At 62.0% G+C, this 57671-nt stretch carries 54 protein-coding genes and 3 pseudogenes (2 of these 57 cut by a window edge); 26 read left to right on the top strand and 31 right to left on the bottom strand.

All coding sequences use genetic code 11. The features are described 5' to 3' along the window. Positions 1–634, top strand: the 3' portion of a protein-coding gene (locus SKA58_RS16670; protein WP_009823654.1) for a LacI family DNA-binding transcriptional regulator. It extends 401 nt beyond the left edge of the window; only the last 634 of its 1035 coding nucleotides appear in the window; the start codon falls outside the window, past its left edge; it ends in the stop codon at positions 632–634. Between the two features lie 32 nt (positions 635–666). Here the strand turns inward: SKA58_RS16670 and SKA58_RS16665 are convergent, their stop codons facing one another. From SKA58_RS16665 to cysD, 3 genes are all read right to left on the bottom strand, one after another. Further along, entirely contained in the window at positions 667–1410 is a 744-nt protein-coding gene (locus tag SKA58_RS16665; protein WP_009823653.1) for a 3'(2'),5'-bisphosphate nucleotidase CysQ, read from the bottom strand. A gap of 23 nt (positions 1411–1433) precedes the next feature. After that, a complete protein-coding gene (cysN, locus tag SKA58_RS16660) occupies positions 1434–3347 on the bottom strand; it encodes a sulfate adenylyltransferase subunit CysN (protein ID WP_009823652.1) in 1914 nt (637 codons plus the stop codon). Between the two features lie 144 nt (positions 3348–3491). Continuing rightward, a complete protein-coding gene (gene cysD / locus SKA58_RS16655) occupies positions 3492–4403 on the bottom strand; it encodes a sulfate adenylyltransferase subunit CysD (protein WP_009823651.1) in 912 nt (303 codons plus the stop codon). Positions 4404–4482: 79 nt separating this feature from the next. Between cysD and SKA58_RS16650 the strand changes: the two genes are divergently transcribed. After that, complete coding sequence (locus SKA58_RS16650) at positions 4483–5562, top strand: helix-turn-helix transcriptional regulator (RefSeq protein ID WP_009823650.1); 1080 nt, start codon at positions 4483–4485, stop codon at positions 5560–5562. Between the two features lie 37 nt (positions 5563–5599). After that, entirely contained in the window at positions 5600–6469 is an 870-nt protein-coding gene (locus SKA58_RS16645) for a Rossmann-like and DUF2520 domain-containing protein (protein ID WP_009823649.1), read from the top strand. On the opposite strand, the gene SKA58_RS19590 is transcribed toward SKA58_RS16645, so the two are convergent. Then, positions 6466–6948 (bottom strand): IS5 family transposase, encoded by a 483-nt coding sequence (locus SKA58_RS19590; protein ID WP_232209500.1) that lies wholly within the window; start codon positions 6946–6948, stop codon positions 6466–6468. The genes SKA58_RS16645 and SKA58_RS19590 overlap by 4 nt on opposite strands. 3 nt (positions 6949–6951) lie before the next feature. Between SKA58_RS19590 and tnpC (SKA58_RS16635) the strand changes: the two are divergent. Next, a pseudogene (gene tnpC, locus SKA58_RS16635) lies at positions 6952–7548 on the top strand (IS66 family transposase); the annotation flags it as partial. A gap of 17 nt (positions 7549–7565) precedes the next feature. Further along, positions 7566–7811 carry a hypothetical protein gene (locus SKA58_RS16630; protein ID WP_009823646.1) on the top strand — a complete coding sequence of 82 codons (246 nt, stop codon included), beginning with the start codon at positions 7566–7568 and terminating at the stop codon, positions 7809–7811. On the opposite strand, the gene SKA58_RS19950 is transcribed toward SKA58_RS16630, so the two are convergent. From SKA58_RS19950 to SKA58_RS16610, 5 genes are all read right to left on the bottom strand, one after another. After that, complete coding sequence (locus SKA58_RS19950; RefSeq protein WP_156784258.1) at positions 7778–8056, bottom strand: hypothetical protein; 279 nt, start codon at positions 8054–8056, stop codon at positions 7778–7780. The two genes, SKA58_RS16630 and SKA58_RS19950, sit on opposite strands and share 34 nt — an antisense overlap. 160 nt (positions 8057–8216) lie before the next feature. After that, positions 8217–9617 (bottom strand): efflux transporter outer membrane subunit, encoded by a 1401-nt coding sequence (locus SKA58_RS16625; RefSeq protein ID WP_009823644.1) that lies wholly within the window; start codon positions 9615–9617, stop codon positions 8217–8219. An 8-nt stretch (positions 9618–9625) separates the two neighbouring features. Continuing rightward, on the bottom strand, positions 9626–10810 hold the full coding sequence (locus SKA58_RS16620) for an HlyD family secretion protein (RefSeq protein ID WP_009823643.1): 1185 nt from the start codon (positions 10808–10810) through the stop codon (positions 9626–9628). 10 nt (positions 10811–10820) lie between these two features. After that, on the bottom strand, positions 10821–12506 hold the full coding sequence (locus tag SKA58_RS16615) for an MFS transporter (RefSeq protein ID WP_232209468.1): 1686 nt from the start codon (positions 12504–12506) through the stop codon (positions 10821–10823). Then, positions 12485–13039, bottom strand: coding sequence for a TetR/AcrR family transcriptional regulator (locus SKA58_RS16610; protein WP_198005998.1), 555 nt, complete (start codon positions 13037–13039; stop codon positions 12485–12487). The genes SKA58_RS16615 and SKA58_RS16610 overlap by 22 nt, the downstream gene beginning before the upstream one ends. A gap of 210 nt (positions 13040–13249) precedes the next feature. On the opposite strand from SKA58_RS16610, the gene SKA58_RS16605 reads away from it, so the two are divergent. From SKA58_RS16605 to SKA58_RS16595, 3 genes are all read left to right on the top strand, one after another. After that, positions 13250–13675 carry an organic hydroperoxide resistance protein gene (locus SKA58_RS16605; protein ID WP_037543988.1) on the top strand — a complete coding sequence of 142 codons (426 nt, stop codon included), beginning with the start codon at positions 13250–13252 and terminating at the stop codon, positions 13673–13675. Next, positions 13672–14151: a MarR family winged helix-turn-helix transcriptional regulator gene (locus tag SKA58_RS16600; protein ID WP_009823639.1), complete on the top strand. Its 480-nt coding sequence runs from the start codon at positions 13672–13674 to the stop codon at positions 14149–14151. Before SKA58_RS16605 ends, SKA58_RS16600 begins: the two co-directional genes overlap by 4 nt. Before the next feature lie 495 nt (positions 14152–14646). Beyond that, positions 14647–14862, top strand: a complete 216-nt coding sequence (locus SKA58_RS16595) for an EthD domain-containing protein (protein ID WP_009823638.1) — start codon at positions 14647–14649, stop codon at positions 14860–14862. Positions 14863–14992: 130 nt separating this feature from the next. On the opposite strand, the gene SKA58_RS16590 is transcribed toward SKA58_RS16595, so the two are convergent. The 3 genes from SKA58_RS16590 to SKA58_RS16580 all read right to left on the bottom strand — a co-directional run bounded on the left by SKA58_RS16590 (position 14993) and on the right by SKA58_RS16580 (position 16985). Further along, positions 14993–15586, bottom strand: coding sequence for a plasmid pRiA4b ORF-3 family protein (locus tag SKA58_RS16590; protein ID WP_232209467.1), 594 nt, complete (start codon positions 15584–15586; stop codon positions 14993–14995). Beyond that, a complete protein-coding gene (gene tnpC, locus SKA58_RS16585) occupies positions 15583–16557 on the bottom strand; it encodes an IS66 family transposase (protein WP_156784256.1) in 975 nt (324 codons plus the stop codon). The genes SKA58_RS16590 and tnpC (SKA58_RS16585) overlap by 4 nt, the downstream gene beginning before the upstream one ends. 86 nt (positions 16558–16643) lie before the next feature. Further along, a complete protein-coding gene (locus tag SKA58_RS16580; RefSeq protein ID WP_009823635.1) occupies positions 16644–16985 on the bottom strand; it encodes a transposase in 342 nt (113 codons plus the stop codon). A gap of 103 nt (positions 16986–17088) precedes the next feature. On the opposite strand from SKA58_RS16580, the gene SKA58_RS16575 reads away from it, so the two are divergent. Next, the gene (locus tag SKA58_RS16575) at positions 17089–17334 is read left to right on the top strand and encodes a hypothetical protein (protein ID WP_232209465.1); all 246 of its coding nucleotides are present in this window, start codon (positions 17089–17091) and stop codon (positions 17332–17334) included. Here SKA58_RS16575 and SKA58_RS16570 read toward each other — a convergent pair. After that, entirely contained in the window at positions 17331–19448 is a 2118-nt protein-coding gene (locus SKA58_RS16570; RefSeq protein WP_009823633.1) for a PKD domain-containing protein, read from the bottom strand. The two genes, SKA58_RS16575 and SKA58_RS16570, sit on opposite strands and share 4 nt — an antisense overlap. On the opposite strand from SKA58_RS16570, the gene SKA58_RS19220 reads away from it, so the two are divergent. Further along, a complete protein-coding gene (locus tag SKA58_RS19220) occupies positions 19448–20068 on the top strand; it encodes a hypothetical protein (RefSeq protein ID WP_009823632.1) in 621 nt (206 codons plus the stop codon). The genes SKA58_RS16570 and SKA58_RS19220 overlap by 1 nt on opposite strands. Before the next feature lie 7 nt (positions 20069–20075). Here SKA58_RS19220 and SKA58_RS16560 read toward each other — a convergent pair whose 3' ends face one another. The 3 genes from SKA58_RS16560 to SKA58_RS16550 all read right to left on the bottom strand — a co-directional run bounded on the left by SKA58_RS16560 (position 20076) and on the right by SKA58_RS16550 (position 22758). Further along, positions 20076–21437, bottom strand: a complete 1362-nt coding sequence (locus tag SKA58_RS16560) for a HAMP domain-containing sensor histidine kinase (RefSeq protein WP_009823631.1) — start codon at positions 21435–21437, stop codon at positions 20076–20078. Continuing rightward, positions 21430–22104, bottom strand: a complete 675-nt coding sequence (locus SKA58_RS16555; protein ID WP_009823630.1) for a response regulator transcription factor — start codon at positions 22102–22104, stop codon at positions 21430–21432. Before SKA58_RS16555 ends, SKA58_RS16560 begins: the two co-directional genes overlap by 8 nt. Before the next feature lie 87 nt (positions 22105–22191). Further along, a complete protein-coding gene (locus SKA58_RS16550) occupies positions 22192–22758 on the bottom strand; it encodes a DedA family protein (RefSeq protein ID WP_198005996.1) in 567 nt (188 codons plus the stop codon). Between SKA58_RS16550 and SKA58_RS20125 the strand changes: the two genes are divergently transcribed. The 3 genes from SKA58_RS20125 (at position 22751) to SKA58_RS19585 (ending at position 25230) form a co-directional block, all read left to right on the top strand. Next, positions 22751–22921, top strand: a complete 171-nt coding sequence (locus SKA58_RS20125) for a hypothetical protein (RefSeq protein ID WP_198005995.1) — start codon at positions 22751–22753, stop codon at positions 22919–22921. The genes SKA58_RS16550 and SKA58_RS20125 overlap by 8 nt on opposite strands. A 219-nt stretch (positions 22922–23140) precedes the next feature. Further along, positions 23141–24817, top strand: coding sequence for an FAD-dependent oxidoreductase (locus SKA58_RS16545; RefSeq protein ID WP_009823628.1), 1677 nt, complete (start codon positions 23141–23143; stop codon positions 24815–24817). 5 nt (positions 24818–24822) lie between these two features. Beyond that, entirely contained in the window at positions 24823–25230 is a 408-nt protein-coding gene (locus tag SKA58_RS19585; RefSeq protein WP_198005994.1) for a transposase, read from the top strand. Here the strand turns inward: SKA58_RS19585 and SKA58_RS20390 are convergent. Continuing rightward, positions 25227–25538 (bottom strand): carboxymuconolactone decarboxylase family protein, encoded by a 312-nt coding sequence (locus tag SKA58_RS20390; protein ID WP_232209464.1) that lies wholly within the window; start codon positions 25536–25538, stop codon positions 25227–25229. The two genes, SKA58_RS19585 and SKA58_RS20390, sit on opposite strands and share 4 nt — an antisense overlap. Then, entirely contained in the window at positions 25466–25744 is a 279-nt protein-coding gene (locus SKA58_RS20385) for a carboxymuconolactone decarboxylase (protein WP_009823625.1), read from the bottom strand. Before SKA58_RS20385 ends, SKA58_RS20390 begins: the two co-directional genes overlap by 73 nt. A 1400-nt stretch (positions 25745–27144) precedes the next feature. Between SKA58_RS20385 and SKA58_RS16525 the strand changes: the two genes are divergently transcribed. The 6 genes from SKA58_RS16525 (at position 27145) to SKA58_RS16505 (ending at position 32240) form a co-directional block, all read left to right on the top strand. Next, positions 27145–27576, top strand: coding sequence for a MarR family winged helix-turn-helix transcriptional regulator (locus tag SKA58_RS16525; RefSeq protein WP_009823621.1), 432 nt, complete (start codon positions 27145–27147; stop codon positions 27574–27576). 72 nt (positions 27577–27648) lie between these two features. After that, entirely contained in the window at positions 27649–28158 is a 510-nt protein-coding gene (locus SKA58_RS16520) for a 2Fe-2S iron-sulfur cluster-binding protein (protein ID WP_083784927.1), read from the top strand. Continuing rightward, positions 28155–29141, top strand: coding sequence for an FAD binding domain-containing protein (locus SKA58_RS16515; RefSeq protein WP_009823619.1), 987 nt, complete (start codon positions 28155–28157; stop codon positions 29139–29141). Before SKA58_RS16520 ends, SKA58_RS16515 begins: the two co-directional genes overlap by 4 nt. Next, a complete protein-coding gene (locus SKA58_RS20380) occupies positions 29138–29455 on the top strand; it encodes a dehydrogenase (RefSeq protein WP_009823618.1) in 318 nt (105 codons plus the stop codon). Before SKA58_RS16515 ends, SKA58_RS20380 begins: the two co-directional genes overlap by 4 nt. Next, positions 29388–31448, top strand: coding sequence for a xanthine dehydrogenase family protein molybdopterin-binding subunit (locus tag SKA58_RS16510; protein WP_009823617.1), 2061 nt, complete (start codon positions 29388–29390; stop codon positions 31446–31448). Before SKA58_RS20380 ends, SKA58_RS16510 begins: the two co-directional genes overlap by 68 nt. A 216-nt stretch (positions 31449–31664) precedes the next feature. After that, positions 31665–32240, top strand: a complete 576-nt coding sequence (locus tag SKA58_RS16505) for a hypothetical protein (RefSeq protein WP_037543830.1) — start codon at positions 31665–31667, stop codon at positions 32238–32240. A gap of 55 nt (positions 32241–32295) precedes the next feature. On the opposite strand, the gene SKA58_RS16500 is transcribed toward SKA58_RS16505, so the two are convergent. The 9 genes and pseudogenes from SKA58_RS16500 to SKA58_RS16460 form a co-directional block, all read right to left on the bottom strand. Continuing rightward, complete coding sequence (locus SKA58_RS16500) at positions 32296–32775, bottom strand: MarR family transcriptional regulator (protein WP_009823615.1); 480 nt, start codon at positions 32773–32775, stop codon at positions 32296–32298. 90 nt (positions 32776–32865) lie between these two features. Then, positions 32866–35943, bottom strand: coding sequence for a UDP-N-acetylmuramoyl-tripeptide--D-alanyl-D-alanine ligase (locus SKA58_RS16495; protein WP_009823614.1), 3078 nt, complete (start codon positions 35941–35943; stop codon positions 32866–32868). Beyond that, on the bottom strand, positions 35940–37127 hold the full coding sequence (locus SKA58_RS16490; protein ID WP_009823613.1) for an HlyD family efflux transporter periplasmic adaptor subunit: 1188 nt from the start codon (positions 37125–37127) through the stop codon (positions 35940–35942). The genes SKA58_RS16495 and SKA58_RS16490 overlap by 4 nt, the downstream gene beginning before the upstream one ends. Then, positions 37124–39271, bottom strand: coding sequence for a type I secretion system permease/ATPase (locus SKA58_RS16485; RefSeq protein WP_037543968.1), 2148 nt, complete (start codon positions 39269–39271; stop codon positions 37124–37126). Before SKA58_RS16485 ends, SKA58_RS16490 begins: the two co-directional genes overlap by 4 nt. Before the next feature lie 2 nt (positions 39272–39273). Then, on the bottom strand, positions 39274–40596 hold the full coding sequence (locus SKA58_RS16480; RefSeq protein ID WP_232209463.1) for a TolC family protein: 1323 nt from the start codon (positions 40594–40596) through the stop codon (positions 39274–39276). 113 nt (positions 40597–40709) lie between these two features. Beyond that, positions 40710–41207 (bottom strand): hypothetical protein, encoded by a 498-nt coding sequence (locus SKA58_RS16475; RefSeq protein ID WP_156784253.1) that lies wholly within the window; start codon positions 41205–41207, stop codon positions 40710–40712. 22 nt (positions 41208–41229) lie between these two features. Further along, entirely contained in the window at positions 41230–41982 is a 753-nt protein-coding gene (gene istB / locus SKA58_RS16470) for an IS21-like element helper ATPase IstB (RefSeq protein ID WP_009823609.1), read from the bottom strand. Between the two features lie 42 nt (positions 41983–42024). After that, positions 42025–43547: pseudogene (gene istA, locus SKA58_RS16465) on the bottom strand (IS21 family transposase). Positions 43548–43636: 89 nt separating this feature from the next. Then, entirely contained in the window at positions 43637–44389 is a 753-nt protein-coding gene (locus SKA58_RS16460; RefSeq protein WP_198005992.1) for an SMP-30/gluconolactonase/LRE family protein, read from the bottom strand. 438 nt (positions 44390–44827) lie between these two features. Here SKA58_RS16460 and SKA58_RS16455 point away from each other — a divergent pair, with 438 nt between their 5' ends. From SKA58_RS16455 to SKA58_RS16435, 5 genes are read left to right on the top strand one after another with little or no spacing between them, the layout of a single operon-like run. After that, positions 44828–47119, top strand: coding sequence for an FdhF/YdeP family oxidoreductase (locus SKA58_RS16455; RefSeq protein ID WP_009823605.1), 2292 nt, complete (start codon positions 44828–44830; stop codon positions 47117–47119). Positions 47120–47160: 41 nt separating this feature from the next. Continuing rightward, entirely contained in the window at positions 47161–48000 is an 840-nt protein-coding gene (locus SKA58_RS16450) for a cytochrome ubiquinol oxidase subunit II (protein ID WP_156784252.1), read from the top strand. Continuing rightward, positions 47997–50081: a cbb3-type cytochrome c oxidase subunit I gene (locus tag SKA58_RS16445; protein ID WP_156784251.1), complete on the top strand. Its 2085-nt coding sequence runs from the start codon at positions 47997–47999 to the stop codon at positions 50079–50081. Before SKA58_RS16450 ends, SKA58_RS16445 begins: the two co-directional genes overlap by 4 nt. Then, positions 50078–50704 carry a cytochrome c oxidase subunit 3 gene (locus tag SKA58_RS16440; protein WP_009823602.1) on the top strand — a complete coding sequence of 209 codons (627 nt, stop codon included), beginning with the start codon at positions 50078–50080 and terminating at the stop codon, positions 50702–50704. Before SKA58_RS16445 ends, SKA58_RS16440 begins: the two co-directional genes overlap by 4 nt. Beyond that, complete coding sequence (locus SKA58_RS16435; RefSeq protein ID WP_009823601.1) at positions 50701–51012, top strand: cytochrome o ubiquinol oxidase subunit IV; 312 nt, start codon at positions 50701–50703, stop codon at positions 51010–51012. The genes SKA58_RS16440 and SKA58_RS16435 overlap by 4 nt, the downstream gene beginning before the upstream one ends. A gap of 61 nt (positions 51013–51073) precedes the next feature. Here the strand turns inward: SKA58_RS16435 and fghA are convergent, their stop codons facing one another. Together fghA and SKA58_RS16425 are read right to left on the bottom strand one after the other, a co-directional pair. Continuing rightward, complete coding sequence (gene fghA, locus SKA58_RS16430; protein WP_037543957.1) at positions 51074–51907, bottom strand: S-formylglutathione hydrolase; 834 nt, start codon at positions 51905–51907, stop codon at positions 51074–51076. A 108-nt stretch (positions 51908–52015) separates the two neighbouring features. Next, positions 52016–53129: pseudogene (locus tag SKA58_RS16425) on the bottom strand (S-(hydroxymethyl)glutathione dehydrogenase/class III alcohol dehydrogenase). 145 nt (positions 53130–53274) lie between these two features. Here SKA58_RS16425 and SKA58_RS16420 point away from each other — a divergent pair. Continuing rightward, entirely contained in the window at positions 53275–54162 is an 888-nt protein-coding gene (locus SKA58_RS16420) for a LysR family transcriptional regulator (protein ID WP_037543828.1), read from the top strand. 123 nt (positions 54163–54285) lie between these two features. Continuing rightward, positions 54286–55797, top strand: a complete 1512-nt coding sequence (locus SKA58_RS16415; RefSeq protein WP_009823596.1) for a UxaA family hydrolase — start codon at positions 54286–54288, stop codon at positions 55795–55797. A gap of 57 nt (positions 55798–55854) precedes the next feature. On the opposite strand, the gene SKA58_RS16410 is transcribed toward SKA58_RS16415, so the two are convergent. After that, complete coding sequence (locus tag SKA58_RS16410) at positions 55855–57456, bottom strand: DUF5597 domain-containing protein (protein WP_009823595.1); 1602 nt, start codon at positions 57454–57456, stop codon at positions 55855–55857. 111 nt (positions 57457–57567) lie between these two features. Beyond that, positions 57568–57671: the end of a glycosyl hydrolase family 28-related protein gene (locus SKA58_RS16405; protein ID WP_037543825.1), read on the bottom strand. Its footprint extends 2938 nt past the window's final position; only the last 104 of its 3042 coding nucleotides appear in the window; its start codon lies off the right edge, out of view; its stop codon occupies positions 57568–57570.

The following is a 57671-nucleotide window of genomic DNA, read 5'->3' as shown; positions in this document are numbered from 1 at the left end:
CTATGGCGATTATAAGCTTTACACGCAGCGGCTGGAGCAGTTGGTGGGCCATGGTACGCATTTCGTGCGCTGGGGGTCGGTCAGCGACGACAATATCGGCGCGACGGTCGGGTCGGACAATGTCGGCGCGGGTCGTCTGGCGGGCGATCATCTGTTTTCAATGGACCGGCGGCGCATCGCCTTTCTGGGTCATGCCGACGAACATTATCCCGAATTTGCCGATCGCTATCGTGGTCTTTGTGCCGCAGCGGAAGAGCGCGGCATCATGCTCGATCCGCAGTTGCAGGTCGATGCGCTCACGGCGGAGGATGCAGGCTATGCCGCGGCGCGGACGCTGATCGCGCGCGACACGCCCTTCGACGCCATCTTCGCGGCCAGTGATCTGATCGCGATCGGCGCCATGCGCGCCCTTGGGGAGGCCGGCCTTTCCATCCCGCAGGACGTTGCGATCGTCGGTTTCGATGACATTCCGGCCGCCAATCTGACCAACCCACCACTCACAACCATCATGCAGGACATGAAGGGGGCAGGGGCATTGCTGGTCGACACGATATTGGCGCAGGTGGAGGATCGGCCGCCGCCGCCAATGGTGCTGCCGACCCGCCTGGTCGTGCGACGCAGCAGCGACGGTTGAAGCCGGCGGCTCGCCTTGCTTGATGGAACCGCTCAGGCTTTTGGTAGTGTTGCGACAAGGCTCAGCACCCTATCCGCATGCTCCTTACGGCAGATCAGCAGATCGGGCAGATAGACGTTGCGCTGATTGTAGAGGAGGGGACTGCCGTCGATCCGGCTGGCGTGCAGTCCATGGGCGATGGCGACGGCGGCGGGGGCCATGCTGTCCCATTCATATTGGCCACCGCTATGCAGGTAGATATCGGCCTGACCCAGGATCACGGCCATGGCCTTGGCGCCCGCGCTCCCCATGGGCACCAGATCAGCGTCCAACGCTTGCGCGACCGCGACCGCTTCGGCGGCCGGGCGAGTGCGGCTGACCACCATGCGCAGCTTTTCGGGGGCAGGGGGCACCACTATGGGCTGGTCGGATCGCAGCACCGTGCCGCCATCCAGCCCAGGCAGTGCCACCGCCCCCAGAGCGGGCGCGCCATCAACGGCCATGCCGACATGCACCGCCCAATCCGACCGCGCCTCGCCATATTCGCGCGTGCCATCGACGGGATCGACAATCCAGACGCGGCTCTTGCCCAGCCGTGCCTCATTGTCCTTTTCCTCTTCGGACAGCAGGCCGTCATCGGGCCGGGCTTCACGCAAGGCGTGACACAGGAACTGGTTGGCGGTCTGATCGCCCGCCTTGCCCAGCGCCTTGGGGCTGAACAGACCCGACGATCGAACCTCGACCAATATGCGCCCGGCCACCTGCGCCAGATGCGCGGCCAGATCGCCGTCGCTCATCGCCCTGGGATCGGGAGCCTGGCTCATGGGATCAGCCTTGCAACAATCGCATCGGCGGCTTCGTCGGCAGTCATGGCGGTGGTGTCGATCCGCATTTCCGGGTCGTGCGGCGGCTCATAGGGGCTGTCGATCCCAGTGAAATTTTTGAGCTCGCCCGCCCGCGCCTTCTTGTAGAGACCCTTGACGTCGCGGGCCTCCGCCTCGGCGAGTGGCGTGTCGATATGCACCTCGAAAAACTCGCCAGGCTGCATCATCTGCCGCACCATGTCGCGTTCCGACCGGAAGGGGGAGATGAAGGCGGTGATGACGATCAGGCCCGCGTCCGTCATCAGCTTGGCCACCTCACCCACCCGGCGGATATTTTCCACCCGGTCGGCATCGGTAAAGCCCAGATCCTTGTTCAGGCCATGGCGCACATTGTCGCCATCCAGCAGGAAGGTGTGGCGGTTCATTCGCGCCAGCTTCTTTTCCACAAGATTGGCGATGGTCGATTTGCCCGCGCCCGACAGGCCGGTGAACCACAGCACGGCGGGGCGCTGGTTCTTAAGCCGCGCGTGGAAGTCGCGGCTGACATCAGTGGCCTGCCAATGAACATTCTGCGCGCGGCGGAGGCTGAAATGCAGCATGCCGGCGGCAACTGTCGCATTGCTGATCTTGTCGATCAGGATGAAACCGCCCAGCGTCCGGTTGTCGGCATAGGGTTCGAAAACGATCTGCTTGTCGGTCGACAGATTGGCGACGCCGATGGCATTCAAATCCAGCGTCTTGGCCGCCAGATGCTCCATCGTGTTGACGTTGACCTGATATTTGGGTTGCTGGATTGTCGCCGTCACGGTCTGCGTGCCGATCTTGAGCCAATAGGCCCGGCCGGGCAGCATTTCCTCGTCCGCCATCCACACGATGGTCGCTTCGAACTGATCGGCCACCTGGGGCGGGTTGTCCGCCAGGGCGATGACATCGCCCCGCGAACAGTCGATTTCATCGGCAAAGCACAGCGTTACCGATTGTCCGGCCACCGCTTCGTCCAAATCGCCGTCCAACGTCACGATCCGCGTAACGCTGCTGGTCTTACCCGATGGCAGCACCCGCACGCTGTCACCGGGCCGCACCGTCCCGGTGGCGATCAGGCCGGAAAAGCCGCGAAAATCCAGATTGGGACGATTGACCCATTGCACGGGCATACGGAACGGCTTGTCCGCGTCCGTCGCGCTGTTGACCTCCACCGTTTCCAGATGCTCGATCAGGCTTGGTCCCTGATACCAGGGGGTGTTGGGGGACAGTGTCGTGATATTATCGCCCTTGAATCCCGAAATCGGCATGGCAGTGAACGCCGCGATGCCGATCGACTTGGCGAATGCGGTATAGTCCTCGACAATGGCGTCGAACGTCGCCTGGTCATAGCCGACCAGGTCCATCTTGTTGACCGCCAGCACGATGTTCCGAATGCCAATCAAATGCGCCAGATAACTGTGGCGGCGCGTCTGGGTCAGCACGCCCTTGCGCGCATCGATCAGGATCACCGCCAGGTCGGCCGTCGACGCGCCCGTCACCATGTTGCGGGTATATTGTTCGTGCCCAGGCGTATCGGCGACGATGAACTTGCGCTTCTCAGTGTTGAAGAAGCGGTAGGCGACGTCGATCGTGATGCCTTGTTCGCGCTCTGCGGCCAGGCCATCGACGAGAAGGGCGAAGTCGATCTCCGCTCCCTGGGTGCCGACCTTCTTGCTGTCCGATTGGAGGGCTTCCAGCTGATCCTCGAAGATCATCTTGCTGTCATAGAGCAGCCGCCCGATCAGCGTCGACTTGCCGTCATCCACCGACCCGCAGGTGATGAAGCGCAGCATGGTCTTATGCTGGTGCGTTTCAAGATAGGCGTCGATATCCTGCGCGATCAGGGCGTCGGTCTGGTAGATGGGTTCTGCAACGGTGTCGGTCATGTCGTCTGTCCCGTCATTCTATTCCGTCGTGCCGGCAGGCGCTGGCATCTCGGGGTTCGGGGGGAAAGGTTTGCCTGAGGCGTAAGGCACCGGCCTGCGCCGGATTGGCCGTGTCGTCATCCGCGTTGCGGATGACGGGTCGCATCAGAAATATCCTTCCTGCTTCTTTTTCTCCATGCCCGCGCCGCCGGCATCCTTGTCGATGGCGCGACCCTGGCGTTCGGATGTCGTGGTGAGCAGCGTTTCCTGGATCACCTCCGGCAGCGTCTTGGCCTGGCTCTCCACCGCGCCGGTCAGGGGATAGCAGCCCAGCGTGCGGAACCGGACGGAGCGCATGACCGGTTCCTCGCCCGGCTGCAGGGGAAAGCGGTCATCATCCACCATCAGCAACATGCCATCGCGTTCTACCGTCGGGCGCTTATCGGCAAAATAGAGCGGTACGATCGGCACGTCGTTCAAATGGATATATTGCCAGATGTCGAGTTCGGTCCAGTTACTGATCGGAAAAACCCGGATGCTCTCGCCCTTGTTCTTGCGCGCATTGTAGAGGTTCCACAATTCAGGCCGCTGGTTCTTGGGGTCCCATCCATGGCTGGCCGTCCGGAACGAGAAAATACGTTCCTTGGCGCGGCTCTTTTCCTCGTCGCGTCGTGCGCCGCCAAAGGCCGCGTCGAAGCCATACAGATTGAGCGCCTGCTTCAACCCTTCCGTCTTCCACATGTCGGTGTGCAGCGGTCCATGATCGAAGGGGTTGATCCCCCGGTCCTTGGCCTCGGGGTTCTGGTAAACCAGCAATTCCATCCCGCTTTCACGCGCCATCCGATCGCGCAGATCGTACATCGCGCGGAATTTCCACGTGGTGTCGACATGCAGCAGGGGGAAGGGAGGCGGCGAGGGGTAAAAGGCCTTGCGCGCAAGATGCAGCATCACCGCGCTGTCCTTGCCTACTGAATAGAGCATCACCGGCTTTTCCGCCTCCGACACCACTTCGCGCAGGATGTGGATGCTCTCTGCTTCGAGGCGTTCCAGATGAGTCAGGGTCTTCTTATCAAGCATGGTATCTCCACGGCAAGGACGGCCCCCTGTCGCATCATCCTGCACCTATTTGACCTCCCATATGGGAGTGTGGCAGAAAATGTTGATGCGGATGATGAATACTGGTGAAGCGGACCTTTTGGCCGCACTGCATGACGGCCTGTCGGATCAGCCGCTATGGAGCCGTTTTCTTGGCCTGCTACAAGGCGCCGCGGGCGCTGCGACGGCCAGCCTGATTGTGCGCCCCAAGGAAGGACCCGCGGTGCACTTCCATGCCGGGGATAGCCTGCCGCTGGCGCTGCAAGAGTATTTTACCAGGGATGATGATGCCGCCCGGCTTTTGCGGGAAGGGCGCGTCTATGCTTGGGACGAGTTGACCGCCGCCGATCAGGGCGTGCCAACCCTCGCGACGCTGGAAGGATTTGGCTTTCGCCATTTGCGGACCCTGCGACTGACGGATGCAAATGATGCGCACGCCTGGCTGACGATCGCCGGACCCCGCGACATGGGCGCGGCAAGCGCAGCCCTGCTCAGCCGCCTGGGACCACATCTTAAGATTGCCCTCAACAATCTGGCGGCGCTGGAGCGGGAAAGACGGCGGGCCTCCATCTCGTCCGAAATGATCGGACGCCTGAATTTCGGATGGCTCACTATCGACGCGCGTTGCCGCATCATCGACCAGTCGGCCAATGTCCAGGACATACTGCGCCGCACCGCGCTGCTGCGTCATGGACGCTATGACCGGCTGACCTTTGCGTCGGCCGCGATCGACAGGGATGTGGCCGCGTTGGCCAAGGCCTTTGCGCAAAACCCCCACATCCGCCCCCGCGCCTTTCGCTTGTGTCAGGACCCCTGGATGGACATGTTCGTGACCGCCATACCCGATCGCCAGCCTTCGGGCGCGTCGCGAGCGGTGGCGATGCTGTATCTGAGCGGCGATCGCTGGTCCCGTGATGATAGGTGCGAGCAGTTGATCGACCTTTTCGGTCTCCTGCCAAGCGAGGCCCGTCTAGCCTGGGCCATGGCGCAAGGGCGCAGCATTGCGGAGGCTGCGCATGATCTTGGCCTCACCACCGAAACCGCCCGCAACTATTCAAAGAAAATCTATGCCAAGACGGGGGCGGGGGGGCAGGCTGACCTCGTGCGCATCATCTTCACCAGCGTGCTGGCAATTATCTGACATCGCGCCGCGCGGGTGCTGTGATAATGATAGCGCCATGACAAGTCATATCTATCAGCGTATTGGGATCGTCGGCAACGGCAGGGTCGCGTGCGCCATGGGGCTCGCGCTCGCCGTCCACAGCGCCCATCCGCCTTGCATCTGGGGCCGCGATAAAATGCGGGCGCGCAATGCTGCTGCGATTGTCGGCGGTCATGTGGTCAGCAACGCTGCCGAACTGATGCAACGCTGCGATCTGGTGCTGTTGGCGGTCTCGGACGATGCGATCGCCTCGGTCGCGCAGACTTTGTCATCTTCGCCATGTCCTTCACCTGCACCCTTTTGCATTCATTTAAGCGGTGGGAGCGGCGTGTCGGTGCTTGACCCACTGCGCGCGGCAGGCGCGTTGACCGCAGCGATCCACCCGGTGATGACCTTCACCGGCGATGCCGCGGCGGAAGTCACGCTCATGAAAGGCGCGAGCTTCGCAATCACGGCATCGAAACCCGCCGCGATTGCACAGGGCCGCGCGCTTGTGACATTGCTTGGCGGCGTCGTCGAGATTGTCGAGGAAGATCACCGTCCCCTCTATCATGCCGCGCTGTCGCATGCCGCCAATCATATGGTGACCCTGCTGGCTGGCGCGACCGACGCGTTGGCTGCGGCCGGGGTCCAGGATCCCGCCGCATTGCTTGCGCCGCTCGTCCGCGCGACGCTGGATAACAGCTTGTCAAAAGGATTTGACGCCCTGTCGGGTCCCTTGTTGCGTGGCGATGCGCAAACCATCCATCATCATCTGACTGCGCTGGCGCGGGCCTGTCCCGATTTGCTGCCCGCCTATCGCGCCATGGCCCAGGCAACGCTGGCGCAGATGGAACGGCGCGGCGACCGTCCCGTCAACCATGTCTTGCACGACCTGCTGGACTAGGCGGCGTGGACAAATTTGAGCCAGTACCTGGCGGTGGCGATAGCGCGGTTGATCTTGAACTGTCCGGACATTCGCTCGATGCGGTTGCGCTGCCTATAGAGCGCTCGGTCATGCTCGATTTTTACGCGTCGGTTTGACCGTCCGGGGATGACGGCCTCGATTTTCCGTTGGGCAAGGTCGGCGCGGATGGCGTCGGCATCGTAGCCCTTATCGGCAAGCAAAGCATCCGGCGTGCGCTCAGGCAGGCCGATCAGGGCGTCATAGGCCTTGCAATCAGCCGCTTCGCCAACCGTTAGATGGAAGGCGAGCGGTCGTCCGAGGGCATCAGCCAGACAGTGAAGCTTACTGGTGAACCCGCCCCCGCGAGCGGCCAAGAGCGCGTCGATGAGTCCCCCTTTTCCGCCCGCTGCCGATACGTGGGCGCGGACTGTGGTGCTGTCGATGCTGTAGTGGCCGCTGTCCGCCATGACCTCGGCCAGCGTCACGCGCGCAGGAAGTTCTTCGAACTTGCTCACGTCGAGGGCGCTGCGCGCAAAAAGAGCCGCGGCGAGCGGACTGGCCCCATCTATCCGATTGCGCTGGAGGCGGTGCAGAAGCTGGACGCCCTGTTCGACGTTGAGCGCGGTATCAACGGCAAGACACCAGCGGAGCGGCTTGCCGCGCGTCAGGAGTTGAGCGCGCCGCTGATGGCCGAACTGCACGACTGGTTGAACGCCCAACTCGCCAAGCTGTCGCGTAACCATGATCTCGCCAAGGCCATCAACTATATGCTCCGGCGCTGGGACGCCTTCACCCGCTTCCTCATCGATGGCAGGGTATGCCCCACGAACAACGCAGCGGAACGGGCGCTGCGCTGTGTGCCACTCGGGCGGAAAGCATGGCTATTTTGCGGCTCCGATCGCAGCGGTCAGCGCGCCGCCATCATGTTTTCATTCATTCAGAGCTGTCGCCTCAACGACGTCGATCCCCAGGCTTGGCTCGCTGACGTCCTCGCCCGCATCGCCGGTCATCCGGCTAATCGGCTTGGCGATCTACTCCCATGGAATTGGAAACCAATAGCGTTGAAGCTGGAGTCGTGATCTAATAGCATCACGGCATGGAATTTGGCCCGCAACCCGAACTGATTGAATCCTCTCTCTGCCGGTCCATCGAACAGGCGGGCGTACGGCTGACCATCAACATCGTGCGGCCCGTCACCGAGCGCGGTTGGTCCCTCGAGGTCGTCAACCAGCACGGCACCTCGACGGTCTGGGACAATCTATTCGCCACCGACCGCGATGCCGATGCTGCATTTCGCGATGTGCTCGCTCAAGAAGGCGTCGAGGCCTTCCTCGGCAAGTAAGATGCCAAATCCCCCAGCAAACCGTCAATAACCGCGGTCCTCACCGGATGCGTACAATTCGCATACGGTGCCGCACTGTTCATACCTGCGGTCAAATCGGCTTGCGCCACCTCGTTGAGCATCAGCAAAATCCCACTGCCAACAATGGCAGTGTCGTAGGCCATCAAAACATGGCTGCCCATGTGGGGTGCTTGCACCGCTAACGCTTTAGCAATAAGCGGCCATTCCGATTGCAGCCAGGTCAAGGCGGCGGGCCGTCGCTGTTCTCGAGCGACCACAACGACCTCAATCCCGCCAAGGCCAGACCAGATGTGGATTCGGCCGTCTCGAGCAGCCCGACGATGATAGGGCGGTCCACGGCTGGCTCCAACACCATCACCGCAATGCAATGTTCCTTCTAGGTCCTCACCGGCGGGTTGCAACATCGGCCGGACTAGGCCGCTGCCACCCGCCTCCGAGCGCCCGGTACAGCATCACAACGTTTTCAAGCTGCGACTGGCGCACGGAGATGGCGTCGAGTTCGGTCGCGTAGAGGTTTCGTTGCGCGTCAAGCTGCTCGAGATAGGACGCGTAGCCCCCCTGATAGCGATCGGTCGCGAGCGTCACCGAGCTTTGCAGAATGGCCAGGCGATTACGAATCCGCTCGATCTGCTCGGCATAGCGCGTGATTCCGGTCATCGCAGTTTCGACTTCCGCGAACGCGGTAAGCACCGTGCTGCGATAAGCGAACGCGGCCTGGTCGCGCTGCGCAGCGGTGGCATCGACTTGCGCGGTCAGGCGGCCGCCGGCGAAAATCGGTGCGAGCACGCTGCCGCCAACGCTCCAAACCGTGATCGGATCATAATCGAATGCGTTGACGAAGAGCTGCCCGAGAGTAGCCGAGAGGGCCACTTGCGGCAGGAACGCGGCGCGGTCGGATGCCAGCGCCGCATCGGCGGCGGCAACGGTGAGTTCCGCGCTGGCGATGTCGGGGCGACGACGCAGCAGATCCGAAGGCAGCGTAACCGGCACTTCCGGCAGTGAGAAATCACGAAGGCTTCTTCCCCGGACTATGGCGCCCGGCAAATCCCCCGTCAGCCGGCTCAATGCATTTTCCTGCGCTTGGATCGCAAGCCGGAGTTGCGGGATCGACTGCTGGACCGCCTCGTATTCGGACTCGGCCTGAGTGAGTTCAAATTGTGAGGTATAGCCGACCCGCGCCTGGTCGGCGGCGAGCCGCAGGGCTTCGGCGCGCGACGTGACGGTCTGTTCCGATACGAGCAACTGGGCATCAAGTGCGAGCAGGCCGATATAGGCCTGAGCGACCTCGGCGGAGACCGTCAGGGCAGCCGCGTCGCTATCCGCCTGGCTCGCGACGTAGCGAAGCCGCGCGGCGTCGGTGAGCCTCGAAAGCCGACCGAAGAGATCGACCTGCCAATTGAGTTGAGCCTCGGGCTGCAAGGCGGTGCTCGTGGTCACTCCCGTGGCGCTGAGCGTCCGCTCACGCTGCCCGCCAGCGACGGCGTCGAGTGTGGGCAGCACCGCCGAGCGAGCCAGCTGGATTGATGCCCGAGCCTCCTGCACCCGCGCCGCGGCCGACAGGACATCGGTGTTGCGGGCGAGAGCGCGATCGATCAAGGCTGTCAGCTTGGGATCGTGAAACGCCTCCCACCAGTGTGGGTCGATGGTGGCGTTCCCAGTCGCGCCATTGCGCCACGCGACTGGCTCGGTGATCGCTGCCGAAGCGGGCGGAGGCACATGGGCAGGCATACACCCTGCAAGAGCGAAGATGACCAGCGTCGCTGCGGTCTGACGCGTACCCTTCATCGGGCCCCTCATCGGGCGCTGCCCTCACCCGAAGCGCCCGCCGTCTCGACTCGCGTGACGACCGACATGCCGGGGCGCAACCGCTTCGCTAGCGGCTGGCCCGGATCGATCGTGATCCGTATCGGGATACGCTGCACGACCTTGGTGAAATTGCCGCTGGCGTTGTCCGGCCTGAGCACGCTGAACTCCGATCCAGTCGCCGGTGCGAAACCCTCGACATGCCCGGCGAGCGGCTCATTCCCCAGCGCATCGACCTTGAAAGTGGCGACCTGGCCGGGCCGAATCGTGCGGGTCTGCGTTTCCTTGTAATTGGCGATGATCCAGAGGCTTTCGGGAACCAGGAACAGCAATTGCGATCCGGCCGAGACGTACTGGCCCTGACGGACACTCGCCTCGCTAAGCTGTCCGGCCATGGGCGCATAGATGATGGTGTTGGCGAGGTTGATCCGCGCGAGATCGCGTTGCGCCCTGGCGGTTTTTACCTGTGCTTCGAGGCCGAGCCGTGACACGCGCGTGGCTTTCACCGTCTCCTGCGCGATGCGAATGGCGGCGCGCGCCTTCAGCACGTTCGCGGCGCCCGATCGCGCGGTCGCGCGGATCTGGTCACGTTCTCGCAGTGATACCGATCCGCGCGTGGCCAGGTCGTTGACGCGCTCCTCGTCGGCTCGGGCCCGGTCGCGCTCGGCCTCGGCAGCGTAAAGGTCGGCGCGGCGGGCTTCGACGTCGACAAGGTTCTGCGCGATCGTCTGCGCGGCATTGGCAAGGTTGGCTTCGGCCGCATCGAGCTGGCCTTCCGCCTGTTCGAGCTGCTGGCGGTAGATGCGGTCATCGATCCGCAGCAGCGGCTGACCTTCCTTCACATGCTGAAAGTCGCGCACCAGCACCTCGGCGACGTAACCGTTCACTTGCGGGGACATGACGGTGATCTGACCGCGGACATAGCTGTTCTCGGTGACGACGACGGTGGTCGTAAATGGCCAGATCCGCCACGCCGCGAGGATCAGGAGCACCCCGATCAGCGCGACGCCAGCCATGATCAGGACGGTAAGGCGCCGTGGCTTGACGGTCTTGGGAGGCTCGGTTGCTGCGGCTGCCGCGTCCGCATTCAACGGTTGACCGCTCGCATCCACCAATGTGGACGTGTGTTCGTCGGGCTCGTCTTCCTCCGGACGGATGATCGGCGTGTCTGCCATTGGGGTTCTTTCAGATCGGGGCCGCCGCGCCGGTCGACGGACCGGCGGGAGCTGGGGGATTGGCCTTTGCCTGGATGGCGATACGAAGGACGTGGAACAGCGACCAACTCAACAGGAGCAGCGCCAGGATACCGTTCAAAAGGAACACGTCGTTGAACGCCCGGACGTTCGCCTCGCGGGTCGATGTCTGTGCGAGCAGGGCTGTACCCTGCGCCTGGCGCAGCACGGGATCCGACATGACCTGGCCGTAGACCTGGCCCTGGATCTGGAGCCGCTGCGCCACGATCGGGCGGGTGGGATCGACACCGGCGTTGATCGTCGCCGAATATTCGTGCTCTCGAAATTGCTGGAAGGTGCCGAAGATCGCGGGTCCGGCCAGGCCGCCGATGGATTGGCTCACGCCGAACAGCACGGCGAAGCTCACGATATAGTTCGGCCCGTTCTTGAGCGCGCTCATGACGCCGACGAGCAGCAGCGGACCCATGAAAAGACCGGCGGCCGTGGATATCACGAACTGGCTGAGGAACATGTCGTGCGGGCGGGTAAGGCTAGTGGCATTCCAGTCGAGCAAGCTGCCGATCGCGATCAGCGCCACCGACGCCAGGATCTGCGGGATCACCGCCTTCTGGTTGAAGGTCAGCGCGCTGGTGCCGATCCCGACCACCAGGCCGAGCAACATGACGGCATACAGCGGCTGTAACTGATCTGGGCCCATGCCCAGCGTCCGCAAAAGGCCTGTTGCACCATAGGTCTGCTCGGAAAGAAGGAAGCGGATTCCCAGCGCACCGATCGCGAAGCGGATCGTGGACGCCGTGCCCAGCCAGCGCGTCTGGATCAACGGATTGGCGCGGTGGTGCTCCACCACGACGGCGGCGACCAGCAGCACGATGGCGGCGACCAAGGCGCCGGCTATCCAGGGCTGCGCGGTCCACCACTGCGTCCGGCCCTGTGCCAGCACCGCGACGATCAGCGCAAGCGCAGGCGCCAGCAGGGCGAAAGTCAAGAAGTCGCGTCCTTCGAATACCTTGATGCGGATACCGGGTGGCAGCTTGAGCGAAACCACCGCGGCCAGACAGCAAAGCGCTAACCCGGTTTCGAACAGGTACAGCGTCCGCCATTCGCCCAGATCGAGCAAGGCTGGCGAGAGGAGCCAGGCCAGCGGCGTCGCCAATTGCGAAATGCCCAGCCCGATTACCAGGCCCTGACCGAGCTGGGCCTTGGGAAACGCCTGCAAGGTGTAGAATATTGCGAGCGTGCTGATCGTCGCGCCAGCGAACCCGCTGACCGCGCGAGCCAGCAACGCTGTGGCATAACTATCCGCGAACAGGTGCAGGATGGTCGCCGCGACGTACAATGGCAGGCCGATCTCGGCAAACAGGCGTAGCCCGAATTGCTGGCGGAACTTGAACAGGATCAAGCTGGTCGAAATGTTGACCATCAGATAGGCGGCGGGAAGCCAGGCGGCTTCTACTGGCGTCAGACCCAGAGAGCCCTGTATGTTCTGCAGATTGGCGCTGACGAGGGCGTTGCCCAGACCACCGGTAATTCCCAGCAAGAACGCGATCGCGATGTAGGCCGCACGGACCGGCGTGCTATGCTTCGGCGTCGATGGCGATCCCGGCATCGACGGCTTTTCGTCGTCGGTCCAGTTGGGGGTGGGTTCCAACGGCGCGTTCATGACAGTGGGCGCGGCCATAGTCCCTCCCCTATCAGTTCCCTCATCCGTTCGATCATCCGATGCCGTGCCTCGCTGTCGGGCTCCCTGATGGAGCTGCCGAGCATGGCCATGACCAGGAACATGTCCGAGGGCTTGAGATCGGGGCGGCATGTGCCTTCTGCGATCGCCTGCCGGATCGGCGCCTCGAACACCGCGCAAAACCGATCGATAAGCTGCCGCGCTTCTTCCGTTCGGGACGAAGCGACCCGCCAGACATCAGCCAGAAACGGGTTTGCCGTGAGGGACCGGACCAGGTGATCGAAAATGTCTTGCAAGGAGGCGCTACCATTTCCGGTCTCCACCAACACCGCGAGGCTATCGAGGCTCTGCGATCCTACCGCCAGCGCGAGCGATGCGCGGTCCGGAAAATGCCTGTACAAGGTGGCACGGCCAAGGCCTGACCGGGAGATAACGAGTTCAAGAGGTGCGGTGATGCCATGCAAGAGAAACACCTCTCGCGCAGCTTTCAACAATGCCTGACGGTGGCGCTGTGCATCGATCCGGAAAGTCACCACACCTTAAGCGGACAAAATCGTCCGATTGTCAATCAATCTGTTTCGAAAAGGCGCGTCGCGCCCCCGACGCCCTATTCTGCTGTCGCCTCCATCGAAGCTCGTCGCCTCCCACGGCCACGGCTTCTAGCCGCAAAATGCAAATCTATTGCTGGCAATTAGATTGCTTACAATCTACATGTTCGTGCATGTTGAATGGAGTATGACACGATGAACCATCTTTACACGACCAAGGTAACCGCCATCGGCGGCCGGAGCGGAAGCGTCCGGAGCGAGGACGGCATTCTTCACCTGGCCCTCGCGCTGCCCAAGGAACTGGGCGGCAAAGGCGGTGCCACCAATCCCGAGCAGCTGTTCGCAGCCGGATATGCGGCTTGTTTCGAGAACGCGGTGATTCACGTCACGCGCGGCCAGTCGGACAAGGTGCGCGACGACGACATCGAAGTGGTGGGCGAGGTCAGCATGCTGGCCAACGGCGACGGTGGGTTCAAGCTGGCGGTGAAGCTTGACGTTGCGATCGCCGGGCTCGATCAGGCGAAGGCGGAAGAGATCGTCGAGGCCGCACACGCGGTCTGTCCCTATTCCAACGCGGTTCGCGGCAATGTCGACGTCGCACTGACCGTCACCACCCGATGAGCAAGGCCGTGGCGACGCAGGCGGGCGAAGACGATCCGCTGTTGCTTGATCGGCAGGTGTGTTTCCCGCTCTACGCCGCCACGAACCTGCTTAACCGGCTTTACGGCCCGGTATTGGCCAAGCTGGGCCTGACCTACCCGCAGTATCTGGTGATGCTGGTGCTGTGGGAACACCGGGTCCAGTCGGTGGGGGAACTGGGTGCCCGCCTCTATCTGGACAGTGGCACACTGACCCCGCTGATCAAGCGCATGGAAGCGGCAGGGTTCGTGACACGCAGGCGCGATACGACGGACGAGCGGCGCGTGCTGGTGGAACTGACGCTCGCTGGGACGGCCCTGCGCGCACAGGCGCTCCACGTACCCGAGACGATGGCCAACGGATACCGCCCCGACGACGTGGATGCGTTGCGCGAAAGCGTGCGCCAGTTGGTCTCGACCCTTGCCCAGCACAAGAGCAGGCCCGCAGCGGCGGATTGAGTGGGGACGTGACTCTTTCGCCGCACTCGCGATCCTCGATAAGGCAACCTGCGGAACTGCCCCGGCCGGTGCACTGTTCCGGCTAGGACGATCCAGACCGATCACGGCTATAGGGGTATCCCTATGGAGTCAGACCATAATCTTGTGATCTTAGGCGGAGGCATCGCTGGCCTTCACATCGCCACGCACCTCGCGGGCAAACGCTCAGGGCCGGCGCCTGAAAGCCACTCTCATCGATCGGGAAACGGCGCATATCTGGAAGCCGATATCTCATACCATTGCCGCAGGCACGTTGAGGCCTGCGCGCAGCAGACCGTTATGCGGCGCAAGCAGGCAGGCAGGCAGGCAGGCAGGCAGGCGAATATTGGCGCAAGGTGCATCGTCACAAGTTCGCCTGGGACGGACCGGGCAGTTGTTTCGAACGGTGCTGCGCTACGAACAGGTGCATCGCTTGCCCCCAGTCCTTCTTCCTTCTTCAGGCCGACTTATCGGGCGATGATGGACGAGAGCGGACGGCTGACGTCCGATCCGTGGAAGCGGGTGCCGCCATTCGGCCGCTCACGCTGGGACGGGCTGGCGTACATCACCTACGCGGACGAAGATGACATCGCGGCGACGCTTGACCAGGAGAAGTTCGCCAAACGCATCATCCCCGACGAACAGACCGCATTCCCCATGGTGAGGCGCGAGATCACGCGCGAGTTCATCTGATCCCGTCCAAGCTGCACCGCGACCCGATCAGCCTCGTCAAGATCAACATGCGTCGGCCCGGCCTGGACCGGGACGAGTTTCACGTCAATTGCGGGTAAGCGCCGACGGAAGGTGGCGTTGACGCGGCCTGTCAGGCTTTCCGGCGTGTCCGTGGCGCCCATTTTTTCGCGAGCGCTTCCAGCCTTGCCTCGATCAGGGGGATATCGGGCTGGGCGTTGGGATCATGGTCGTCGCCGAGGGTATCGAGCGCTTCTTCATGATATTCATGCTGGGGGTCGCCGAGCGCTTCGAGCTTTTCGGCATAGCCCCATGGTCCGCCACTGTCCTCTGGCGGGCGCATGCCTACCGCATCGAGGATGAGCGGATATGTCAGGTGCGGGCTGGCCGCGCTGACGCGCTCGATCTTGACGCTATGCTCCCAGGCGTCGCCAAAGTCGTAGAGATATCGGAAGGTCTTGCGCCTCGTATCCGCCAGGACCTGGGCGAGAGTGGCCTTACGGGCGTCGAGCGGCCCGTCAAAGCCATATTCAGGATCAGGGATGCCGAAGCCGGTCTGCCCGAAGCTCATTTCCCACAGATGAGAGTCCGTCCACGAGAAGGCGGTCTGGAAGACGGTGTGCAGACGGTCGAGCCGGATATTGAGCGGCACCTCCAGCGTTCGGCTGACGGCCGGTGTGACATCGTCCAGCGTAATCTTCATCCGCACGACTGTGCCGTTGCTCACGCAGCCTTCTCCAGATCGTTGGTCAGCCTTGATGCCTGCCATTTCCACGGCAAAAAGTCATCGATCCGATTGATCGGGTGGTTGCCGATGCGCTCGATGACGTCGGTGAACCACGCCTCAGGCTCGACGCCGTTGAGCCGGCATGTGCCGGCCAGGGCATAGAAGAGCGCAGCGGCCTCTCCACCCTTCATGGAGCCGACGAACATCCAGTTCCGGCGCCCGAGCGCGACACCGCGCAGCGCGTTTTCCACCAGATTGTTGCTGATCTTGAGCCGACCATCATCGCAATAGCGGAATATGGCCTGCCAGCGATTGAGCGGATAGCGGCAGGCCCGCGCCAGATTGCTGTCGGACGACAGGCCACGGTTCTGGGTTTCGAGCCAGACGCGCAAAGCCTCCAGCTTCGGCACCGCCTTGATCTGGCGGACCCGTCCTCGCTCATCGGGTGGCGCCCCCTTGATGTCGCGCTCGATGGCGAAGAGTTCGGCGATCTGCACGACCGCCTCCGCCGCAATCGGTGACGGGCTCTTTTCCAGTATGTCGGTAAATTTCCTGCGGCTGTGACTCCAGCATCCTACTTCGACGATGTCCCTGGGCGCTTTGGTCTTGGGGTCACGGTAAAGCGCATTGTATCCGGCAAAGCCGTCTGCCTGTAGATAGCCCTGATAGCCGGCGAGATGTTCTGCCGGATGCGCTCCGCCACGATCTGCGCTGAAACGGAAGGCTACGGCAGGCGGGCTCTTGTCACCGCCTGAACGATCATCGTGCAGATACACCCAGAAGTGCCTGGTCCGACTGCCGTCGCCATTGCCCAGCAAGGTGACCGGCGTGTCGTCACCGTGGATCTTGGCGGCTTCCCGGATATAGGCGAACAGCCGCTCACCCAGTGGCGCGAGCAGCCATGCCAGTTTCCGTGCCCAACGGCTCATCACATCCCGATCGATATGAAGCCCCACCCGTCGGAAGATCACCGACTGCCGGTGCTAGGGCTGATGATCGACAAAGCGATTGACGATAAGGTGAGCCAGCAAGGCGCTGCTAGCCATCACCACCTGTTTCAGGGCGGCCCGATCAACATCGCCATCAACCAACACCGCCCTCCAACCTCGATCCGCCCAGCTTCTCGAGCTTTGGCCGACGGCGATGATGCTGCCAGTTCGACAGGCACGAAGCCCGCCATCGCTCCGCGAAGCAGCTGCTTGCGCCAGGTATAAAGCTGGCCTGTTCCAACGCTGTGCCGCCGAGCCACGGCCGACACGATCGCCCCCGGCACCGTCGTCTCCTTCAAGCTCGCCAGCTTCTCCTCGTCGCTCCAGTTCCGACGCCGCTCCACCCGTGTAAGCGCTCCGCCATCTCCGCGACCGCTCATACGAGGCTCGTTTGACTGCTCGATGTCCATGCTCACGCCTCCTCAAAGGCCGCGAGCTTTCCTATTCCGGTGCCGGCAACAAGGCCGCCTTCCATCGGCGCTTACTCAATTGCTGCACGGCCATGCCGACTTTGTGCTTGCCCAAGGGGCGACCGAGAAGTTCGTGCGACGCTATACGCAGATGCACATCATCGGCTTGACCCAGAAGGACCCGGAACGCTCGAAGATCGACGCGGTGTCTATCTTTGCCTTCCCCTCGATGAACGACGTCGAGGCTTGGCTGGTCAGCGAAGACCATGCCGCGATCCAGCGATCCGAAGATCATCACCGACCGCTCGTTATGACGGTACGGAGCGGTCGGGGTTCGATTAAGCGCTAGCGGACCACGACCCGCACCCTGCCCACATTCTGCAGGAAGGTGGTCCCGTTGACGTCGTTTCGGCCGTCGCGCTGCCCATCGACCCGGAGCGTAATTGCATAGTCGCCCGGCGCGTTGAAGCGAACCGTGCGCTGCACCTTTGCGACCCTCCCCGGGTTGGGGACGGGGACGACAGGCTCGAACTCCAGATCCGGCGCGCCCAGATACCAGGCGTACCGGACGACTTTGCCGGCGTGCGGAGGCATGACGACCCGCGCCGACAGCGTCACCGGCTGGTTGACGGCCACCTCGGCGCGGACGCTACCATTGGCGGTGAGGTCGATCACGGGTTGCAAGCCCCCGCGTGCCGCGGCGCTGTCCGGCAAAACGATCTGGTTCATCGCATCGCGGCTGTAACGCGTGGACGGCAACGGTGCGACGCCGCGCTCCACCCATGCCGCCATGTCGAGCAGCGCCTGGTTCAGGAGGCCGCCGACGCTCGCGGTCATGGTCGCCTGCCGTGCCGCCTCCGGTCCGGGCGTGATCGCGGGGAACGCGCCGTGGGGGGCATTGTCCTGATAATAGAGGCGGAACATGTCATCGGTCGCACGCGGGCCCATCGCCCGGCGCACCTGATCGGCATAGAAGCCGCCGACATAGGGGTAGGATGCCGGGTCGAACAGGTTTTCGAGCACGATCGTGCGGACCTTGATGTTGCCGGTCTGCCGCCGCCCGCCAGAAGCGCCGATATTGGCGTTATAGGCGGTCTGGATGTCGCGCTGGACGTATTTCGGCGTCCCATCCGGGTTCCTGTACTGGTTATAAGCCGGGCTGCCGTTGTCCAGGATCGAGTGGCGTGGGTAGAAGCAGGCCGCCAAGACGAAGCGGTTGTTGATCCGGATTTTCGAGCCCATCGACAAGGCGCCGAGCAGGACCGGATCGTTGTCGCCTTCGAGCGTCAGCGTGTTGCCGGCAAGCTTGGCCGAGAGCGTGCGCGCGTCGCCTTTCGTCACCTGCGTGACGCCGTCGGCGCCATAGACGTAGAATTGCAGTCCTTCCGCGCCGATCGAGCCGAGTTTGGGGACGCTCGCCGAATCGAAGCGGATGGCGGTCACCGCACCCTTGCTGTCATGCTGTACGCCCGTGATGGTCGCGAAACCGTCGACCTTGGCCGCGGCGAGATAGGCCGGCGGGTTCGCGCCCTCGTACCCCGGCTTGGACCAGAAATCGTCCTCGTAGCCGGGGTCGTATTGCGCGAGCGCGCCTGACAAGGGCAGCGCCGCGCCCACCTCGAACGTCCAGTCCTCCAGCGCCTTGCGCGCGAAGCCGGCGTTCAGAAGCTCGTCCAGGGCGGCACGTTCCTCAACGGTCAGCCCTTCATAGAGATCGCGCCCGCTGCCCGGCGCGACCGCAGCTGCCACGGCGAGGCGCTTCGCCTCAGGAACGGCCAGCGCATAGAGCGCGTCCCACTGGAACGAATGCATGTTGAGGCCGTCGGTGGCGATCACCACGGGCACGATGCCGTCCCACACGCCCGTGGTGCCTTCATTCGCACCCATCATCTGCACCGACCCGCCGCTCTGGCCGTAGATATAGCCGTAGATGCGCGCGGTGTTGCCGTAGAGCCGGTCGGCATAGGCCTTAGCCAGCTTCGCGGCGGCGGCGCTGACGCGGTAGCCGGTCACGGTGTTGCCCGGCATGACGCTTACCGTGTAGCCGCCGTGGGTGAACGCGAACACGCTGTCGACGACATTCAGCGACTCGAATGGCAGCGGATAGGATTGCTGAAAGAAGCGATTGTGCCAGTTTGCCCGGTCAGGGAAAGCCCAAGTGACGGCATGGCTCGCCGTGGTCGGGCTTCCGGTCACGCCTTGGGCAAGCTGCCCCGCCGTGTGCGTCGCGGGAAAGTGCCCCTTTACCTCGGTGTAGGGGATCGACGAACCATCCGGCAACGCGAGGGTGAGCGACTTGGTACTGTCGATAACGAAGTTGTTCTCGTTGTAGTCGGGATCCGTGCAATCCGCGTCGATCACCAGCGGCGCTTCGGCCCCGGGCCGGGTCTCGCCCTCGGCAGCGCAGGTTGCAGCATGCGCGGGCGAAGCTGCGACGGCGAGCGCCAGCCCGACTGCCGTCAATGCTGATCGGCGCGGTGCAAGTCGTGTTTCTGCTCTCATTGCGACTTCATTCCTTCTATATCCAATCTACGAAAGGCTGTTTCGAACAAGCCCGGGTGTCAGGCACTGATGCCATGAGGCATCACGTCTATGGCCGCATCGTCAATACCACGTCCACCTCGCTTTACGGTCTGGAAGGGTGCTCCGGTTATGCCGCCACCGAGGGTGCTATCCTCGGGTTCACGCGGACTCCCGAAGCGCATGTCTGTGGTCCAGTACCTGGGGCTCTACAGCCGCGAGAACGGGCGTTGGAAAGCAGTGCTCTCTATATCGTCGGCATGCATCTGAACGCCCGGTGGAGCATGCTGGCAATGGCAGGCGTCGGCGAAATCAGTTCTGGCCACGACGGCGGAGGGCGTCTGCTGCTGAACCATTCGACCTTTTACGATCTGTCGGATGCCAGCCGGGTCGGCGTCGAGGTAAACTTCAAGTCAGGCGGTAACAAGGCGGCCCTCATCATGCCTCAGTTGCACCAAAATCTTGGGAAGCATCTTTCCATGCAGGCAGGAATCGGGGCGGCTCACGCGACCGAGCTGGGCTGGCGGCCGCAGGCCGGGCTGAGGATCATCCGTGAGCTCTGAGCACAGTTCAGTCCGCCGACGACAAAGGCAGCACGATGTCAACACGCAGACCGGGCCGTGCATCCTCGAGCTGCAACCACCCGCCGTGCACTTTCGCGACCGCCTGCACTAGGTTGAGACCGAGGCCGTGGCCGGGACTTGCACGAGACTGGTCGCCGCGCACGAAGCGCCGCGTCAACGTGTCGCGCCGGTTTGTCGGCACCCCAGGTCCATTGTCGATCACCGACAGCACTGCCCGTCCACCGGCATTAGCCAGTATCACCTCAATCACGGTCTGTGGCGGCGTATACCGCAGCGCATTCTCCAGCAGGTTTACGAGGGCCTGCGCCACCAGCTCCATGTCCCCCAGTATGTTCACGTCTGCCGCAAGGCTGCATGTCAGCGACTTGTCGCCGTCCTCGGCCACGGCAGTGTAGCTTTCGCACAGATCGGTGACCGCCGCACCGAGGTCGAACACGCGAAAGTACTGCCTGATCGTGCCGGCCTCTACCTCGGCGATGCGCAGCAGCGCGGCGAAGATCGAAAGCGTAGCATCGACTTCGGCGATCGTGCGCTCCACCTCCTCGTGCAACAGGCCTCCCCCCGGTACCAGCGCGGCCATCCGTTCCAGCCTTTGGCGCACCTTGGTCAAAGGCGTGCGCAGGTCGTGGGCGATTCCGCTCGATACCTCGCGCAGGTTTTCGATCAACTCACTGTGTCGGTCGAGCATGGTGTTGAGAGTTTCGGCCAATTGCCCGAATTCGTCCCGGGGCTGCACGACCGGCATGCGCAGGTTCATGTCGCCCGAGATGATCCCCTGCGCCGTCGTGTTCATCGCCTTGAGGCGCGAGCGGATAGCGCGGGTCAACCATATGCCGCCCACTATGCCGCCCATTAGCGTCGCGCCGACCCCCGCCACCAAGAGCAGGAAAGTGGTCCGGCGCAGCGCACGCTCCGGTGCCATTTCCATCGCCACGGTAAGGCTGCCGCCGCCCGCAAGATCGACGGTCAGCGCGCGCCCCACGTTGCGCTTGCCGTCCTGATCGCGAAATTCGATCTGGGCCCAGCCAGCGGGGGGGCGGTCGGTGGTCAATTCGCCACCCAGCCGCTGGCCGGTACGGTCGGTCAGAAGATACCCCAGGGCATTCACGCCGCGATCGTCGCGCCGCCGCAAAGTGCCCGCGACGCCCTGCATGCCGCGTAGCCTGTGAACGTCCAGCAGAAAGTCGCTTTCCGCCGTGATCCGATCGTCAAGCTGTTCCCGCAGTGCATTTTCGCCAATGACGAAGATCGCGGCGCCCAGCGCCAACGTTGCGATCGTGTAGAAGATCACGAAGGACGCAGCGATCCGGGTGATCGCGCCGAGGCGCCGGCGTCGCCGGTCAGGCATCGCTGCGCAGCTTGTACCCGACGCCGCGCACGGTCTGGATCGGGTCGCAATCGAACCCGGCGTTCAGCTTCTGCCGCAGCCGGCTCATATGGGTCTCGACAATGTTGGTCTGGGGATCGAAATGGAAATGCCAGACCTGTTCCAGCAGCATTGCACGGGACACAACCTGGTCCTGCTGGCGGATGAGCTGCTCCAGCAGCTCGAATTCGCGGGGCTGCAGGACAATCCTTTGCCCTTCGCGCCAGGCTTCGCGCCGTACGCGGTCGATCTTGATCGTCCCGCAAGCGCCGGTGTCGCTGAGCCCGCTCTTGCCCCGGCGGCTAAGGGCGTCGAGACGCGCGCTCAGTTCGGCTATGGCGAACGGCTTGACCAGATAGTCGTCGGCCCCGCTGGCCAGTCCCTTCACGCGGTCTTCTATCGCGCCCAGCGACGTAAGCATCAGGATTGGCTCGGACAGGCCAAGATCGCGCATTTGCGACACCAGCTGCGCACCCTCCATATCGGGCAGCATCCGGTCAACGATCAGAACGTCGAAATTCTCGCTCTGCGCACGGCGCAGGCCCTGCCGGCCCTCCGCCTCGATAACCGTATCCTGGCCCTGCGCTGCAAGCGCGTCGGCGATGAAGCCGGCCATTTCGGCATCATCCTCTATCAGCAATATCCGCATGGCGGCCTTGTTTCCTGTCTTTCTACATAGTGCGCATCGAGTATCATCCTGCCTGTCCCGGCCGTCTTAACCCGCTTGGCTGCTGACCTAGCGCGAAGTCCTGCGCGGTTCTGCGGCGTTCCGCGCTCGGCGGATACGCCTCATTCCGTGCGAGGCAATCGTCATCGCGATCATAGTTATGACCACGATCCCTGCCCCGAAGGCAAGCAGGTGCCATTCGCTCAACCCGGCCCCGAGGTCGATGACGCCCGCCCGCACGATATAAGTTGCGGCGATGGCTGGGAGGAACATGACCGGTACCCAGATTACGGCCGACGCTATGTTGGCGACGTGAAACGGTCGTCGAGGCATTGCTATGACCCGTACGACCAGCGGCACTGTAGCGCGTATTGGCCCCAGAAAGCGTCCCAGAAGCACTGCCATGAGCCCGTGGCGACGAAAGAACAGCCGGGTGCCGGCCACCAGCGGCCGATGCCGCCTCAGCGGCCAGCGGTGATAAACGGACGGCCCGATCCCCCGACCAATGCCATAGGATACCCAGTCGCCTGCCACGGCACCGCCGACGGCCCACAGGACCACAGGCACGGGATCGAGCACGCCGCTCCCCACCAGCCCGCCGATCGCCAGCATGACGGCGGTTGCCGGGATGAACAATCTGACTACCGCCAAGGAAGGACAGCACGCCCACGATGGGGCCTGCCCAGACGCCGTGCAGCGCCACGAATTGCGTGACCGGGGATATGACATCTTCCATGAAATTATTCCCTATGCCGACCCAGTCGCGCGCCGGTTGAGGAACATCGAACGGAAGTCATGAGCGTCAGCGTGGAGTACGCGCGCTATAGTGACCCGGTCGGCAGTTCTGTCAGTCTGTGAGACTAAACATTGGGAAGAATCAATCTTTCGCAGGGCAGAATGATGGGGACCCGGAACCTATGTGCAAGCCAACGCCAGCCCTTTTCTGCGACAGCTGACGGAGCCCCTGGCGGTTCTAGCGCCTCATGGGCCCTCCCGTCGGCTCCGAGCGAGTGACAACATGCATCTGGATTTCGAAAAGACCCACTTTTCCACCTACGCCACGGACATCTGCATCATCGGGGGCGGGGTCGCCGCCATCACGATGGCACGGCGCCTGCTGGCGGGCGGGCGAACCGTCACCATCCTGGAATCCGGCGGCGTCGACTGGGAACCGGCTACGGCCGCCCTCAACGCGGGCAGCAATGTCGGCGAGTCCTACTACGAACTCGACCATGCCCGCCTGCGCTTCTTCGGCGGAACCACCGCGATCTGGGGTGGCCGCGTGGCGCAACTCGATGCCATCGATCTGGAGAAGCGTGACTGGGTGCCCCATTCAGGCTGGCCGATCACGATGGAGCAGCTGCAACCCTATTACGATGAGGCGGCTGCCGTGTTCGGCCTGCCGGTCAAGCGCCCTTCGCCCGAGGCCCTGCAACAGGCAGGCGTCGCGATGCCCGCCTTCGATCCGGGCGAGATCGCGATCAAGCTGTGGTCGTTCGATCCAAACTCCAGCCGGTTCACCCTGAAGGCTTGCGCCGATCTTGTGGCCCATCCACGCTGCACCATCTTCACCCATGCGACCGTTACCGCCATCGACGTCGATGATGCGGGACACAGCGCAACGTCAGTCCAGGCCCGCAGTCCAGGCGGCCGCCGTGCCGTGATCCGCGCGCGCACGTTCGTGCTGGCAGCCGGCGGGATCGAAAACCCGCGCCTGCTGCTGGCGTCCCGGTCTGTCCAACCCGCAGGCCTGGGTAATGGTCGCGATCTGGTAGGCCGATTCTTCATGGAGCATCCGCATGCCCGGGGCGGTAAGGTCGTTTCCCCGCAGGCGTGGTCGCTGCTGCGGCTGTTCGGCAATCGCCACACCATCAGGAGGCAGAGGGTTGCTGCTCTCGTGTCACCCGGAGAAAGAGCACAGGAGCGTGAACGCATGCTCAACACCGCGCTGACCATCGCCTCGCGTCAACCTGCAGATGCAGCTCAATTCATGGGCATGCGCGCTTACAATCGCGTCAAGCACGACCTCAATCCCTCGCGCAGCGCACGCATGCTGTGGCTGCAAGCCAAAAAGGCAGCGATGCTGATCCAGAAGGTCACCGACCCAGCGCGGCCCTGGCTATTGCAAAAGCTGGGGTGCAACGAAATGGCCTTGGTCATACGCGCCGAGCAGGCGCCCAACCCGGACAGCCGCGTCATGCTATCGGGCGAACGCGATGCCCTTGGCATGCCGCGCGTCCAGCTGGACTGGCGGATCAACGAACTGGACATCCATTCCGTCGATCGTCTCGTCCATGTGCTGGGCCGGGAAATGGCAAGGCTCGACGCCGGGCGTCTGATCCCTGCCGACTGGCTTTCCGCCCCCGATCGCCGCTGGTGCACCGACCCGTTGGTAAGCGCTCATCCCATTGGCGGATACCATCACATGGGCACCACTCGTATGTCCGATACTCCGGCCACGGGCGTCGTCGATGCCAATGGCCGAGTACACGGGATGGACAATCTCTACATCGCCGGCAGTTCGGTGTTCCCAACATCGGGCTGGGCGAACCCCACCTATACCATCGTGGCGTTGGCCCTGCGAACGGGAGACTGCATTTTACGCCGCGCCGGCAACGAGGTCTTGATGATGCGGCAGCATACCACCGTCGGTCAACGCAAGAAACTTGTGGGCGATTGGCCGCGCCCAGGTTGAGGACCTTGGCGCCTCAGGCTGAAATTCGCCGGGGAAGTATTGCACGACCCCGCTACGGCGATCTAACGGTCGGTGAGGCGGCAGATTGCAAAGCCTATGACGTCCTGATCGGCCTACCAGAACGCGCACCTGACGCCTTGCTCGCCGACAAGGGCTACGACGCCGACGCAATCCGTGCCGATCTTACAGAACGGAATATCGAGGCCGTCATCCCCGGACGGTCAAACCGGCGCGTGAAAATCGAGCACGACCGGGCGCTCTACAAGCAACGCAACCGAATCGAGCGCATGTTCGGCCAACTCAAGATCAACCGGGCGATCGCCACCCGATACGACCAACTGGCCAACAGCTTCCTCGGTATGGTCCATATCGCTACCGCCAGATACTGGCTCAAATTTGTCCACGCCGCCTAGAACGCCGGGAAGTCCACTTCCGTTTCCGCCACATTGTCGATCAGGTTGGTGAAGAAGTTCTCGGCCGCCACCACCACGACCTGGCCTTCGCTGAACCCGGCATCGCGGATCACTGCAAGGTCATCGGCGGTAACCTTGCCGCGCACTTCGGCGACCTTGCGGGCAAAGGTCGCGGCCGCTGCGGCGTGAGGGTCAGCGGAAGTGCCTTGGCGGGCGCGTTCCACTTCCTCCTTGCTCAGCTTGGCGAAAGTGTAGCCGGTGAAGCTGTGGGCTGCATTGCAATATTCGCAGCCGTTTGCCGCGGCCACGGCCAGGCAATGCGCTCGCGGGTCTTGAGGTCGAGCGCCTTGCCGAAGCCTTGATTCAGCGCGGCGTGGGCATTAATAACCGCCGGGCTGTTGGACAGAACGCGGAAGAAGTTGGGCACCCGGTCCAGCTTGCCGTTGATGGCGGCCAGCGTAGCCTGCGAACCTTCGGGGGCCGTTGCGGTTTCGGGTATGGTGATACGCGACATGGTCGTTTCCTTTCGTATTTTCGAAGGTGTTTATAGGGTTGGAGTTCAGGCCCCGGTCGAGATCGCGTTCTCGAGGACGCTCTGGCTGAAGGCTTCGAACAGGGCGTGTTCATTGGCGCCGGGATTGTGGCGCATCGGATGGATGGCATCGACGATTGCCGCCTAGGACGATGCGAGCGTATGCTCGCCTTAGCTACACGCATTGGCTTCAGTGATCCCACAGCCTCAAGATCAGCGCACCCGCCCACGAAAACAGCCACGGCAGGCGCGCGCAGCACCCTGCGAACGCTATCATCGAAGCCTCTGCTCGCATTTTGGAGGGGCAGGGGCATCGTGGCTTCACGACGAATGCGGCAGCTGAACGGGCCAGCGCCAGCATCGGCACGCTCTGCCAATACTTCCCCGCAAGGATGCGCTGCTCGGCGCGCTGATCGCCCGCGAACATCCCATCCTCGTCGAGAAAGTCAGGGCTGCGAGCATGGTGGTTACCGGACGGGGGGCTCCCGATGCGTCATCGAAGCCGCTGTCCGGCACCAAGTGCGTCGCCCTCGCCTGGCACGGTTGCTCAATTTCGAGGAAGCCCGCCTGCCGCTCGATGGTGACACGCATCTTGTGAGAGCAAGAATCCTTCCTGGCAGACGTCCTCGCCCGACCAGACCTCCCTCGGCAACCCGAAATGTCATCTGCCACGAGCGATGTGCTGGCGATCCTCCGGGGGATGCTCGATGCCGCCGGCGAACGGAACGAGGAGGAACAAGCGCCGCTCATAGTGCGAGTTCGTCGCACCGTGCGTAGATATCTGTCGACGCCCGACAACGTCGAGGCTTAACCGCTATTCGTTGAAGCCAGGGATGCGCACTAATCCGGCGTTCCCGATTACGTTTTCTCAAAATGGCGCTTTGGAGATGGGAAATTAAGACGGTCGCACTTCCTCCAAGCGGGCCCGGTTCCGGAAAGGGAAGTGATCGATTGTACCGCAATGGCTGCAGCGCTTACTGTCCGGCAATCCGAGTCGCTCGATGGGCGGCTTCCGTCAGATCCGGACGTTCGGACAATACACGTGACGGCAATATCTGATCGACTGCTGCCCCCACCTACCGGACAAATTTTTCCCAACTTAACATAAGATATATTATCAGTCTTACTCTTTTGTTATCAATTACTTAAGATTCATGTCCGTGCTTTGAGTGCCAACCGTGCAGCGCGGTCGCGACAGCTGCGGGAAGTCCACCGAGGCAAGCGTCGCCCTTAAGCCCCGGCACGGGCCAGGGGTCGCTATATCGAATGCGCCCTTGATCGAACACGCCCTTGCTTTCCTTCTCGCGCCCCGGTTTATACTGTCGCATTTCGCCAATGAACAAGACTGGCGCATCATGCCCTAGGCGGGATATGCGGAGCGAATGACTGATCCGACTGAAGACCAGCTTGCCACGCTCGGCAGTGCGTTTGAAACCTTTACGCGCCGCTACAAGCTGGCCGAGGCGCGGCGCGCCGAACGGCCGCTTGCCGAACTGGATAAAGCAGTGTTGCTTTATATTGCTGAGCACGCTGGCTGCGGCCCGACTGATGTTGCTCGCTTTCTCGGCGTGCCCCAGACAACATTGTCCTCGGCGACGGACCGGCTTGTCAGGCGCGGCTTTCTTAAGCGGGAACGGATCGAAGTCGATCGCCGCGCCGTAGCGCTCACGCTCACCAAGGACGGCGAAGCCTATGCCAAAGCGCAGGTCGAGGCCTATCGACAGATATATATGCTCATGCTCTCGCGGCTGTCGCCCGATGAAAGGGACCGGTTCATCGCAATGATTACCAAAATCGTCTACAACGATAGTTGAATAGTCCGATCGTCGTTGTATCTTCGTAAGCGGTGCGGCATGGTTGGCAAACCGTCAGGAATGGAGCGACGTATGATGATATGCGTGAACGGCATCGAGATTTCACAGCCGGACGACGCCAGGGTCTCGCTGCTCGATCTCTTGCGGGAGCATCTGCATCTTACCGGCACGAAGAAGGGGTGCGACCAAGGCGCCTGCGGCGCCTGCACGGTTCTTCTGGATGGTGATCGCGTCCTGTCCTGTCTTACGCTGGCCGCGCAGGCGGAAGGCCGCGACGTTCGGACGATCGAGGGCCTCTCAGGCGAAAGTGACGATCTTCACCCGTTGCAGCGCGCCTTTGTCGAGTATGACGGGCTACAATGCGGCTATTGCACGCCCGGCCAGATCTGCTCGGCAATCGCCATGGCCGAGGAATTGCGCCGCGGCGATCCCAGCTATGTGACCCATGATCTCGCCGCCGGGCCACCGGTCGCGACGCGCGCGGAGATACGCGAGCGCATGAGTGGCAATCTTTGCCGCTGTGGTGCGCACAATGGGATCGTCGAAGCCATCGAGGCGATGCTGGCGGAGACCGCGGCATGACCCCCCTGACCTACATCCGAGCGTCGGACCGGGCGGACGCCCTTGCGCGTGTCGGCACTGATGGTCGATTTCTGGGTGGCGGGACCAATCTGGTCGACCTCCTGCGCCAGAATGTCGAACAAGCAAGCGCTTTGGTCGACATCAGCCGCCTGGACGGTGCCATCCGCGAAATCGAAGGCGGCGGATTGCTCATCGACGCATCGGTCAAGAATGCCGCACTTGCAGCCCATCCGATCGTCCGCAGTCGCTATCCCGTACTCGCGCGTGCTTTGCTCGCCGGCGCCTCGGCGCAAATCCGCAACATGGCGACGGTCGGGGGCAATATCCTCCAGCGCACACGCTGCATGTATTTCTACGATGTCGATGGCGCGCGCTGCAACAAGCGGCAGCCTGGGGCCGGATGCGATGCGCTCGACGGCTTCAATCGCTATCACGCGATACTGGGCGCGTCGGACCAATGTGTCGCAACGCACCCCTCCGACATGTGCGTCGCCCTCGCCATGCTTGACGCTGTGGTTCATCTATCAGGGCCGGCCGGCGAACGGCAGGTGCCGCTGACGGATTTCCATGTCTTGCCGGGGGATATGCCGCAAATAGAGACAGTGCTGAAGCCCGGCGACCTGGTTACCGGCATCGAACTGCCGCCGCCATCGGATGCGATCGCGAACTCCGAATATCGCAAGGTGCGCGACCGCTCCAGCTACGCCTTCGCGTTGATCTCCGTCGCGGGCGGCCTGTCGCTCGCCAACGGGCAGGTCACGCAAATCCGCATTGCGCTGGGCGGCGTCGCCGCCAAGCCCTGGCGAGCAAGCCGGGCCGAGCACGCTCTGCTCGGCCGTGCGCCGACGCCCGACGCTTTCCTGGCTGCGATCCGCGAAGAACTCGTCGATGCCCAGCCGCTGTCCGGCAACGCCTTCAAGATCGGCCTCGTAGAACGAACGACGGTCGCCGTCCTGACCGCCCTTGCAGGAGCGAACGCATGACCAAGCTTCAAAACGCCATCGTCGGCGGCGTGCGCGCCGTGATCGGCCATGTCCCTGCAAGCTGGCTGCCGGGCGGCACGCCCGATCCGCTGATCGACAAGCGGGTGGCGCTTGGCGGGCAGCAGTCGCGCGTTGACGGACCCGACAAGGTGCGCGGCGCTGCTCGGTTTGCCGCCGAAGTGCCAATGGAAAATCTGCTTTACGCCGCCTTTGTTCATTCCACGATCGCGCGCGGCCGCATCGCTGATGGATGTGTCCGCAGCCGAGGCGGCGCCGGGCGTCGCGCTGGTAATGACCCATCGCAACGCGCCTAAAATGGCGGTCCCGCCGCCAATCGGCATGACAAACCTGAAGGCCGCGGGCAATCACACATTGCCGATCATGCAGGATGCCGAAATACGCTGGAATGGCCAGGTCGTGGCGGTGGTTCTGGCCGGAACCCGTGAACAGGCCGACCATGCGGCGACACTGATCCGCGTGGGTTACGACACCGCGCCGGCGCGCACACGGTTCGAGGAAGGCAAGGCCGGCGCCTATACGCCGGAATCGATGCTTGTCGAAAAGAACAGGCTCGACAAGGGCAACGCCGCCAAGAAGCTTGCGGAAGCGGCGTTCAAGATCGACGCCCTCTACACGACGCCATGGGAAAACCATAATCCGATCGAGCCGCACGCCACCACGATCGTCTGGCAAGACGGCAAGCTGGTCGTTCACGACGCGACCCAGATGATCCACGGCACTGCCGGTTCGCTCGCGAAGATATTCGGACTGAAGGAAGGCGATGTTCAGGTCAGCTCGCCCTATGTGGGCGGCGGCTTTGGCGCCAAGGGCCTGTGGGACCACCAGATTCTCGGCGTGGCTGCTGCGAAGCTCGCCGATCGTCCCGTGCGCGTCGCTCTCACGCGCGCCAATATGCAAAGGTTGATCGGCGGGCGAACGCAGACGGAGCAGTGGGTGGCGTTGGCTGCGGATGCGGACGGCAAGCTCAAGGCGCTGCTTCACCATGGCTACGGCGTCAAACCGCTGCACAGCATCTGCGATGAAGGGTTCACCCTTACCGGGCGATCCCTCTACGCTTGCGAAAGCTTCGACATCGTCCAGCATTATGTCGATCTTGATCTGCTGGCGAACAGCTTCATGCGCGGGCCGGGAGAGACGCCAGGCACATTCGCGATCGAATGCGCGATGGACGAGCTGGCATATGCCATCGGCATGGACCCCATCGAACTGCGCCGCCGCAACGTTGCGACCCGCGATCCGGTCAGTGGCGCGCCACATTCGCAAAGCGCGATGATGGAGGCCTATGATATGGGCGCCGCGCGCTTCGGCTGGCACCGGCGCATAGCCCAGCCGGGAATGCGGCGCGAGGGTGAGTGGCTGATCGGCATGGGCTGCGCCAGCGGCACCTTTCCTTTCATGCGGATGCCCGGCACCTCGGTGCGGATCACCATCGACACCAGCGGGGACGCCCATGTCGCCAGCGCCGCGCATGAAATGGGCATGGGCACGGCGACGGTTCAGCGCCAGCACGCTGCCGATCGCCTCGGCCTTCCGCTTGATCGTGTCACGGTGACGATCGGGGACTCAAGTCTCCCCTTCGCCAGCTTTGCCGGTGGATCGTCGCAGACTGCATCGCTGGCCGCCGCGATCAGCGCGGCGAGCGGGAAGCTTGTCGCCGAATTGCTGCGGCTCGCGGGCAACGACACGCCGCTGGCCGGCCTCAAGCCCGCTGAGGCCGAGTTCGCCAACGGGGGCTTGCGCAGTGTTGAGGATCCCTCCCGCAGTGAGAGCTTCGCTTCCATCCTCCGCCGGTCAGGGCGGGAGGAATTAAGCGTCGTGGGCGAAAGCGGAGCGCCGCTTGAGATCATGAAATATGCGATGCACAGCACCTCGGCGAATTTCTGCGAATTGCGCGTCAGCGACGTGACCGGAGAAATTCGCGTGGACCGGCTCGTGGGTGCCTTCGACTGCGGCCACATTCTCAATGCCAAGACGGCGACCAGCCAGTTTAAAGGCGGCATGGTCATGGGTCTTGGCATGGCCCTCACTGAGGAAACGCTGCTCGACGAACGGACCGGCCGTATCATGAGCACGTCCTTGGCTGACTATCATGTCCCGGTGCATCTGGACGTGCCCGATATAGATGTCCTGTGGACCGGCATCCCCGACCCCCGTACCCCCCTCGGCGCGCGCGGCATTGGGGAGATCGGCACCACCGGTGTAGCCGCCGCGATCGCCAATGCGGTGTTCAACGCTACGGGAAAACGAATCCGCGACCTGCCGCTCACGCTCGACAAGCTGCGCTAGCGCGCATTTCGACCGGGACCATTTTGGTCACGCCAACCAGCGGGTGTCCGTTTACGCCGGGCCGCAATTACTGGCCCACATTTAGGTGCTGGCTAATCCGCTTATGATGTTTCAGCTGTGACACTTTGCCAGTGGGTAAAGTGTCACAGCTGACAAAGCGCGACTCGGCTGAAAAACGGGATTCCCATCTGCAAAGCTTTGTGCTTGATTCACGATATGTTTCACGCATCCGTCCCGTCCCGCATGGTGGGCGGCAGCGACATTTCGCTGTTGCTCGACCAATTGGCTCATTGCTGCTCACGCCCGCGTTATGCCTTCATGCTGCTGACGCTGATCGCCGATGTGGCGCGGCCCGATGGCAGCGCAGGACCGGTGGTGCGGGTCGAAGACGGCCTCGTGCCTTTGCGCGACTGGTTGTGTGACGCACTGACGCCAATGGGCCAGCGTGATCCGCGCCGGTTGGCATTGATCGAACGCGTGCGGGAAGAGTTGCGGGCCAACGGTCAGATCCTCGGAGACACAGAAGCGGACGCAAAATTGGTTCACGATGAAGTACAGGTGCGCGTGCGCGCTTCAGGAAAGACCAATTTGAGTCGGGCAGCATCGGAACTGGTAAAGGCCGGATTGCTCAAGCGACACTATCAGGGCTATCGCGTGGACCATCTCAATCGCGGCGCCCAGCGTCAGGCTGTCTACACATTGACCGGACGCGCCAGAGCACTCGTCTCCAGCCGGCCTGCCCCACCCAGGACGAACGCGCCCGCCCGCCAGGGGGATTTCTTCGCATCCTGACGCGCCGCGGCCGGCCGGCGCAACGTTGTAAGGCGATGTCGGAGCGTTTGCTTTCTTACTCCATCTCGCCAAGCCCTCTCTGTCGATTATTCGCCATCGGGATGAACGATACAGGTTTCGTCGTCCCTCCCTGCTCGGATGCCGCCTCGCCTGCTTCGAACAAATGCACGAGGAAGGCGATCATCGCTTGACGCCCATTCTCGCTCAGTTCGACGATGACGCGGCGATGATCAATCGGGTCGTAGCGTCGCGCAACAAGTCGGGCCTCCTCCAGCCCCTCGATACGGCGCATGGTGCTGGTCGCGCTTTCTCCGGATACGGCCATGGTTTCCTTGACGCACATATTGCGTCCTTCCTCGGCGACGATGAACAATTCCAGCATGATGTCCCAGGCTGCATCGCGGAACACATGCTTGGGAAAATGTTGCGAGCAATTGATCCGCGCCTGCTGGGTTTGCCGCGCCAGCGCCACCAAGGACCGGCTCGGCTTGGTGCCGTTCCCCCGCTTGGCCATGCTGTAATCACGCGAGCCCATGCAGAATTCCTTGCATTATGTTCTCGTGGAGCAGGGTCGAGCTTGAAGATGAGTAGTTAAGAATATGTCAATTCCTTGAAAAACTTGGTTTCATGACGCCAGCAATGCCGGCGAACGCGGCATCGCGGTCGTATCAGCCTCCGCCTGGATGGCTCGAACAATCTCATGAACGCCGCTGCCGTGGGATCCCTTGACAAGCACAATGTCTCCATCGCGGATCAGCTCTGGCCAAAGGGCGTGCAGCGTCGCGAGATCCGGCGCATGGATGCCACGGTGGCGGGGCGGCAGGTCGGCGCAGAAGCGTGCGTAAAGCGGCCCCACGGCATGGACGACATCAATGGAAAGGCCCGTGGCGAGCGGAGCCAGATCGGCATGATAGCCCTCCGCCCCCGGGCCCAGTTCCAGCATCTCACCCAATATTGCCACGCGACGGCCGCCGGCCTGCGCGCCCAGCAATTCCAGCGCGGCGGCCATCGATGCCGGGTTGGCATTATACGCCTCGTCAATCAGCAGGATGCGCTTGCCTTGAACGCACAGCGCCGCCACGTCTCCGCGGCCGGCGAGCGGGCGGAAATCTTCCAGCGCGGTCATTCCGCGATGGGGTTGGAGCGACAGCGCATGCAGCGTGGCCAGTACCGCCAGGCTGTTGACCGCCATGTGCCGGCCGGGCGTGGCCAGATGATAGCCCATGCGTCCCGAAGGCGTCTCGGCTTCCAGAAAGTTGCCCTTACGGCTGATCAGGCGGATGTCGGCTTGGGGGGCCTCACCATAGCTCACTATGTTCAATTCGCGCGCCATTGCCAGGGCGCGCACCCGCGCCAGTTCCGCCATGTCGGCATTGAGGATGGCCGTCGCGCCGGCAGCCATCCCTTCAAAAATCGCGCTCTTGCGGCGCGCCACCGTCGCGAGGTCATGATGAAATTCCAGATGCGCGGCTGCGATGTTGGTAAAGACGGCGACGTCCGGCCGCGCCAGCGCCGCATTCTGTTTCATGCGCCCGATCGCCAACTCCATGACGACATGCGGCGTATCCCAGGCGATCGAGGCCAGGTTCCAGCCGATGCCATGTGGCAGGTTGGCGTTCAGCCGGCTTGTGCCGACCTTTCCCCATGGCCGCAGAGCCTGCGCCAGCATCGCGACCATCGTCGTCTTGCCGGCGCTCCCGGTGACGCCGATCAACTTGCCGCGCATCATCGACCGAGCGTAGCGACCTAGAGCCAGCACCGCGTCGCCATTGTTGCGCACCGACAAAACCGGCAATTCTGCATCGGCAAATGCCTGCGGCGCGCTGGTAATGATGCCCCGAGCCTGTGGTTTTACCCGGTTAACCTGGCGCGGCGGGATGCCACGCTCGGCGTCCTCCTCTCCGCGCATCACGACCATATCGCCGTCCTGAAGGCTCGGACGATAGATGCACAAGCCTGTCGCTCGCCAATCTTCGGGCGGAGACCGAACCCATGTCCCGCCCGTTGCGCCCGCTACATTGTGCGCGGTCCAGCCGATCTCCTTGGCATCTGCCGTGCGCTGGCGCAGCAGATGCTGGCGATAGGCGACCAGCCCCGACAGATAATGTTCGACATCGTCGATCCGCACGCGAAAAGCGTGATGGCGAATGAAAAAGCTGCCGACAATACGGCGCGGATTGGCGAAAAACATCGCCAGTTCCGGCCAGAAATGGCCGTTGAGCAGATAATGGGCGCGCGCGTGCAGCGCCCTGTCGAACCGCTCGCGATCGAAATCGTCCAGCAGATGGCGATGTTCAGGATCCTGGGCCAACCGATCGATCATCCCCTGCGCCGCCATCATCAATTCCAGCAGCGTCGGGAAGGTCGTGATCCGATGTTCGACAAAATCCAGATAATCCCGGACATTGTCCAGGCCAAAGCGGAACCATGCTTCTTCGGGGCAATGGCGGGTAAGTTCATTGGCGCAATAGCCGAGCCAATGATCGTGGGCCGCGGCATGACCGGCCGCGATGAAGTGCCTGACTGCACGGGTCGCCACCGCCAGCCAGCGCGGATCCTTGGTCAACCCGTAGAGCCGCATCAGCCCGAATGCCGCTTCGCCGTCATAATAGATGATGCGGAAGGGCTGCTTTACGCGCAAGGTTGGATATTGGAGGACATGGACGAAGCCGCCGCTGGCCGCATCCTGCATATATGCTATTCCTTGCGCCAGCCGATCGAGCAGCGGGCGATATTGGTCGGATGCGAACAACTCGCTATACTTCACGAGCGCCAGCACGCAGACCGCATTGCCGCCCAGCTTTATCTCCTCGCCCGCGTCGATCAGAAACGCGGCCGGTGAGCCGTCGGGCAGGGCGACCTCCCGGATCAGTGCGCGCTCAAGATAGCCCAGTCCGCGCTCGATCGCTGCAAGCACGTCCGGCGCACGCGTCACCTCCCAGCTTTCCAGCATGGCGTAGAGCGTGCTGGCATGGCGCAGGCTGTTATAGGCGGCGATCGGCCTGTCAAAACAGGGATGCCAGCCATAATGGAAGCGCCCATCCTCTCTCGCCTGCGACGCCAGATAGGCGCTGCCGTCGGCGATCATCTGCTGGAGCAGTTCGGGATCCAATTGCTCGACAGTCCGGCGCCCGGCATTGCGTCCCTGCTGCCGGATGGGATGAATGACGCCATTTTCTCCTTGGAACAGGCCGGCCGTCGAAAACAGCCATACCGGCGCGTCATCGCTGAAATCGAGTGCGTCGACGCCATGGCGGATCCGCGCATAGCGCCGAAAATTCGCCTCGTTCAGGGTCGCGGTGGGATGCCCCTTGCCACCATAGAGCATGGCATTGGCGTTGATCTCCGTCTCCAGGAAGGCGCGCTCCAGACGTCCGTCCAGTGCGATGCCCAGGCGGAAATAATTGCGCTTCGTCCGCCCAATGCGCGCGCGCAGGTCGCGCCAGTCGATCTGCTCTACCGCCCGCACCCAGTCGACGCGCAGCCAGCAGCCTTCAGGCGCCGCCCGCTTCAGCGCAGTCTCGGCGGCGGCCCAGCAGCTTTGCGCGTTCGGGCCGGCGAAGCGGAGCGTGCGTGCACGCGTTTCGCCGTCGGTGTAGGACAGGAACAGCACGACGCCCGGCGTCCCGTCGATCATGATCGGGTCGATATGCGCCAGCCGATCGCCGATCACCGCCAGCCTGTCCGTCAGGGGCGGCCTCATCGCTCGCGCAGCCCTTCGCGCGCCCGGTTTAGCGGCTTCATCAGATATTGCATCACGGTCTTGCTGCCGGTGTGGATATCGACAGTCGCGATCATGCCCGGCACGATCGGGAAGCGCTTGCCCGCCTTGTTGACAAGCGCAACGGAATTGGTCCGCACGAAGACGCGATAATAATATATGTCTGGATTGACCTCGTCCCGTATCGTGTCGGGCGAAATGCTCGACACGACGCCATTCAGCCCGCCATAGATGGAATAGTCATAGGCGGTGATCTTGACCGTCGCGCGCTGGTTCGGGTGGATGAACGCGATATCGCGCGGCGAAATGCGCGCTTCGATCAACAATTGGTCGTCCAGCGGCACGATCTGCATGATTTCGCCGTTGGGCGCGATCACGCCGCCGATGGTCGATACCTCGATGCTCTTCACGACTCCGCGCACGGGCGATCGGATGGTCAATCGTTCCAGCGTGTCGGACCGACCACGCACCACCGGCCCGAGCGCTTCCACTTCTTCGCTGACCTTGGCAAGTTCCTGCTGCGCCTCGACCAGATATTGCGATCGAAGGTCCGCCTTCTTGAGCGCCAGCTCGGCGCGCTGACGCTTCAACCGCAGCACCTCGACATTGCTGGCCGCCCCCACCTCGATCAGGGATTCACCGATCTTGACCTCTTTGCTGATAAGGGCGAGCGATTCGTCGATTAGTCGTTCGGAACTGGCAAGGCTGCTGCGCCGGTCATGATACAACCGGCTTTCCGCCGATTTGAGGTCCGGATAGTCATCGAGTTCGGCTGGAAAGTCGATCGCCGAACCTGTCACCTCCGCCCGCAGCCGCGCCGCGCTGGCAAGCGCTGCGCGATATTTCGCGGCGCTTTCCTCCACTGTCGATCCCGCCTGGGTCGGATCGAGCTGCGCCACGATCTGGCCAGGATGCACGATATCGTCCTGCCGGACCATCAGTTTGGCCAATATCCCGCCTTCCAGCGACTGGATCACCTGTTCGCGGCTGGTGGGCACAACCCGGCCGCTGCCACTGGCCACCTCGTCCAGCCGGGCGAACCAGGCCCAGCAAAAGGCGACGAGGAACAGCGCCGCGAGCAGCCAGACCAGCCGCCGCGCACTCCTGATGCGGCCACGCCCTTCATCGTCGAACTGCCAGTCATCGTCCATCACCGTGCTGGTCATGCCACCCTCGCCCGGTTGGCCTGCATGGTGCGCAGCGCTGCATCGCGCGGCTGGTCCAGCAGGATGGCGCCATTGTCGATCACGATCACCCGGTCCACCAGTTCCAGCACGCGCATCCTGTGCGTCGCCACCACCAGTGTCCGCCCCTCGGCCCACCCCTTCAGGCCGTCGATGAAATTGCGCTCCGACACCTCGTCCATGGCGGCAGTCGGCTCATCCAGCAGGGCCACGCGCGGATGGCGCAGCAACATACGGGCCAAGAGCAGCGACTGCACCTGCCCGCCCGAAAGCCCCTGCCCGCCTTCCAGAACGACATGCTCCAGACCGCTGCGCAGGCGGCGCACGAACTGGAGGGCACCGGACATCGCCAGCATCGACACGATTTCCTCATTGGACGCATCGGGCGCCCCCAGCGTCAGATTTTCGCGGATGCTGCCGTGGAACAGGCGGCTGCTTTGCGACAGGAAGGCGACGTCCCGGCGCAGGTCCGCAGGGTCCACATGGTGCATCGCCAAATTGTCTATCAGCATTTCTCCCGACACTGGCGGCAACATGCCGGACAGGGCTTGCAGCAGCGTCGACTTGCCCGCGCCGTTGCGGCCCAGCAGCGCGATCTTATCCCCTGCACCGATTTCCAGCGCATCGATGGTCAACGCCGGCGGGCTGTTGGGATCCGCGTAGGTAAAAACGCCGCTGCGGACACTGAAGCTGCCCTTTATCGCGTCGACGGAGATGCGATGTTCGGCTTCGGGCCGATCCACCGGCAGGCGCATGATCTGGTTGAGGCTGCCCATTGCGACACGCGACTGCTGAAACCGGCTGAGCAGCGCCGTCACTTGCGACATGGGCGCCATCATCCGCGATCCCAGGATAGAGGAAGCCACCAGGGCGCCCGTCGTGATGTCCCCGGCGATCACCATCGGTGCGCCCACGCACACGATGCCGGCGTAAACGCCATTTTGCACATTCTGCGTCCATACGGTCAGACTGTTGGTAAGGCCGCGCAGTTTCAGCTGCGCCTCTCCTGCTTCGGCATTGTACCGGTTCCAGTGCTGACGAAACCGCTCCTCCGCCTGTAGCGACTTGATGTCTTCGATGCCCTGCACGGCTTCTACCAGCATGGCGTTGCGCAGCGACGATTCTCGCATCGATGCGGTGGCGTAGACCCGCAATTTCCGCTGGGCCAGCAAGCCGGGCAGGATCAGCAGGATCAGCGCGCCGATCGGCACCAGCACCAATGGCCCGCCGATCGACCAGAGGATCACCAGAAAAATCAGGAAGAAGGGCAGGTCAGCCATCGCCGCCACGGTGGTGGAGGTCAGCAGGTCGCGCACTTGGTCCAGGTCGCGCAATTGCGCTATGAATGTGCCCGTCGATGTCGGCCGCGCGCGGTTGCGGACGTGAAGCGCATGGCCGAACACCCTGTCCGACATGCGCAGGTCTGCCCGCTTGCCGAGCACATCGACGATGTTCATGCGCAACCGCCGAAGCAGGAAATCGAACCCGATCGCCAGCGCGACGCCGAACGCCAGGATGTAGAGCGTGGGATAGGATTCGGCCGGGACCACGCGATCATAGACCTGCATGGAAAAAATGACGCCCGCCAACCCCAGCAGATTGGCGATGCACGATGCCACCATCACATGCACATAGGATCGGCTGTCCTGCCACAATATGCGGCGCAGCCAATTCTCCTCCTGCTTATGGATATAGGGGTCCACCCGCATGTCCGGAGCCGCGCGCGCCGGCCGGGCGATCACGACCATGGACGCTTCGCGCGCAATGTCGGCTATCGGGCGGTGCGCCATCAGTCCCGCTTCCCCCGACAGCGTCAGTGTCGCCTCGCCATCCTCTCCGATCGCCGTGACCAGGGCCAACGCGCCATCCGCCATCCGCACGATCATCGGCAAGCGCCACCCTGTCAGCGGCTCGCGTCCGCCCACCGAACGAAAACGCACCGACAGGCCCAGCGCCCGGGCCATGCCGCGTACCCGGGCCTGTTCTCCGTCCAGTCCCGCCCACAGGCCTGTGAGCTTGGCGACCTGTCCGCTGTTGGGCAGCCCATAATGGCGCGCGACCTGCTGCAGCATGTCCAGCCAGCTATCGACTGGCGTGGCGTCGGCCGGACTGATCGGCGGCGTCATCTTCACAACGTCACCCCGCGCACGACGGTGCCGCTCAGGTGAAAGGCTGCGCGGGTGCGTCCGGAATTATAAAGGCAGTCCAGTTGCAGCCGACGCAGATCATGGGCGCTGTTGACCGCCTCGAACCGGACTTGCTGGAATTCCTGCTCGGCGTTCAGCAGGTCGACCAGCGTCCGAGTTCCCATCTGCAGATACTGCATGCGATAGAGCTTGCCCGTTTCGTCCATATTGTCCTGGCGCGACGCCAGCGTCTGCAGGAGGGCGTTGAGGCTGTCGATCTGCTGCTGGGCCTCAGCCAGCCGCTGCTCGGCTTCGTTGCGCGCGCGCTCGGCGGCGGCGTCGGCAGCCTCCAAGGCAAAGGTCGCGCCGCGCACCCGCGCCTTGCTGATACCGCCGCCAAAGACATTGCCGGTCACGTTAAGGCCCAGCGAATAGGCACTGCGGCGATCGGAAAAGGGATCAGACACATCGATCGTGCCAGTTCCGCCGATCGATACGGTTGGCATCTGGTCCGCGCGGCGGCGCTTGAGGTCGGCCGACGCCTCTTCCCGTTGCGCCTCTGCCACCATCACGGCGGGCACCTGTCCCCAATCGGGGGGCGGCTGCCGACACGCCGACATCAACCAGCCAGGCGCATTTTCCGCTACCTCGTCGGGCGGTTTGGTACGTCCCAACAGATAGGCCAGATTGCTCGACCACCGGCGGCGCGCTGCCTCCACCTGCGATAATGTCGCGACCGCCGCTTCGACGCGCGCAAGCGCTTGCAACCGGTCCGACTTGGTGGCGGCGCCCATGGTGACGCGATTTCCGACCAGCTCGCTGATCGCCCGCACCCGTTCCAGCTGCTCGAGCGCGACGGCGTGCAGCGCCTCGCCGCGCTGCACCTCGATCAGCGCATAGCCGGTGTCGCGGACCAGCTGGTCGATCGCCAGCAGCATTTGCGCCTCGCCCACGCGCGTTCCCGCCCGCGCCAGATCCACCGCGCTTGACACCTTCCCGAAATCGAAAAGCATCTGCGATGCGTTGATCTGCGGACGGGGCCGCCAGTCTGCCGTCAACCGGCTGTCCAGCCCGGTCGCCAGCCCTGCGCTGATTTGCGGCGAATAGCCTGCGCGCGCGACATCCACTTCTGTTTCACGCGCGTTGAGTTCACCAGCGGCCTGGGTCAACGCGGGATGCCAGGCGATGGCCTCGCGCGCCGCCGCTTCCAGCGTCAGGGGGGCGGCCTGGGGCGCTGCCGGGCCGACGGGCGCAGCAGCGGTGAAGAACATCCAGCTGCCCGTCGCTACGAGACAGGCTTTGCCGCTATGGAACCAAGTTCCCATGTCGGTCACATCCTCATCCAGTGATGAACAGCATGCCCGACACAGATTACCGATAAGCTAATGATTTGCCACCATTGTCATCCAAACTCTATGATTTATGTTATCAAACACTGTCATATTTGGGAGGTGCTATTGGCTGTATGCTTCTCCAAATCTTCCGGTTGCGCCAGATAGGCGAGCGGATCCTGCGGCACATCTATCGACGTTAGATCGTCTGGATGAGGCGACCCTTCACCGACTGGCGCGGCCAGTGCGACCTGTTCCGGCATTGGCTGACGGTCGAGATAGGCAGTCAGCACATCTTCAAGCTGGCCTTGTCCCTCAAACATTTCATAGGCGAGTTCGCCCAGTATGTCATCGGATGGCAAGGATGCGGCCGCGTCGGCATCGGACAGGAGGGGCCGATCGCCCGGATCGATCTCGCCAGTTTCCGTCTGGGTCGCCGCCATGATGAGGTCCGCGCTGGACAGGCGCGCCATCGCGTCGTCCTCCATCGACGCCTCGGCTTCGGGCGAAGCGCTCCGCACGACCATGCTCTCGTCACTGGCCAGGACCGCCTCTTCCATCATCAGGCTGTTGATTTCCACTGAGAAGTGACCCGGGTTTTCCATCGAGAAGTGACCCGTCTGCGGATTATGTTTCGGGTGTCACGGGTGGGTCAACCCGTGGTTTTCTCTTTTGGGTTCTGGCCTGCTTGGCAGAGCTGTTTTTGAAGCGGAAGCTATCGTTGCCGGTCTCCAGGATGTGGCAGTGATGGGTAAGCCGATCGAGGAGCGCCGTGGTCATTTTGGCGTCGCCGAACACGGTGGCCCATTCGCTGAAGCTCAGGTTTGTGGTGATGATGACGCTGGTGCGCTCGTAGAGTTTGCTCAGCAGGTGGAAGAGCAGCGCGCCACCTGAAGCACTGAACGGCAGATATCCAAGCTCATCCAGGATAACGAGATCGGAGTGCAGGAGGCGATTGGCGATCTGACCGGCCTTGCCCTGTGCTTTTTCCTGCTCGAGCGCATTGACCAGTTCGACCGTCGAGAAGAAGCGGACGCGCTTTCGATGATGTTCGATGGCCTGGATGCCCAGCGCCGTTGCCACATGGCTCTTGCCGGTGCCAGGACCGCCGACCAGCACGATATTGTCGGCGATGTCGATGAAGTCGCAGCGATGCAACTGACGCACCAGAGCTTCATTGACCTCGCTACTGGTAAAGTCGAAGCCGGCCAGATCGCGATAGACAGGGAAGCGCGCGATCTTGAGCTGATAGGCCACAGACCGAACCTCCCGTTCTGCTGTCTCGGCTTTGAGTAACTGGGAGAGGATCGGGATGGCGGCTTCGAACGCTGGAGATCCCTGTTCCATGAGATCGGTGACGGCCTGCGCCATGCCATGCATCTGAGGCTGCGGAGCATGACGACGATGGCGCCGCTGGCAGGGTCATGACGCATGACGCTTCTCCTTGCGCAGATCATCATAGCGTTCGACATTGGCCATCGGTTCGCTGACCAGCTTGAGCGCCTGGGGCGCCGTCACCGGCGGCGTGGAGATCGGTTTTCCGTCGACCAGCCTATAGAGCAGATTGAGGATATGGGTCTTGGTCGGAACGCCAGCCTCCAGCGCCATGGTGACCGCCGTCAGCACCAGTTGCTCATCATGATGAAGAACCAGCGCCAGTATTTCGACCATTTCCCTGTCGCCGCCGGGATTGCGCAACAGATGTCGCTGCAGACGCTGGAACGCATCGGGTAGCTCAAGGAAGGGCGCACCGTTGCGCAGGGCGCCGGGCTTGCGCTGCACGACCGCCAGATAATGGCGCCAGTCATAAACCGTATGACCTGGACCGTCGTGAGAGCGGTTGATGATGCGCTGATGTGCGCAGATTGGCTGCCCCTCGGCGACGACCTGGAAGCGATCAGGATAGACGCGCAGGCTGACAGTGCGATTGGCGAAAGAGGCCGGTACGCTGTAGCGATTGCGCTCAAAGTGGATGAGGCACGTCGGCGATACCCGTTTGCGATATTCCACAAAACCATCGAAGGGCCTGCCCGCAACCATCAGACACTCAGATTCATCGGCCCAGGCATTGGCAACCGATCCGGGTTCGATCCCGTGAGGGATGTCCTCCCATAACGCCTTGCAGCGCTCCTCCAGCCACAGGTTCAGCGCATCAAGGCTTTCGACCTGCGGCGTGGGTTGCCACAGACGGTGCCGCGCATCCTGGACATTCTTCTCGACCTGCCCCTTTTCCCATCCCGCAGCCGGGTTACAGAACTCAGCTTCGAACAGATAGTGGCTGACCATCGTCAGGAAGCGTGCGTTGACGGTGCGTTCTTGCCACGCCCGACCTTGTCGACGGCCGTGCGCATATTGTCATAGATACCCCGGCGCGGCACGCCGCCCAGCACGCGGAAGGCGTGATTATGGGCGTCGAACAGCATCTCATGGGTTTGCAGCAGGTAGGCGCGCACGATGAATGCCCGGCTGTAACTGAGCTTGAAATGCGCGACCTGCAGCTTGGTCCGAACCCCGGCGATGATTGCCCAGTCCTCACTCCAATCAAACTGGAAAGCTTCCCCCGGCGCGAACGACAGGGGCACGAATGTCCCACGCCCGCCAATCTGTTGCTGGCGCCGATAATCTTCGCGCCAGTCCCGAGCAAAAGCGGCAACCCGGTTGTAGGATCCTTCATAACCCAGGCTCACCAAATCGGCGTGAAACTGCTTGATCGTGCGCTTCTGCTTGCGCGATCGGCCCATATCGCGCCGCAGCCAGGCCGCCAGATGCTCAGCAAATGGGTCCAGTTTGCTTGGTCGATCAGGCACCTTGAACCGCGGATCGATCGTCTCGGACCGCAAATATTTGCGGATCGTGTTGCGTGATAGTCCGGTGCGCCGCGTTATCTCCCGGATCGGTAGATGATCGCGAAAATGCCAGCGCCGGATAACGCTCAATAACGCCATGTCCAACACTCCATATACCCTCGCTTGTCAAAGCCAGGGACGAGTTCAACATGGGTCAATTCTCAGTGGAAATTTACGCCCTACCCGGGTCACTTCTCAGTGGAAATCAACACTCCTGCTTCTGAATAGATATGGACGCCGTCGCCGGCACTCGCCCATAGCCAGCCGCGCTGGTCGACTTTGAAGCCATCCGGATAGCCTTTATCGGTGTGACAGAAGCGTGTGGGCGCCCCCCATTTTCCCTCATGATCGGCGCAAAGGCGAAATACCTCGCGCCTTGACCCCGCCTTGAAGCCGGGTACTTCGCCCAAGGACACAGACGTGTCGGACACGTAGAGGACCCCACCTTCCGGCGAAAGCGCAACGCCGTTCGGCTGCTCGAAATCGGCTACGCGCGCGAGCGCAGACGTCTTAGGGTCGAAGCGATAGACGCTGCGATGATCGAGGGCCGGTCGGGCGAGCGCCCCCTGGCTGGGCATCGCAATGCCGAAGATGGGATCGGTAAACCAGATCGCCCCATCGGGCGCCACAGCCACATCATTGGGCGAGTTGAGGCGCTTGCCCTCGAAATGGGTGACGATGGGTACGGGTACGCCGGATATGTCGGCATCTGATCGGCTGATGCAACGGCGACCATGTTCGCAATGCCATACCGAACCGTCTGCGGCGATGGCGTTGCCATTCATGAACCAGGTTGGTTCAAGGACAGTCTCAACACGGCCATCATCCTCATACCAGGCGTTCAGGCGTCTGTTGGGCACATCGGAGAACAGAAGGCGCCGGTGCGAGGCCTGCCATACCGGCCCCTCGGCATGAATTGCGCCCTCATGCAGGACCAGCATGGGAGCCTCTGACGATATCTGATACGCAAGCCTTGAATCAAGAATCCGGACGCCTTCGAAACTTTCATCCTGCGCGATGCCGCCGGGGCGCCGTAGCAAGCGTCCAGGCAGCAGATCGGGAGCGTGTCCGTCACTATATGGTTGATCCACGCAATCCTCCTTCCGCATCAGAACCATCCGCAGGCCTCTTCGTGCCATGGCTGGGCGATCACATGGGCTCGGTCCGTTTCAGGGTTCAATAGGGAGATTCAGGGAATCCCTTCCGCCCGGAATGACGGACGAGCCGATCGCGCGTTGCCGCATGCGTCCCGGGTGCCCGACGAGCCCAGCATGGGTAATTGGCATGTGTGGATAGGACATTGCTCCTCAACGGGTTGCGCCCCGCGCCGCGAAATGTAACAAAACATTACAGGGGGCGCCGTAAAACGAGACTGTTCCATGGCGCAAGATGACGACACAGTTCACTATGATGGGCCTTCCGGCGGATTTGGTTCGCTAAAGGGGGTCGCGCGCATCTTCGGCAAGGAGTGGGCGACGCCGATGGCCCTCGAAACATTGGCGCGGCAGAACAAGCCGGGCGGGTTCATGTGCGTTTCGTGCGCCTGGACCAAGCCAGAGCATCCCCATCCCGCCGAATTCTGCGAGAATGGCGCCAAGGCCACGCTGTGGGAGCTGACCACGCGAACATGCACGCCTGCTTTCTTTGAACAGCACAGCGTCACGGAACTTCGCCGATGGAGTGATTATGATCTCGAGCAGGCCGGCCGCCTCACGCACCCGATGCGCTACGACCGCGCCACCGATCATTATGTCTCCGTCCGTTGGGACGAGGCTTTTTCCGCGATAGGCGCTGAACTTCGTTCGCTGGACCCGAAATCGACCGTCTTCTACGCTTCCGGTCGCGCCAGTCTCGAAACATCCTATCTATATGCGCTCTTTGCCCGCCTGTACGGGCACAACAACCTGCCAGACAGTTCGAATATGTGTCACGAGACGACGTCTGTCGGGCTGAAGAAGGTGACGGGTTCGCCAGTCGGGACGTGCCAGCTCAAGGATTTCGACCTGTGCGATGCCATCTTCTTCTTCGGGCAGAATACGGGCACGAACAGTCCGCGCTTTCTCCACACGCTCAAGTCCGCTGTAGAGCGCGGCTGCAAGATCGTGACCTTCAACCCCGTGCGGGAAAAAGGGCTGCTGGAATTTGTCGACCCGCAAAACCCCGTGCAGATGGTTACCCAAAAGCCGACGCAGATATCGTCTCTTTACTATCAGGTGAAGCCAGGGGGCGACATCGCCGCCATCATGGGAATGATCAAGCATGTCCTGGCCGTCGAGGATCGTCTCATGGCCGAGCAGCAACGGCATGTGATCGACCACGACTTCATTGAACAGCATACCCAGGGTTTTGAAGCGCTCGTGGAAAAGGTGCGGGCCACCGGCTGGGATGAAATTGAGCAGGAATCCGGCCTTAGTCGGGCCGACTTGGAGATAGCCGGACAGATATATTGCGACGCCGAAAAGGTCATTGGCATCTACGGCATGGGCGTCACCCAGCATGTCCACGGATCGCAGACGATCGGCATGCTCGTTAACCTGCTGTTGCTGCGCGGCAATATTGGGGTCGATGGCGCGGGAATATCGCCGGTTCGCGGGCATTCGAACGTCCAGGGGCAGCGCACGGTCGGCATCTCCGAAAAACCGGAGCTTGTGCCATATGACCGCCTCAGAGCCATTTTCGACTTCGAGCCGCCACCCGAAACAGGCGTTAACACGGTTGAAGCTTGCGAGGGCATGATCGACGGCAGCATAAAGGCATTTGTCGGGCTTGGCGGGAATTTCGTGCGCGCCATCCCGGAACGGGATAAGATGGAGGCGGCATGGACCAAAATGCGGCTTACCGTCCAGATCGCGACGAAGCTCAACCGCAGCCACCTCGTCAATGGAGAAATTGCCTATCTGCTTCCTTGCCTGGGCCGAACCGAGGAGGATATGCAGGCAAGCGGCCCCCAGGTCGTGACGATGGAGGATTCCTTGTCGATGATCCATGGATCTGTAGGGAAGCGCAAGCCCGCCAGTGAGCATCTGCTGTCGGAACTCGCGATCGTCGCAGGCATGGCCAAGGCCACGCTCCCGCCCAGACCGTCTGTTAAATGGGACGAGTGGGTCGCCGACTATTCCAAAGTCCGGGCCTTGATCGAGGCAACCTATCCGGAGAAGTTCAAAGATTTCGAAGCCCGTAAATTTACGCCGGGCGGCTTTTTCAAGGGCAATGCAGCCCGCGAACGGATATGGAAGACGCAGAGCGGCAAGGCGGAATTCACGACGCCCACCACGCTGACGAGCATGGGCGTGCCCGACAAGCCGGGGCGCTATCGCCTGATCACCATGCGATCCAATGATCAGTTCAATACGACCATTTATGGCTATTCGGACCGCCTTCGCGGCATTGAGGGCACGCGGGACGTCTTGTTGATGAGCCCTCGCGAAATCCTTGCTGCGGGACTGAGCGAGGGGCAGATAGTCGGACTGGCAAGCGATGCGGATGACGGAGTTGAACGGCGGGTGGATGGCTTGACCGTGACGTCGTTCGACCTGCCCGACGGCTGCGTGGGCGCCTATTATCCGGAGATGAACCCGCTCATCCCGCTTTGGTATCACGACAAGCTGTCCAAGACGCCCGCTGCCAAGGGCGTCCCGGTGCGGATCGTCGTCGCTGACGACGCACCCTGACCAGCATGTCGGCAAGTGGGGGATTGCTCCGGTGGGGGCGGATGGCGTGCTTGGCGGCCCTTCTGCTTTTGCTTGGCGGTTGCGGGGCGCTGGACCTCGGGGTCATGAACCACGCAGGTCCGGTGGCGGCCGAACAGTGGCGTCTTTACAAGATCGTTGCGGTGGTTTTGATCTTCGTGGCTGGCCCGGTGCTGCTGCTCGTGCCGCTGATTGCCTATCACTATAGACTGGACAATAAGGATGACGCCTATCGGCCCAACTGGGGCTTCTCCTGGTCGTTAGAGGCGCTGATCTGGCTACCGCCCATTGCGATCGTTGCAGGTCTTGGCGTGCTGCTCTGGGACGCCACGCACCAGCTTGACCCCTACCGGGCGCTGCCCTCCAAACAGCCGCCGCTAGAGGTTCAGGTGGTGGCGCTCGACTGGAAGTGGCTTTTCATCTACCCGGACGATGGCATCGCGACCGTCAATCAGCTTGCCGTGCCAGTCGGACGCCCTGTGCATCTCAGCCTGACGAGCGGAACAGTCATGCAGTCCCTGCTCATTCCCCAGCTTGCCGGGCAGATCTATGCGATGGCGGGGATGCGCACGCAACTCAACTTTGCCGCGGACAGACCGGGCGTCTATCGCGGCCTTAATACCCAGTTCAATGGTGCCGGCTTTCAGCATCAGAAGTTTTCTGTCGTCGCCATGCCGGACCGTGAGTATCGACACTGGCTGACGCGTCGGGCCGCCGATGGGCAGCCGTTTGACGACAATGTTTTGAAAAGCCTCATGCGAAAATCGGTGGCGCAACGCCCCCTTTTCTTCTCCAAAGTGCCGCCTGGCCTGTTCGAACATCTGATGATGGCAAATATGCAGAAGGAAGAGGCTATCCGATGACGGACCCGGTGTGGCCTATGCTGTTGGGGCGGTTCACCTGGGATTCGCTGCCTTTCGTGCGGGCTTGGCACAATCCGACGACTAACGAACTGATCGCGGCTGCGGCGGGCGGAATCGTTGTGGTCGGCGGCATCGCGGTTCTTGTCCTCATCACTGTGTTGCGGCGATGGCGCTGGTTGTGGACGGAGTGGCTCACCAGCCTGGATCATAAGAAGATCGGCATTCTCTACATAGTGATCGCGTTGGTCATGTTGGCGCGCGCGCTGGTGGAAGCGAATCTCATGCGCTTGCAGCAAGCGGTTGCCATCGGGAATCCCGGCTTCGTCGCGCCTGAACATTTTGCCGAGCTGTTCAGTACCCATGGGTCGATCATGATCTTCTTCATGGCGATGCCGTTTCTGACCGGTCTCATCAACTATCTGGTTCCGCTTCAGATAGGGGCCCGTGACGTCGCCTTTCCTGTATTGAACGCGATCAGTCTTTGGCTGACAGCCGCGGGGGCGGCCCTCATGATGGCCTCGCTGGTCATCGGTCGGTTTTCGACGGGGGGCTGGAGCGGGTATCCGCCCTTCACCGAAATCGGCTTCAATCCGGGCGTTGGCCCGGACTACTGGATCTGGGCCGTCACTCTGGGTTCGCTGGCATCTACGATGACGGGGATCAACATTGCCGTCACGATCTACAAGATGCGCTGCCCGGGAATGAAGCTGATGCGCATGCCGCTCTTCACCTGGACCAGCCTTTGCACCGCCATCCTCATGATCTTTGCGATGCCTCCCCTCACGGTCGCCACCGCGCTGCTGGCGTTGGACCGCTATTTGGACTTTCATTTCTTCACGAATGCACTTGGCGGCAACATGATGCACTACGCCAATCTCTTTTGGATGTTTGGGCATCCTGAAGTCTATATCGTCATTCTGCCAGCCTTTGGCATCTACTCAGAAGTCGTTTCCACTTTTTCCAGCAAAGAGCTGTACGGCTATAAATCACTGGTAATCGCAACCATGGCTATCGCCGTGCTGTCCTTCACCGTCTGGCTCCACCATTTTTTCACCATGGGCCAAAGTGCCAGTATCAATGCGGCTTTCGGCATTGCCACCATGGCTATCGGAGTGCCGACCGGCGTGAAGATTTACAACTGGATCTGGACGATGTTCCGGGGCGAGGTGCGTTTCACGACCCCCATGATCTATGCGCTAGCCTTCATGATGACATTTGTTCTGGGCGGACTGACCGGGATCATTCTCGCTTTTCCTCCCCTCGATTACATCGTCCACAACACGCTGTTCCTGGTGGCGCACTTTCACAATATGCTGATACCCGGCACGCTTTACGGCCTGCTGGCAGCTTACACATTCTGGTTTCCCAAGGTGTTTGGATATCGGCTGGACGAACGCTGGGGCCGTATCTCATGCCTGTGCTGGATAGTTGGTTTCTACCTGGCGTTCATGCCGCTCTATGTGCTCGGCGCAAGCGGAATGGCGCGCCGTACCCAGGCCGTCATGGAGACGGCCTATCGGCCTTGGCTCTTTATGGCCGAAGCTGGCGCACTGATCCTCTTGTGCGCCTTTGCCGCATTGATAGTCCAGCTTTGGGTCAGCATCCGTAGCCGCGGCGCCAATGATGTTTTCGTGGGCGATCCATGGGATGGCCGCGCGCTGGAATGGTCCGTTTCCGCCCCACCGCCGGAATTCAACTTTGCCCGCCTTCCTCATGTGGATCAGGCGCACTGGTTTTACGACGCGAAGCGCAAATACGCGCCCTACGCCCCGCCGATTGCCTATCATGACATATGGATGCCCAGGAACAGCGCCGTGGCGCCCGTCATTGGTATCGCGAGCGGCGCTGCGACCTTCGGGCTCGTCTGGCACATGTGGTGGCTGGCGATTTTCGGCCTGATTGTCATTTTCGCTGCGGTCGTCGCACGCAGCTTTGTGCGAGACACCCATCGCGTCATCCCTGCATCCGAAGTGGCGAGGATCGATGAAAGCTGGCGCGAGGCGACGGCCAGGGCGCAGCCGGTCCCGCGGGAAATCGAAACCAGCCCCGCCAATCAAGGCCTGGCCCTGGTGCGATCATGAGCGCCAGCGAAACCAAACATGCCGGCCTGAACCTTGGCGGAACGGACGCCAAGACCCATGCGGAAGCCGAACATGCCATATTCGGTTTCTGGATCTTCCTGATGAGCGACGCTGTGATCTTCGCTCTGCTGTTCGCTACCTATGGCGTCATGCTGCCTGCCACGGCGGGAGGACCAACGCCAACGAGTGTGTTCAAAATTGGGCCGACATTCGCGGAAACGCTGCTGCTCCTGACCAGCAGCCTGACATATGGCATGGCCTCGGTAGCGATGAAGCATGGTTCGCCTTTAGGCGGAATTCATCGCTGGCTGGCGGTCACTCTTCTGCTGGGCCTGATCTTCCTCGCCTTTGAATGGCACGATTTTTCTGACATGTTCGCGCAAGGAGCCTACCCGACACGAAGCGGCTTTCTATCGGCTTTTTTCGGACTGGTTCCGCTTCACGGCCTGCACGTCATCGCCGGCATTGTTTGGATTTTGGTGATGATGGTGCAGTTACGCGTCTTCGGACTCGACGCGCGGGTCAAGATCAACCTTCTTCGGCTGGGACTTTTCTGGCATTTCCTCGACATCGTGTGGATCGCGATATTTTCCACAGTCTACTTGCCGGGTCTCCTGCCATGAACGGGAACGACGAAAGGCGGGCGGAAGTCCGTTCCTACCTTGTGGGATATGCAGGGGCCATCGTGATGACGGGCGTCGCCTTCGCCATCGTGCAATGGCCGATTGCTTCGCCAAAACTTACCTTCGCGGCGGTGCTGACGCTGGCCTTTACGCAGATCGTGCTCCAATTTCGCTGTTTTCTGCACATCAGCCTCAGACGATCTGCGCGGGACGATCTTCAACTCATCCTGTTTTCGACTCTTGTTGTTGCGCTGATGGTGGGTGGCACCCTGGTGATCCTCCTGAATCTTCGCGAGCGGATGATGTGATGCGAAGGGGGATCAGCCCGCGCCGTCTTGCTTTTTGACCAATGCGCCAAACTAGAGGCAGCTAAAGGCGTTCTGCATGCCAGCGCAGATGGTCGGCCATAAAGGTCGAGATGAAATAATAGCTATGGTCATAACCCGGCTGCAAATGCAGTGTCAGGTCGATTCCCGCTGCTTCGCAAGCTGCCGCCAACAGGTGTGCCTTGAGTTGATCGTCCAGGAAATTGTCCGCACTCCCTTGATCCACCAGCAGCGCGCCGCATCGCGCGCCATCCTCGATCATCGCCACCGCATCATGCTTGCGCCACGCTGCCCTGTCGTCTCCCAGATACCCGTCAAGCGCCTTCTGTCCCCAGGGCACCTGTGATGGCGCGACAATCGGCGCGAAAGCGGAAATGGCCTTGAATCGATCGGGATAGGCAAGGCCGATCGTCAGCGCGCCATGGCCGCCCATGCTGTGGCCCATGATGGATTGCCGGTCCCGATCGACGGGAAAATGGTCCGCGACGATATCGGGTAGTTCCTGCGTCACATAGGACCACATCCTGTAATGCTGGCTGTAAGGCTCCTGCGTCGCATCGACATAAAAGCCCGCGCCAAGGCCGAAATCATAAGCCCCATCAGGATCGTCCGCCACGCCTTCGCCCCGGGGGCTGGTATCGGGTGCGACGAAGATCAGGCCAAGTTCCGAACATAGCCGACGATATTCGCCTTTTTCCGTGACATTGGCATGCGTGCAGGTGAGGCCCGACAGATACCAGACGACGGGCAGCGTCGCGCCTTCCTCATGCGGGGGCACGAAGACCGAAAACATCATGTCCGTACCAGTGGCTGACGACGCGTGCCTGTACACGCCCTGCACCCCGCCAAAGCTTTGGTTGGTGGAGACGGTTTCGATGGTCATGATTTGTCGCTCCGGAAAGATAAGCCTTGGAAAAGAGGTCAGATCCAGGCCAGGGCGCCGCACCGATGGTCAGGCGCTCCTGCCCTTCCCGACCCTGTCGGATCAGAAGACCACGACCGATCGGATGCTTTCGCCCGCGTGCATCAGATCGAACCCCTTGTTGATGTCTTCCAGCGTCAGGACATGGGTGATCATCGGATCAATTTCGATTTTGCCGTTCATGTACCAGTCCACGATCTTGGGCACGTCCGTGCGCCCCTTGGCACCACCAAAGGCGCTACCCTGCCAAACCCGGCCAGTCACGAGCTGGAATGGACGGGTGGAAATCTCCTTGCCTGCTTCCGCCACGCCAATCACCGTGGAAACGCCCCAACCGCGATGACATGCCTCCAGCGCCTGGCGCATGACTTCGGTATTGCCGGTGCAATCGAACGTGTAATCCGCCCCACCATCTGTCAGCGCAACCAGGTCGGCGACCACATCCGCGGTGCTTTTGCCTGCCGGATTGTAGAAATGGGTCATGCCAAAGCGTTTGCCCCATTCGGCCTTGTCCGCGTTGATATCGACCCCGATGATCCGGTCCGCCCCGACCAAGCGGGCGGCTTGCAGGACATTGAGGCCGATCCCGCCCAAACCGAAAACGATCACGTTCGAACCGGGCGTGACCTTGGCGCTGTTGATGACAGCGCCCACTCCGGGTCGTAACGCCGCAACCGATATAGCAACTCTTGTCGAAGGGCGCGTCCTCGCGAATTTTCGCGACCGCGATTTCGGGGAGCACGGTAAAGTTGGAGAAGGTGGAACAACCCATATAATGAAAGATCGGCTGGCCCTTGTAGGAAAAGCGGGTCGTGCCATCAGGCATCAACCCCTTCCCCTGGGTCGCCCGGATCGCGGTGCACAGGTTGGTCTTGCCCGACAGGCAGCTTTTGCACTGGCGACATTCGGGCGTGTAAAGCGGGATGACATGGTCGCCAGGCTTGACGCTGGTGACGCCCGGGCCGATGTCCCGGACGACGCCCGCGCCTTCATGACCCAGGATCGACGGGAAAATGCCCTCACTGTCAAAGCCGTCCAGCGTGTAGGCGTCTGTATGGCAAATGCCCGTCGCCATAATCTCGACCAGAACCTCACCGGCTTTCGGTCCTTCCAGATCGACCTCGACGATTTCCAGCGGGGTCTTGGCGGCAAAGGCTACGGCTGCTCTCGTCTTCATGCTCAACTCCTGGATTTCGGTTTGGGCGAGGGCCGGCATGGCGACCCTCGGCCTCATTCACATGTTGAAGTCCTGTTATCAATATCCCGCCGATGCGATAAGGCCTTGGGCAGGAAATTCATCATGCCGCATATGGGATAATAGCATGTCATGCTGGGACGGAATCGACGAATTTGTCGCAGTCGCGACCGCCGGCTCTTTCATTGGTGGAGCGAGGGCATTGGGCGTGTCTACATCGCATATCAGCCGGGCCATACAGGATATGGAGCAACGGCTGGAGACTCAGCTTTTCCACCGCACCACCCGCGTCGTCCGACTGAGCGACACCGGCCGGTCGCTGCTCGACCATTGCCGGCAGCTGATCGCAGACCGGGAGGACATGCTGGCGCTTATCCACGAGGAAAGCGAACCCCAAGGGGAGCTGAAGCTCACCTGCTCCACGGCCATGGGCGAACGGTTTCTCGCCCCCATCATGCGCCGCTTCGCCATGCGGCATCCCCGGTTGAGCGTCACCCTGGATTTGACCAACCGGGTCGTCGATCTGATCGTGGAGGGATATGATCTTGCGATCCGCACGGGCGCGCTGACGGACACGCGCCTGATCGGCACGAAGATCGGCGATCGGTCTTTTCTGACATGCGCGGCCCCGGCCTATCTCGACGACCGCGCGCTTGCGCCCACTTGCGTCGAGGACCTGGACCGTCATGACTGTGTCGCCGGGACAAGCCCGACATGGCATTTCAAGGTCGATGGCAAGGCGCTGCTATACAGGCCCCAGGCTCGTTTTCGCTGCAATAGCGGCCTGGCGGTGGTGGATGCGTGCCTGGCGGGCATGGGTATCTGCCAGCTTCCGGAATTTTATGTCTTACCGCATATTCGGAGCGGTCAGTTGAGGCTCGTCCTGCCCGACCTTCGGCCGGACGAAGAACCGATTTGGGCCGTCTATCCCCGGCGCCGGCATTTGATGCCAAAAATTCGCGCTGCTATCGACCATATCCGAGATCAGATGTCGGCGGAGATGCGCTGCATCTAGGCGTGATTGCGGGCGTTCAATGCAATTACCCATGGGCAAGACATTATCTGGAAAAACGGGATTTAGCGTAGCGCACTCGCTTACCCTGCCTATATGTGGACTGGTGATCCCATATGGAGGACGATGAACGTGGTTCCTGCGTTGCTCATAGCGCCTGATGACGATGTCGCCGTGCTGACCAGTGCCATGACTCCGGGAGAGGCGGTGTTGGGCGTGACCGTGCTTCATCCGGTTCCGGCCGGTCACAAGCTGGCGCTGCGCGACCTTGCAGATGGTGAACCGGTTCGCAAATATGGGCAGGTGATCGGCCAGGCATCGCAATTTATCCCGGCGGGCGCGCATGTCCATTCCCACAATTTGACGGTAGGGGACCGTTCACACACGCCATCATCTTCGCTCGCAGCCACCATCGCCGCTCCTGTTGCGCGCCCTAGCCCCGACAAAACGGCGTTCGAAGGGTATCGGCGCGCCGATGGCCAGGTTGGGACGCGCAACGTCATCGGCATCATCGCAAGCGTCAATTGCGCCGCAACGGCGGTGCGTCGGATCGCGCGCAGGTTCGAGCAGGACCTTCCCGGCTCCATCGACGGCGTTGCCCCCTTTACGCACAGCAGCGGCTGCGGCATGGCCAATTCCGGGGATGGCTTCGCAGTCCTGGAACGGACCTTGGCCGGCTATGCACGACACCCGAATTTCGGCGGTGTGCTGATGTTGGGACTGGGATGCGAAGTTGCGCAAATCGACGCGTTGCTGGACCGTCACGGCTTGAATATCGGCCCGCGCCTGCGCACGCTGACGATCCAGGACGCCGGCGGCACGGCGGCGGCGATCAATCAAGGCACCACCATCGTCCAGGAATTGATTGAGGAGGCTGCTGCCGATCACCGACAGACCTGCCCGGTGTCCGACCTTGTCCTTGGCCTCCAATGCGGGGGATCGGACGGCTGGTCGGGCGTGACCGCGAACCCGGCGCTTGGCGTCGCGACCGACCTGCTGATCGCAGCCGGCGGTTCGGCCTATCTGTCGGAAACCCCGGAAATTTACGGGGCAGAGCATCTCTTGATGGCTCGGGCCGCTGATCCGACCGTCGCCCGCGCACTTCAAGACAGGATTGCCTGGTGGGAAAGCTATGCCGCTCGCAACGGCGCCAGCCTCGACAATAATCCATCACCCGGCAACAAGGCGGGCGGGCTAACGACCATTTTCGAAAAGTCGTTGGGCGCGATCGCAAAGGCGGGCAGTTCGCCGCTGGTCGACATACTGCTCTATGGGGAGCCGCGGCGGACGCATGGCCTGAGTTTCATGGACTCGCCAGGCTATGACCCCTGTTCGGCGACCGGCCAGATCGCGTCAGGCGCTAATGTCCTTGCATTCACGACCGGGCGCGGGTCGGTGTTCGGGTCACAGCCTGCGCCTTGTCTGAAACTGGCCTCCAATGCCGCGCTCGCCAAAAAGATGGCGGACGACATCGACATGGATTGTTCGCCTGTTCTCGACGGCATGTCGCTCGAGGACGCAGGTGCGTTGATCTACGACCGCATCCTCTCCACCGCGTCCGGCGCACCGACCCGTTCGGAAATAATCGGCGTCGGCGACTTCGAATTCGTGCCCTGGCAACTGGGGGCGTGGATGTAATTGCATATCGCGACGCGATGATAGGGACTGGCTTTGGCGCCGCTCGCTGCCGTCCCGCTATCGATAATGGCCCATCGTGACCTTGAGGACCTGGGGCCGATCCGTAAGGTTCAGGCCATAGTCGGTCTGGTCGCCATTCCATATCCGCGTCATTTTCCATGTCCCTTGTTCGAACCGGCCTTCCTCGACACGCAGCATGATGCCGTTAGGCGGAGAGTCGGGCGCGGGTTCGAACGTGACACGCGCATGATCGCCGACCAGCAGAAATTCGTCGGCGGCTAATTGGATCAGGGCAAAACCGCCAACCGGCTCAGCGGCGGCAGCCGGCGGTTCGGCCGCGAACATTTCCCATTCCTTCATACCGAACTGCCACTGGCCCCATTCTCCAGTGATTTTCCAGTTGCCCATGATGGTAGACACGGGCGATCCGTCATCGGGCTTGGCGCTACCCCAGGTGGGATGGGCATAGGAAAGACGTGCCCAGTCCCGCATGATTGACCCTATCATTGCATAGGGCAGCGCGAATGCGCCGATCACCTTTTCGTCCAGCGCCTTGGCGCCCAGCGGGTAATTAAAATAGCCGCTGCGATCCATGCCGAAAGGCGCAAAGCCGATCGCCCCTCGCCCGATCGCCTCGTAAAAATACCGCGCGAACAGAAGGGAATTGCCGATTTCCGGCACCATCAGCGCATTGTCAGGCCGCGCATATTTATCGAGATATTGGACGACGTTGGCGCTTTTGCCGTCATAGATGTCCGGTGCCTGAAAATCGATGGATGGGGCAGCGGCTTTCCAAATGTCGAGCACGTCCTGCTGCGGCCCGCCGCTGGCAACGCCGGCAGGGTCGGGAACGTTTGACGGCCCTGCCAATGATGCATTGACATACATGGGAAGTGGCTTCACCGCTTTTCCTGCTCGCGCGATGGCCTCTACATAGGCTGCAACATACCATGTGTTGAATGCCCGGTCTGCCTGGTCTCCAAAAGCCTGCGCCCACGTGCCCTGCTTACCCGTTGCACGCGACAAGGGTCCCGGAATTGAATGGGCGAACAGACGATCGCCTTCCGGGCCATAGTCCCGCGGGACACGATAGCTGCCGGTTTCATTTTCAACCTGCACCATGATGACGCTGTTCTGCGCATCGTGATCGCGCAGATATTCCATGAGCTTGACGAAAGCCTTTCGGTCGGCCGCCAGCGTTTGCCCGCCATGGGGGCTCAGCACATCATGGTCTTTGCCCTCTTTCGTCTTCATGCGCGGAAAACGCTTGCTGTCTAACTTCACCCAGTCTGGGGTATAGCTGTAGCCAGTGTTTTTCCAGGTTCCGAACCAGAGTAATATCAACCGCTTATCATGCTCCCTTGCCTGCTTCAGCAGCGTCTCGAGATAGGAAAAGTCGAACCGCCCTTCGACAGGCTCGACCTGTTGCCATGCAACCGGAATCTCCAGCGTATTGGCGTGGATTTCTTCCAGCACCGGCCAGACGGTATCCAGCATGGCAGGATAGTTGACGGCGTTATTGGCCTGAGCACCCAGTATCAGAAATGGCGCATTATCGACCATCAGGGCATGCCTGCCGTCCCGGTGTTCCAGCCGCGGTACTGAGGTCACTCCATCCGCCGGCTGTGCAGCCGCAGCGCAGAAAATGAGGAGCACCATGACAGCACGGCCAAATGCACGATGCATCACTCTGTCCCTCTGCGGCTTATCCGGTGCAGTAATCAGCATGGTTTCAAATGTGATCAACGCTTCGGCACTATAGCCTGTTTTTTAGTTCTGGGGCGTCTGCGTGGCGTACAGCGCGTGGTGTGTGAGGATGTAGAGCGTCCTGCCATCCTTGCCCCCAAAGACCAGTTGCAACGGGCGTTCGGGCA

The sequence above is a fragment of the Sphingomonas sp. SKA58 genome (genome assembly GCF_000153545.1).
GTDB lineage: Bacteria > Pseudomonadota > Alphaproteobacteria > Sphingomonadales > Sphingomonadaceae > Sphingobium > Sphingobium soli.
This window is presented reverse-complemented; position numbering and strand designations above follow the sequence as displayed.

Excerpts from the sequence above, each read along its gene's own strand:
- SKA58_RS16665 (WP_009823653.1), bottom strand. The coding sequence starts at position 1,410 with ATGAGCGACGGCGATCTGGCCGCGCATCTGGCGCAGGTGGCCGGGCGC.
- cysN (WP_009823652.1), bottom strand. The coding sequence starts at position 3,347 with ATGACCGACACCGTTGCAGAACCCATCTACCAGACCGACGCCCTGATC.
- cysD (WP_009823651.1), bottom strand. The coding sequence starts at position 4,403 with ATGCTTGATAAGAAGACCCTGACTCATCTGGAACGCCTCGAAGCAGAG.
- SKA58_RS16650 (WP_009823650.1), top strand. The coding sequence starts at position 4,483 with ATGTTGATGCGGATGATGAATACTGGTGAAGCGGACCTTTTGGCCGCA.
- SKA58_RS16645 (WP_009823649.1), top strand. The coding sequence starts at position 5,600 with ATGACAAGTCATATCTATCAGCGTATTGGGATCGTCGGCAACGGCAGG.
- SKA58_RS16630 (WP_009823646.1), top strand. The coding sequence starts at position 7,566 with ATGGAATTTGGCCCGCAACCCGAACTGATTGAATCCTCTCTCTGCCGG.
- SKA58_RS16625 (WP_009823644.1), bottom strand. The coding sequence starts at position 9,617 with ATGAAGGGTACGCGTCAGACCGCAGCGACGCTGGTCATCTTCGCTCTT.
- SKA58_RS16620 (WP_009823643.1), bottom strand. The coding sequence starts at position 10,810 with ATGGCAGACACGCCGATCATCCGTCCGGAGGAAGACGAGCCCGACGAA.
- SKA58_RS16615 (WP_232209468.1), bottom strand. The coding sequence starts at position 12,506 with ATGGCCGCGCCCACTGTCATGAACGCGCCGTTGGAACCCACCCCCAAC.
- SKA58_RS16605 (WP_037543988.1), top strand. The coding sequence starts at position 13,250 with ATGAACCATCTTTACACGACCAAGGTAACCGCCATCGGCGGCCGGAGC.
- SKA58_RS16600 (WP_009823639.1), top strand. The coding sequence starts at position 13,672 with ATGAGCAAGGCCGTGGCGACGCAGGCGGGCGAAGACGATCCGCTGTTG.
- SKA58_RS16595 (WP_009823638.1), top strand. The coding sequence starts at position 14,647 with ATGATGGACGAGAGCGGACGGCTGACGTCCGATCCGTGGAAGCGGGTG.
- SKA58_RS16580 (WP_009823635.1), bottom strand. The coding sequence starts at position 16,985 with ATGGACATCGAGCAGTCAAACGAGCCTCGTATGAGCGGTCGCGGAGAT.
- SKA58_RS19220 (WP_009823632.1), top strand. The coding sequence starts at position 19,448 with ATGCTGATCGGCGCGGTGCAAGTCGTGTTTCTGCTCTCATTGCGACTT.
- SKA58_RS16560 (WP_009823631.1), bottom strand. The coding sequence starts at position 21,437 with ATGCCTGACCGGCGACGCCGGCGCCTCGGCGCGATCACCCGGATCGCT.
- SKA58_RS16555 (WP_009823630.1), bottom strand. The coding sequence starts at position 22,104 with ATGCGGATATTGCTGATAGAGGATGATGCCGAAATGGCCGGCTTCATC.
- SKA58_RS20125 (WP_198005995.1), top strand. The coding sequence starts at position 22,751 with ATGAACAATCTGACTACCGCCAAGGAAGGACAGCACGCCCACGATGGG.
- SKA58_RS16545 (WP_009823628.1), top strand. The coding sequence starts at position 23,141 with ATGCATCTGGATTTCGAAAAGACCCACTTTTCCACCTACGCCACGGAC.
- SKA58_RS20385 (WP_009823625.1), bottom strand. The coding sequence starts at position 25,744 with ATGTCGCGTATCACCATACCCGAAACCGCAACGGCCCCCGAAGGTTCG.
- SKA58_RS16525 (WP_009823621.1), top strand. The coding sequence starts at position 27,145 with ATGACTGATCCGACTGAAGACCAGCTTGCCACGCTCGGCAGTGCGTTT.
- SKA58_RS16520 (WP_083784927.1), top strand. The coding sequence starts at position 27,649 with ATGATGATATGCGTGAACGGCATCGAGATTTCACAGCCGGACGACGCC.
- SKA58_RS16515 (WP_009823619.1), top strand. The coding sequence starts at position 28,155 with ATGACCCCCCTGACCTACATCCGAGCGTCGGACCGGGCGGACGCCCTT.
- SKA58_RS20380 (WP_009823618.1), top strand. The coding sequence starts at position 29,138 with ATGACCAAGCTTCAAAACGCCATCGTCGGCGGCGTGCGCGCCGTGATC.
- SKA58_RS16510 (WP_009823617.1), top strand. The coding sequence starts at position 29,388 with ATGGATGTGTCCGCAGCCGAGGCGGCGCCGGGCGTCGCGCTGGTAATG.
- SKA58_RS16505 (WP_037543830.1), top strand. The coding sequence starts at position 31,665 with ATGTTTCACGCATCCGTCCCGTCCCGCATGGTGGGCGGCAGCGACATT.
- SKA58_RS16500 (WP_009823615.1), bottom strand. The coding sequence starts at position 32,775 with ATGGGCTCGCGTGATTACAGCATGGCCAAGCGGGGGAACGGCACCAAG.
- SKA58_RS16495 (WP_009823614.1), bottom strand. The coding sequence starts at position 35,943 with ATGAGGCCGCCCCTGACGGACAGGCTGGCGGTGATCGGCGATCGGCTG.
- SKA58_RS16490 (WP_009823613.1), bottom strand. The coding sequence starts at position 37,127 with ATGACCAGCACGGTGATGGACGATGACTGGCAGTTCGACGATGAAGGG.
- SKA58_RS16485 (WP_037543968.1), bottom strand. The coding sequence starts at position 39,271 with ATGACGCCGCCGATCAGTCCGGCCGACGCCACGCCAGTCGATAGCTGG.
- SKA58_RS16480 (WP_232209463.1), bottom strand. The coding sequence starts at position 40,596 with ATGGGAACTTGGTTCCATAGCGGCAAAGCCTGTCTCGTAGCGACGGGC.
- SKA58_RS16475 (WP_156784253.1), bottom strand. The coding sequence starts at position 41,207 with ATGGAAAACCCGGGTCACTTCTCAGTGGAAATCAACAGCCTGATGATG.
- istB (WP_009823609.1), bottom strand. The coding sequence starts at position 41,982 with ATGCATGGCATGGCGCAGGCCGTCACCGATCTCATGGAACAGGGATCT.
- SKA58_RS16460 (WP_198005992.1), bottom strand. The coding sequence starts at position 44,389 with ATGCTGGTCCTGCATGAGGGCGCAATTCATGCCGAGGGGCCGGTATGG.
- SKA58_RS16455 (WP_009823605.1), top strand. The coding sequence starts at position 44,828 with ATGGCGCAAGATGACGACACAGTTCACTATGATGGGCCTTCCGGCGGA.
- SKA58_RS16450 (WP_156784252.1), top strand. The coding sequence starts at position 47,161 with ATGGCGTGCTTGGCGGCCCTTCTGCTTTTGCTTGGCGGTTGCGGGGCG.
- SKA58_RS16445 (WP_156784251.1), top strand. The coding sequence starts at position 47,997 with ATGACGGACCCGGTGTGGCCTATGCTGTTGGGGCGGTTCACCTGGGAT.
- SKA58_RS16440 (WP_009823602.1), top strand. The coding sequence starts at position 50,078 with ATGAGCGCCAGCGAAACCAAACATGCCGGCCTGAACCTTGGCGGAACG.
- SKA58_RS16435 (WP_009823601.1), top strand. The coding sequence starts at position 50,701 with ATGAACGGGAACGACGAAAGGCGGGCGGAAGTCCGTTCCTACCTTGTG.
- SKA58_RS16420 (WP_037543828.1), top strand. The coding sequence starts at position 53,275 with ATGTCATGCTGGGACGGAATCGACGAATTTGTCGCAGTCGCGACCGCC.
- SKA58_RS16415 (WP_009823596.1), top strand. The coding sequence starts at position 54,286 with ATGAACGTGGTTCCTGCGTTGCTCATAGCGCCTGATGACGATGTCGCC.
- SKA58_RS16410 (WP_009823595.1), bottom strand. The coding sequence starts at position 57,456 with ATGGTGCTCCTCATTTTCTGCGCTGCGGCTGCACAGCCGGCGGATGGA.